Raw genomic sequence first — 56,091 nt, forward strand, 5'->3', positions numbered from 1 at the left:
AATTCCCGCCGCGGAGAAAGAGGAGTACGATCGGTGGGTCAAGAAGCGGGCGGAGGCGCTGCGCCGCATCGGGGCTGCCCGCAAGGCGGTGAAGGACGCCAGAGAGATTTATGACGACGCCGGGGACAAGGCCGCTCGTCATATTAGAAATGTCGTGCATCACGATGCGGTTCGGGACCCCGGCGGATTCATGAACCTCCTCGCGGACTGGGCCGACATGTTGTCGAACATCTCGGCCGTTCTCTCCGTACTTGCGGTTGTCTGCGCGTTTGTTCCCCCGCTCCAGTTCCTGGTTCCCATCTTTGCGACCTTGGCTGTGGTGACGAGCGCCGCGGCGCTTGCCGGACACGCGTATGACATGACCGTGCGCGGGGGGAAGGTCGACTGGATGAAGTTGGGTGCGGATGCCTTGGGCATTCTTCCTGGCCTGGGGGCTCTGAAGGGGTTCAAAGCCATCAAAGGGCTCAAGGGACTCAAGGTGCTGGGAAGTGTCAGGTTCAGCGGCGTGACGGCAGCGAGGGGCATCGGACACAACTTCCTCAACGGGGTCGCCGTCAAGGTGACCAACAAGATCCTGGCCAAGACCGCTCTCGGGGCCGTCGAAGGCAGGAAGATCACCGCAGTGATCAAGGGGGCCGGCCTGGCAAGCGCCTTGAACCGCATGCTCAGCGGGGAGAACGGTGAGCGCACCGGTTACCAGGAAACCCCCAAAGCCACCGCGCCGGCTCCCACTCCGTCACCCACGCCTCAGCCCAGCCCCCGCCCAGCCCCGAGCGTCTCGCCGCAGGCGTTCAACGCCGCTCTCGCGGCATAGGCCCCGGTTACCTATGACTGGAAAGCGAATGCCATGACAGAAGACGAGCAGGAACTCGGACCGCGGCAGTTCGTCGGCCGACGTGGTGGCGACACCGTCACGCTGGTCGACGGCTCGGCCATTGCCGATGTGCCGGAGGCGAAGCAGGTCGCCGAGGAAGCGGGACGGGAACTTCGGTTCGACTTCCTCGACGACGAGGCGGTGGTCGACCTGCTGCGCCGGCGGCATGCCGACGAGGAGGAGATGTTCGGCGCGGGCTTCAAGCACGGAGTGCCGCTCGCGCTCGTCGGCTTCGGCGCCGTCGTCTACTGGGGCGGCGTCGCCCAGTACTGGGAGACTCCCGCTTCCCGCAACGCCTACCTGGCGGTCGCGGCGGTGGTCCTGCTGACGCAGATCTTCTTCTTCGTGCGCAGTGCGGTGAAGCACTGGGGCGACCCGGTCCGGCAGAACCTGCGGGCCCGCGCGGCGAAGTACCGCGTGATCGCGCACATCGCCCGGCGGGGAGGGGCGGACATCCCGGCCCACTATCCGCACTACGGGCCCTACCCGTTCGCCGCGACGTTCCGTCCCGAGGTGGACGACCGCGAAAAGTCCCGGAGCAAGGGTGCAGACGACCACGGAAACGGCTGAGAGGGCGCAGCGCACGCTCGCCGGAAGCGACGGCATAGAGGTCCGCTGGATCATGCCCGAGGGGTTCTTCGAGCTTCCCTTCGAGGCGGACGACCTGGACGAGCTGGCGGACCAGTTGGTCGCTCTGGCCAAGCGGGCGCTGCCCGGCGCCGACGAAGAGGTGCAGGTGCAGTACGCCGCGATGTGCGCGGCGCACTACGACGAGTTCATCGAGGCCGGAGTGCAGTACGCCGGCTTCGTCAACACGGAGGTCGACGGGGTCCGTTGCACGGCGACGGTGAACGTCAGCCTCCTCGACCTCGACGAGCGGGCCGGCCGGAACCCGGCCGGGTTCCTCGCGACCACGATGCGGCACCTCGACCTGGGCCAGGTCGAGGAGGTGCAGCTGCCGTGCGGTCCCGCGGTGACGTGCGTCGGCAACCGTGCCTCGAACGTCGACGGCGCCCTGACGCAGTCGGGTCAGGACGAACCGATCTGGACGTCGTTCATCCAGGTACAGATCCCGCTGAGCAACGGCACCGTCCTGGTGCTGGAGATGGGGACGCCCACGGTCGAGGGGTGGGACGTCTTCTCCGCCATGTTCGCCGGCATCGTGAAGAGCGTCCGCCTCTTCGACGACTCCGGGGCACCCCTGGTGATGCCGGGGTGAGCGAGTCGTCCGAGAGCGGAGCCGCCGCGTCGGCGACAGCCGGTGCCCGGGACTACCGGCTGCTCGTCCCGCGGGAGTGGTTCCGCGTCGACCTGACGCAGGACCGCTGGCGGCGTCAGCTGAAGACCTTCGTCGAGAAGCAGGCAGACGGCCGGCAGGTCCCGGCCGAGCTGACGCGGAACGTGTGGGCAACCCTGCGCAACACCGCGGAGGCGGGGCGGGCCCGGGGAGCCATGGAGTTCTACCTCCTGACGCTCTCGCGCAGCAGCGGGCTTCCGGCCTCCCTGCTCGTCTCCCTCATGCCGCCGGGCGGGACGCCGGCTGACCCCGAAGCGTTCGCGGCCTGGATCGAGGTACGGGAGGGTGAGGCGGGCACGGGGGGCGAGGTCGGGGTGGTCGACCTTCCGGCGGGCCGGGCCGTCCGGGTCCTGGGACCCACGTCCCTGGATCTTCATGTGGTCCTGCCGGGCGGGACGGGTTACCTCACCCTGTCGTTCTCCGCGCCGGTCGTCGGCATGTCCGGTCCGATGCTGCGTTTGTGCGAGGCCATCGCTGGTTCCCTGCACTGGGTGGTGTGAGGGCCGAAGGCCGTGACATCCGTACGGCTCCGCCCGACGCGTGGGCGGAGCCTTGACCGGGGCGCGGTCATCGGTTGACGGACTGGATCGGGGGCCGACTCTGTCTCGCCGGTCAGGCGGGTTCGTCGGGCAGGGCTTCGAGAGGGTCGGTGAAGGAGACGGTCTGCAGCAGTGCCGACATCAGGCGGTAGACCGACGCCCAGTGGTCCATGGATGCCGTGTGGAGGGTGAACACGGCCGTGTACGGGCCCGTGGGGAACGGGACGTGCACTTGGATCTGACCGGTGAGGAGCGTCGTCTCCTCACCGGTCGCGGTCATCTCGGGAGTGAGCTGGTATTCGCGCACGCTGATGCAGGACACCGCCGGTCCGCAGGGCAGGTCGAGCCAGATCGCGTCGTTGTAGGGGTCGTCGGAGAGCGTGGCGAGGATTCCCTGGGCCACGACGTCCGCGTCGTCGCCGGTGTGGTCGGTCCGGACGATGCCGACGGTGAAAGCGCACTGGACGACGCCGTCGGAGGGTTCGTGTCTCACGGGTTCGTCCGTGAGGGGGGTGTCGTCGTCGGCATCCTCCGCCGCGGAGAACAGGCCCATGGCGGCGTAGGAGAGGCCGGCGTCACCCATCATCTCGCCGATGGCTTCGTAGTAGGGGGCGGCGGGCCCCCAGATGCTCGCGTCACCGCGAGAATAGAGTTCGCGCACGAAGGCCCGGGCGCGTTCCGTGCGCTCCTTTGGGGTCGCGGCGATCGGGAGGGCGAAGAAGCCTTCGGGAGCGACGAACCACAGAGGGGGGAGGGCGTCGGGGGACGCGTTGAGGCGCGGGGTGGATGTGCTGCCGGGGGCGGTGGGCATGGTGCGGGAGCCGTTCGGGGAGGAGGATCAGGTGAGGAAGTCCTGCGGGTGGTATTCGGTGATCGGAATCTCGGTTCCGTTGTCGTCCATGAGGCTGTTTAGGCCCGGATGGCCGAACTTCGCGTCCGTCTTGCTCGGCGCCAGTACCTCGATCCGGAAACAACCGCAGGAGTTGCGCTTCACCAGGGGCACCTGAGCGTCCGATCCCTGCCGCGCGGCGAATTCTTCGGCGGTTGTGCGCTGGGCAGGTGAGAGGGAGCGGAGGGGGATGAAATCCAAAGGCTCGATCAGGTATCGGGTCAGCCGCTCGCGTGCTCGGCTGCTTACTCTGCACCACGAGCCGTCGGTGAACACGATCTTCGTGTCCAAGCCGGTTTTGAAATTGCGAAGTTCGACCTTGGCGATCGCAGTACGGGGGACTTCCCACAGGAAATCGTCATGGATGAAGTCGTGGGCTCCCTTGATGTAGTCGAAGCCCACGACGACGAGGCGACGGTCGGTGACGACCGCATGCGTCCGGCAACCGTTGACGCGGGCACGGGCAGGGTCGAGTTGCCAGGGAAGTGTGCGAGCGACAGTGCCCGGAGCAGCCCACATGACCGGGAAGTCGTCCACCTCGTCGGCTCGGTCCTCAGGAGCGCCGGTGCCTGGGCTCGAGCCTGGTGTGCCGTTGATCCTTCCTCCGTGCATGGAAAGGAAGGTGCCGATCGCCATCCCTGTCGCCACGACCGCGCCTCTGAGGATCTGCCGGGTGGCGGATCCCGTCGCGGAGCGAGCCATGTAAAGCGGTCCTGGGGGCCACCCCTCCAAGTCGTTCTGGATGTCGTTCCGCGCGGTGTCGCGGAACCATCGCATGCCACTGACGGGGGCGGCCGCTCCCGTGGCGAAACTGATGGGTGCGCGGGCGACAAGAGTTTCACCTGGGTCAGGCTGCCAGAGTTCCATCTCAGGGATCTCCTCTTCTCACGGGCGGTGTGATCTCAATCATCGGTCACATGACCGTAAATCTTGGGAGCAACCTTGAGGCCGGCATCGAGAGCCATGCCTCCTGCGCTGAATGGATCGATCTTTGCCCCCAGGAGATTGGCTCCCTTGGTGCCGATGAGTTGTCCTTGGTGATATCCCTGATACGCGAGTCCTCCGAGACGAGACATCACGCCGCTGCCTGCGTGCGCGACCTGATGCACCTCGCTGGAGATTCCGCCGATCTTGATGAGTCCTGCCTTGCCGAGCCCGCCCGACATGGCCGATGACTCCTTGCCGAAGGCCAGGAGTACCCGGGTCGGTCCCATAGGGGTTGCGGTGAATCCCTTGCCGAGCTTGCTCGCGGTGGCCGCAGCTTTACCCGCCCCCACCACCTTGATCCCCTTGCCGAACAACCCGATGCCCGGCAGCAGACCCACCGCGTCGAGTCCCACCTGCAGCCAGCTCACATCCGCCCCGGCCCCCTTCGCGACGCCGTGCGTCGCCAGGGACAGTCCGGAACCGATGAGGGCGGCCGTTCCGAAGATGGCCGCGAGGGGCGGGAACGGCAGGGTGACGATCGCGAGCATCCCGAGTACGGCCGTGACGTCACTGAGCACGTCACCGATTGCCTTGATCAGGTCGGCGTGCTCCTTGAGCCAGTCACCGGTCGCGTCCCACGCGTCGGCGATGCTCTGGCCGAGCTTGTCCCAGAATCCGGGCTCGTTGGGCGCGATGTCGGCGGCCTTGTCCAGTTCCTTGCCGATGCGCGCGGCGGCCTGCTTGTAGCGTTCCTCGAGGCCGTGGACCTTCTGGATGACCTCGTCGACGTCGCCGGCCGCCGTGGCGAGGTCGTCGCTGCCCCTGCCCTTGGCTTCCTTCTCGGCCGTGTCCTTGGCGTCGAGGGCTTTGCCCGCGGCCTTGTCCAGCTGGGCCGCCTCGTCCTGAAAATCCGCGAGTTCGTTGGCCCAGCGGTGCAGGGCGCGTGAGGCCTTGCCGAAGGACTCCTGACTCTTCCTGACGAGGGGGGTGACGTCGTGGCCCACGTACTCGGTGAAGGCGACTGCGGTCTTGCCCTTCCAGGCCCCGCACTCGATCCGTTCGAGCTGACGTACCGCGGTGCCCAGTTCGCTCGCCAGTGAGCCGAGACGTTTGGCAAGTTCTCGTGTGTCCTCCACGCTCCCCGGTGTCGGGTTGCGCCCAATGTTCGGATACGGGACCTGCGGGGCGGTCACGTCACTTGCCCTTCTTCTTCACCTTGAGGGACTGCGCTAGCTCCAGGTCCAGGTCACCGAACGTCTTGCCGATCGTGTTGATCATCTTGACGGCGCCGTGCGTATGCTTGCCGAGCTGCTTGATGCCGTAGCCCCACTCGTCGGCGAATTCCTGCACCTCCTCGACGAGTTTGCTCTCGCCGACGGCGGAGGCATCCGCGCCGCGGAGACTGCGGCGGGCGTCCTCCATGCGGTCACTGATGGAGGAGAAGGTCTTCTTCAGGCTTTCGAAGACGGTGTCTTCGAGGGTCAGGTCGCTCATGAGGTGGGGCGCCTTACGTGGGGGTCAGCGGTTGACGGACTGGATCTCCTGGACGGTGACGGCCTGGTCGTTGCCGAAGGTCCCGTCGGGGAGGTCGCCTCCGGCACCGCCGGTGCCGATCCAGGAGATCTCCCAGGTGATCGTGGCCCGCAGCGTGAACGTCCCGTCGCCGGAGGAGCGCAAGTACTTCAGCCCGCAGGACGGAGTCCGCTCGGCCTTGCCCCGGGTGTACGGCTCACCGATCGAGCCGTCGGTGTTGATCGTGCACTCGCCCGAGGCCGGGTACGTCTCCGAGTCCGGCGTGCCGGGCTCCAGCCTCAAGGAGACGGGCCTGGCCGTGGTGGTCGCCTGGATGTTCAGCCCGCCCACGGCGATCGACGCGGTCACCGAGGTCTCCTTGAACGTGGCCCTGTCCAGCCAGGCCCAGGTCGGCAGATTCACCTTGGTGGCGGCCTGCGGCCTGAGGGTCACCTCGGCCGCCGGCAGACGGACCCGGTTGTAGGCGAGTTCGGCGAGGACCTCGGGGGTGACCGCGTTCTCGACCGGGACGGGGTCACCGTTCTCGACCCAGAACGGCAGCTTGTCGCAGGCCTGCGCCTCGGGCTCCATCCAGCGGTCCTCGTCACGGACGGCGACCCAGAAGGCGCCTTCGTCCTTCTTGTCGAGGTTGTAGTTCTCGTACGTGCCGTCTTTGTAGTCCTCGCGGAACATGCCGACCGACTGCTTGGCGTAGCTGTGCTGGCCGGGCGCGTTGACCGTCTCGTCGTACATGGACTCGACGTAGTCGCGGAACTGCTCCGCCGAGCGGGGTTCGTACCAGCAGGCGGGTGGCGTCCAGTCGCCCACGGGCTTCAGGGCTCCATGGCCGTCACCGCCTCGGGAGCCGGAGGTGGAGCCGCTGTAGACCACCTTGGACACGAGGCTGGCGCCCTCCCGACCTCCGCTCGTCTCCGTCTTCTGGCCGTTCGACGCCCCCGGAGTACCCCACGCGAACGCCGTTCCGGGCACGCCGGCCAGGAGCACGCCGGCCGCCGCCGCGGCCAGTCGGCGACGCCGCACCCTTACTGCACGCACTTCTTGTTCCCCCGCTCCGACTCGAGCTTCGTGGTCTGCCAGACCCCCTCGTCGTTCTTCTCCAGACGCGTGCTGTACAGCACGTAGGAGTCGTCGGTCGCGGGGGTCTTGTCCACCTTGTTCGTTTCGCGGTTCTTGTTGTACGCCTTGCTCTCGTCGGCGCAGTACGAGACGCCCGCCGACTTCTTGTCGAACACGCTGATCTCGGGTGCGAAGTAGCGCACCGATCCGGAGTAGGTGAGTCCGGCGTCCACGATCCCCTTGACCCAGTCCTGACTGCCCGCGAGGGCGGTGCCGGACTGGTAGAAGCGGAGCGCCGGTGACTCGGAGTCGCCCTGGGTCACGGAGTACGTCACCGCTGTCTGTGCCCTTCCCGCGTCTGCCAGGACAGCGTCCTTCGTGGTGTCGCCGGTCGTCCAGCCCTCGAACCGCTCCTCCACGTCCTCGGGCAGGGTCATGTCCGGACGCTTGGTTGACAACTCGGGTGCGCTGGTGGAGGGCGATGCCGTGTTCTTTCCCGTCGCGGCCCCCGCGATCTCGTCGCCGCCCCCACCGGACCCGCCGTCGTCACCACCGCACCCCGTCAGCAACAGAGCCGATGTCGCGGCGAAAGCTACAGCGATGGGCGATGAGCGGCGCTTCACAGTGACTCCCCGTGAGACAGATGTGCAGTCAGGGTCAATGACGGTATCTGTGTGGCCTCCGGTTTCGCCACGTCGTCTTGCCGGGATGACCCCAACGCCTCTCAAGCCCCGTCACCGAACCGGGCGAATCCCTCCAGTCCGGGACGCTGTTCGTGGGTGAATCGTGAGGAGCTCATGCGTGACGTGTGAGAAGTGGGAGCCGGAGGTGATCCTTCTCGCGGCGAACGCCCGTGGGTTCCGGCGTCTGGCCGTGAACGACCCCCTAGGGCAGGGTTGTTCAGCCATTAAGTTGCTGGTGAGCACCCTTCCGAGCCCTGAGGTGAGCGGGGCCACTTCTGTCTTGAGGGCCGTATGCCCGGCTGATACGGTGCGATGGCTTGACACTCACCTACGCGTTGGATATCCGCCCAGGACCGGACGGATGCGGACGGATGTGTCCGCGGGCGCAGGCGCACGCGGGTGAAGTGCTCGCGAGCACAAGGAACTTGGCAGACATCATCTTGGGTGTACGGGGAGCGGCTGCGTGAAGATCCAGGAGCGTACGGGGGCGGGCGCGGGTCGTCCCGCGGCTCCGGCCGGGCCGTCGGTCGGTGAGCGGCTTCCCACTCCGCCCCGTGAGCGCAAGCCGGCCCTCGCCGCGCTGGCCGTGCTGCTGATCCTGGTGGGCGCGCTCGGCGCCACCATGCTCGTACTGCAGGCCGGCGACCGTATCGAGGTCGTCAAGATCACCCAGGAGATCCCGGCCGGGCAGTCGGTCAACGACAGCAACACCACCTCGGTGATGGTCGCCGAGGACCCGGGCATCAATTACGTCCAGTGGTCCCAGCTCGGCGCCCTGAAGAAGCTGAAGGCCGTCACCACCATCCCCGGCGGCGTCGTCGCCGTCGGGGAGATGTTCGGCTCGGAGGCCAAGGTGCCCGAGGGCAAGGCCCTCGTCGGGCTGTCCCTGAAGGAGGGGCAGTACCCGGCCGGGCTCAAGAACGGTGTCACCGTGGCCGCGTACCGCGTCGGCGGCGCCTCGCGGTCCGGGTCGGGTGACGACGCCGACGGCGGGTCGGCCGGCTCCGCCGGCGGCAACTCCGTCATCGTCGAGAAGGCCCTCGTCAACTACGTGCAGGACAAGGGCGGCGACGACCTCGTCAGCAGCACCAACCTCCCCGTGACGCTCCTCGTCGACGACGCGCAGGCCGCGGCGCTCACCCAGGCCGCCACCAACGGCGAGGTGGCGCTCGTCCTCGTCCCTGGCAACTAGAAGGCGGCACCCGACCCATGGCCCTCATCGTCCTCGCCGCCGACAAGGGTTCCCCCGGCGTCACCACCGCGGCCGTCGCCCTCGCGGCGGTCTGGCCGCGCCGCGTCCTGCTCGCCGAGACCGACCCGGCGGGCGGTGACCTCGTGTACCGCAGCGCCGCCGCACACGGCGGTCCGCTCAACCCCAACACCGGCATGCTGTCCATCGCCGCCACCGCGCGGCGCGGCCTCGTGCCCGACCAACTCTGGGACCACGTCCAGCCGTTGAGCGGCGGGCTCGAAGTGCTCGTCGGGCTCGGCATCGCCGAGCAGGCCGCCGGACTCGCCGGGCTGTGGCCCACGCTCGGGCAGGCCTTCGCCTCCCTCGCCGACTCGCCCAACGCACCCGCCGACGTCATCGCCGACTGCGGCCGCGTCAGCGGCGACACCCCGGCCGTCGAGCTGTTCCCGCACGCCTCCCTCGTACTGTTGATCTCCCGCACCGAGCCCGAGGCGCTGGCCCGGGTGAGGGACCGGGCGGCCGCGCTCGCCGGCAAGCTGCACGGTGGCTCGCGTGGCGCCGCCACCCTGAACAGCCCGGTCATCGGCGTCGTCCTGGTCGCCGACCCGGGCAACGCGGCCAAGCTGGCCGGACAGGTCAACGACATGCTCGTGCACGCGCAGACCGGCGCCCGCGTCGTCGGTACCCTCGCCGACGACCCGGCCGGCGCCGAGCAGCTCGCCGGGCGCCGCCGCGGCCGTCTGGACAAGTCGCTGCTGATCCGCTCGGCCCGCAAGGTCACCGCCGACGTGTACCAGCAGTACGGCGCCGCGTGGACCGCGCAGGCCCAGGCCGCCCAGCAGCAGGCGCACGCCGCGCCGCCGCAGGGTCACGGAGCCGGGCGATGACCGCTGTCGACCACTCCCTGGTCAAGCGGTTCCGTCAGGACGCCGGTGACCGGATCGCGGAGCAGCGCCGCCTCGACCAGGTCAACGGCGTCACGCCGATGTCCACCGAGGACGAGCGGCAGTACGCCCGCGCCGTCATAGCCCAGATACTCGAGGAGTACGCCCGCTCCGAGATCAACGCGGGCCGTACGCCGCTGGACGCGGAGACCGAGGAGCAGTACGCGGCCGCCGTGCACGCGGCCCTGTTCGGGGTGGGGCGGCTCCAGCCGCTGCTCGACGACCCCGAGGTCGAGAACATCGACATCAACGGCTGCGACCAGGTGTTCGTCGGCTACGCGGACGGGCGCGAGACGCGCGGCGAGCCGGTCGCCGAGACCGACGAGGAGCTCATCGAGCTGATCCAGGTGCTGGGCGCCTACTCCGGTCTGTCGTCCCGGCCCTTCGACTCCGCCAACCCGCAGCTCGACCTGCGGCTGCCGGACGGTTCGCGTCTGTCGGCCGTCATGGACGTGGCCCGCCGGCCCGCGCTGTCCATCCGCCGGGCCCGCATGGGCAAGGTGTTCATCTCCGACCTGGTCGGCAACGGCACCCTCACCCCCGAGCTCGGGCACTTCCTCGCCTGCGCGGTCCGCGCCCGCAAAAACATCATGATCGCGGGCGCCACCAACGCCGGCAAGACGACGCTGCTGCGCGCCCTCGCCAACGAGATCCCGCCGCACGAGCGTCTCATCACCGTCGAGCGCGCGCTGGAGCTGGGCCTCGACACCTTCCCCGATCTGCACCCCAACGTGGTGGCGTTCGAGGAGCGGCTGCCCAACTCCGAGGGGCAGGGCGCCATTTCGATGGCGGAGCTGGTGCGCCGGTCGCTGCGTATGAACCCCGCCCGGGTCATCGTCGGCGAGGTGCTCGGCGACGAGATCGTGACCATGCTGAACGCGATGTCCCAGGGCAACGACGGCTCGCTGTCCACAATCCACGCCAACAGCTCCAGCGAGGTGTTCAACCGCATCTCCACCTACGCCCTCCAGGCCACCGAGCGGCTGCCGATCGAGGCCAGCCAGATGCTCATCGCCGGCGCGGTGAACTTCGTCGTCTTCATCCAGCGGCGCAACGGCTTCCAGAGCGGCGGCCGCCTCCAGCGCAGCGTGACCTCCGTGCGCGAGGTCAACGGCGTCGACGGGCGGGTGCTGTCCAGCGAGGTCTTCGCCGAGGCGCCCGACGGCCGGGTCGTCCCGCACGCCCCCATAGCCTGCCTGGAGGATCTGATGGCCCACGGCTACCGGCCCAGCGGAACGTGGGGGTGAGCCGATGACCACCGATCCGATGACCACCGGTCCGCTGATCACCGGTCCGCCGACCACCTCGATGCCCGCCACCACCGACCTCGCCGCCCTCGGCTCGGTCGGCACGATGGGCGGCCTGTTCTCCGCCGCCGTGCTGTACGCGCTCGCCTGCGGTGTCGCCGTCGGCGGCGGTCTCGCCCTGTTCCTCGTCGCGGTACGCGGACTGCCCGCCAAGCCCGAGCACGAGAAGCAGAAGGCGGGTGAGCGGGCGGGTGAGCTCCTCCGGTTCGCCGGGCGGCGCGGTTCGCTCGCCGCCCTCGTCGGACTCGCCGTGCTGCTGATGACCCGCTGGGTCGTCGCCGGTGTCGCCTCCGCCGTCCTCGTCTTCTTCTGGGACCGCCTCTTCGGCGGCGCCTCCGAGGAACGGGCCGCCATGCGGCGCGTGGAGGCGCTCGCCTCCTGGACGGAGTCCCTGCGCGACACCATCGCCGGCGCGGTCGGCCTGGAGCAGGCCATCCCGGCATCCGCGCGGGCCGCCGCGCCCGTGCTGCGCCCGCACCTCGACGCGCTCGTCGACCGGCTGCGCGCCCGCACCCCGCTGCCCGAGGCGCTCCAGCAGCTCGCCGACGAGATCGACGACGCCTCCGCCGACATCATCGTCGCCGCCCTCATCCTCAACGCCCGGCTGCGCGGCCCCGGTCTGCGGCAGGTGCTCGGCGCGCTCGCCAAGTCGGCGCGCGAGGAGGTCGACATGCGGCAGCGCGTCATGGCGCAGCGGGCGTCCACGCGCCGCTCGGTGCAGATCGTGGTCGCCGTGTCGATCGCGTTCGTGCTCGGCCTGTCCATCTTCAACCGCGACTTCGTCGAGCCGTACGGCACGGCCGTCGGCCAGGTCGTCCTCGCCTGCGTGTGCGGGCTGTTCGCGCTGGGCTTCTGGTGGCTGCGCAAGCTGTCCACCATCGAGACGCCCGAACGCTTCCTGGTGCGCGACGAGTCGTCGGTGCGCCTGGTGCGTCCGCGCACCCCGGGCGCCGCGCCCGCGCAGGCGTCGCCGTTCCAGCCGGAAGAGGGGGTACGCCGGTGAACGACCAACTGACGATGCCGGTGGTCGTCGGCGCGGTCGTCGGACTGGGCCTCTACGTCCTGGTCCGCGCGCTGATGCCGACCAGGCGCAGCGCCCTGTCCCAGGTGGCCCGGATCGACGCGATGCGGGCGCGCGGCTCGGCGTACGAGTCGGCGCGGCCGGCCGCGCAGGAGACCGGGCGCTTCGGCTCGCTCCGCGCCCAGGTGGGCGAGAAGGTGGCCGACTTCTACCGGCAGCAGGGCTGGGAGCAGCGGTCCCTGCGCGCCGACCTGGCCGTCCTGGAGCGCAGCTGGGAGAAGTTCCTGGCGACGAAGGTGCTGCTGGCGGTGGCGGGCCTGTTCTTCGGGCCGTTCCTGTTCGCCATCGTGTGGCAGCTCGGTTTCGGCAAGAGCCTCGCCGTCCCGGTGTGGCTGGCGCTGCTGTGCGCGGTGCTGTTCTTCGTGCTGCCCGACCTGGAGGTGCGCCGGGACGCCGCCGAGAAGCGGCGCGACCTGCGCCGGGTGATCGGCGCCTACCTGGACCTGGTGTCGATGAGCCTGGCCGGCGGCCGGGGTCTGCCTGAGGCGCTGATGGCGGCGGCGGAGGTGTCCGACGGCTGGGCCACGCAGCGGATCCGCAACGCCCTCGCCGACGCCCGGATCACCGGCCTCAGCCAGTGGCAGGCGTTGGGCCAGCTCGGGGAGGAGCTGGGCGTGGAGGAGCTGAAGGACCTCTCCGCCTCGCTGGCCCTCGTCGCGGACGACGGCGCGAAGGTACGGGAGTCCCTCGCCTCGCGAGCCGAGACCATGCGGCACCGTGAACTCGCCGAGATCGAGGGCAGCGCGGGTGAGAAGTCCCAGTCGATGCTCGTGGCGCAGCTGTTGCTGTGCGCGGGGTTCCTGGTGTTCCTGATCTTCCCGGCGGCGATGCGGGTGTTCCAGGTGTGAGATACCGGACCGGTGAGCCGCGAACCGCGGACCGCGCGCCGTACGTCAGAACTTCCGTGAACCGAATTCGAGAGGACAACGCGTCATGAACGGACGTACCTTCCACACCGGTATCCCCGCCGTCGACTTCCTGGTCACCTTCATGCGGGCGCGCGTCGAGCGGGCGCGCTCAGGCGAACTGGACCGTGGCGCCTCCGCGGTCGAGTGGGTCATCATCTCGGCCGTCGTCGTGGCGATCGTGGGCGTCGTGGCCGCGATCATCAACGCCGCGCTCAGCGAGGGCGCCAACAAGGTCGGCGACTGCATCAAGGGCGCGGACGCGGGCAAGACCTGCTGACCGCACGAACCTTCTCGACGTGACGGGGATGCCGGTGCGCGTACGCAACTGGGTACGCCGACGGGTGGAGGCCGCCTCCGCCCGCGGCGATTCCGGCATGACCGCGATCGAGTTCGTCTTCCTCACGCCCGTCCTGTTCTTCATGATCTTCGCGACGGTGCAGTTCGCGCTGTACTTCTTCGCCGATCACGTAGCCCAGGCGGCGGCGCAGGCGGGCGCGCGCAAGGCGCGGGCCACGGCGGACGCCGAACCGGGCGGCTGGCGGGGCGAGGCGCGGGACGTGGTCGACAGCTACATCCGGCAGCTGGGCCCACAACTGGTCATCGCTCCGGACGTGAAGATGCTCCAGCCGGAGCAGAACACGGTCGGCGTGGAGATCACCGCGCGCATTCCGACGGTGTTCCCGGGCCTCGATCTGACGGTGCACGCGCAGTCGGTGGGGCCGGTGGAGCGGTTCGTGCAGGAGGGCGAGAACTGATGCGCCGTTCCCTTCCGCGCGCCTTCCGGCGGGACTCCGGCGACCGGGGCCTGTCCACCGTCGAGGTCGTCATCCTCGCGCCTGTGATGATCCTGTTCATCCTCGTCCTGGTGGCCTTCGGTCAACTCGTCGACGGGCGCGGCGCGTTGGACGGAGCGGCGCGGGACGCGGCGCGAGCGGGGTCGATCCAGAAGGACCACGCGACGGCGATGGCCGAGGCGCGGGCGGCGGCGGAGGCGAACCTCCAGGACATCTGTGCGGGCCCGGTGACCGTCGTCCAGACCAGCCAGGGCTTCGAGCCGGACACCCTGTTCAGCGTCGAGGTCAGCTGCGAGGTGCGCGGCCTCGCCATGCTGGGCCTGGACATCCCGACGACGCTCACCGCGAGCTTCAGCTCGCCGCTCGACCCGTACCGGAGGACGGCGTGACGGCACCCGCATCCGCACCCGTGCCTGTGTCCGGCGGCGTGAGCGCACGCGTCCGGACCTGGCTGGAGCAGCGCGGCGCCCGCCTGGACGACCGCGGCTCGGGCGCCGGCGCGGTCATCATCTTCGCGCTGGTGTTTCTTTCGCTGGCGGCCTTCGTCATCGACGGCGGCATGTCGATCTCCAAGCGGGAGCGCGCGGCGGACATCGCGGAACAGGCGGCCCGCTACGCCGCCCAGGACATCGACCGCGAGGCCCTCTACGACAACGAGGGCGGCCCGGCACCGATCAACTACGAGAACTGCGACGCCCGCGTGAAGGCCTTCGCCCGCGAGATGGACATGTCCGGCGCCGACGTCGCCGCCACCCACTGCGTGACGGCGACGGTCGACGTGGTCGAGGTCGAGGTCCAGCTCACGTACTCGCCCGTCTTCACGGGGATGTTCTACGGCGGCGACGTGGTGGTGCGGGGGCAGGCGATCGCGGAGAACGAGGTCGGCTGAGGCCGCACCGGCAGACGGCACGGGCAAGGAGGACACGGTGGGAGACCAGGAAGCCGACATCGCGCGGATCAAGGAGACCGCCCGCTCGCTCGGGCGCATCCGCGACACCTTCGCCGAACGCGCCAACCCCGCCGAGGGGTACGGCGTCGACGACCTCGGCTCGGACAAGATCCTCGACGCCTTCGACACCTTCGCCGACAACTGGAAGATCCACCGCAGGCAGCTCACCGAGGAGCTGGAGAAGCTGCACGGGATCACCAAGACCGCCGCGCAGTCGTACGAGGAGCTCGACCACGAGCTCGCCGAGGCGCTCCGGCGCACCGACAAGGACCAGCCGAAGGGAGCGGGCCGATGACCGCCAGACCGGCCGCCCACCGCTGGGCCGTGCTCGACGAGTCCGCCGACCCGATACCCGGGGACCCGGAGACCGTCGCCCGGCTCGGACGGCAACTGCGCAGGACCGCCGAGGCCATCGACAAGGAGGCCCGCGAGATCGAGGCGCTGGCGTCGGTGGAGAACTGGAAGGGCAAGACCGCCACCGAGTTCCGCGGCGCCGCCGAGGGCGCGAGCGGCAAGCTGCGCAAGGCGTTCAAGCGGTACGACGAGGCCGCGCAGGCGCTCGGCACCCAGGTGCGGGAGGGGGTGTGCAGCAACGAGTTCGCCTCGGAGCTGCACCGCGCCCAGCAGATGGCCGACCAGGCGCTGAAGGACGCCGAACAGGCCGACGAGAGCCTGGGGAGCGCGCGCCGGGCCCTGGACGGGCTGCCGGAGGACACCCCGGACGACGACCCGGACCGCAAGCGGCACACCGACCGGCAGAAGGCGGCGACGTCCGCGCTGGCCGGCGCGAGGAAGGCGCTGGCGGCCGCCAAGGGCATCCGTGACCGTGCCGCGCAGGCGGCGGCCGACGCCATCCACGACGTCATCGAGAACGACGGGCTGAAGGACGGCTGGAAGGACAAGTTCAAGAACTGGGTCCACGAGAACGCCGGCTGGCTCAAGGAGATCTCCAAGTGGGCGGGACGCATCGCCCTCTGGGCCGGAGTGGCGGCGCTCGCGCTCGGCTGGATCCCCGTCATCGGCCAGGCGATCGCCGCTGTCGCGGGCGCCATCGCCCTGGCGGCCAGCGTCGTCGCGCTGGCGACCGACCTCGTGCTGGCGCTGGGCGGTGAGGGCAGCTGGAAGTCCGTCATCCTGGACGCCGTCGGTGTCGCCACCTTCGGCCTCGGGCGGGCCGCGATGGCGGGCGCCAAGGGCGTGGCCGCCGGCAGCAAGGCGCTGGCCCGCAGCAACCTCTACAAGAACGCCGTGCGGTCCGGCATGAAGACCAACAAGGCGTGGAATCTCGCCAATCGCGGCGCGCAGGGTTCGATCCGCGGCAAGGACGCGGCCCGCGCCATGGCCACCATGCCCAAGGGCAAGCTGCCGAACTGGAGCAACATCAAGGAGGGCTTCAGCCCGTCCGCCATGGCCCGGGATACGGTCGACGGCGTGAAATCCATCCGCAACGCCTTCTCCCGGGAGGGCTGGCGCGAGGGCCTGAGCGGCATGGCGGCCCCCCGGTCCGCCGGCACCCTGGACCCGGACCTCGCCCGCACGGCCGCCGGGCTCGACGGCATCGCCCCGGCCGCCCGCGAGTTCCCCGCGGTCAGCAACGCCCTGAACAACTTCACCGGACAGACCAACGTGTGGGCGGGCTCCACCGCCGCCGGTGTGGTCGCGGGCGCCGAGGGCGCCTACGGCACGGTGACCTCCGTCGCCGACAAGGTCACCCCGTGACCGAGGCGCCCGCTCTCCGGCCGGCCGCCGGGCGCGGTCCGGGACTCGAACGGTGTCACGGCTCACGGCTGTCCGTGGAGGACGGTGCGCTCGTGCTGCGCGCCGGGGGCCGTACACGCCGGGTGCCGGTCGGGGACGGCGGTGTCGCCCGCGCGGTGTTCGTCGACGCGGCGCCCGCGGACGCCCGACGCGACGAGCCGGGCCGGCCGGGCGCCTGGGGCGAGGTGCGGCTCCAGGACCGGGACGGGGCGCAGGTCGCCCGCATCCCCCTCGGGGAGTGGTTGCCGGAGGCGCCCGCGCTTGTGGAGCGTGCCGTGCAGGGCGAGCAGCTGCTGGAACGTACGGGCGTGGCCGGGCTGTTGAGGGCCGCGGGCGTGCCGCTGCACGTCGCGCGGGACCGGAACGACCCTCGGGCGGGTTCCGGGAAGGGAGGCGTCTCCCTCGGACCCGGCCCGGCCTTCCCGCTCTGGTACTGGTGCGTGCGCGGTGTCGCCGGGACGCTGTGGTTCTCCGCGTTCACCGTGGTCGTCTTCTCCGACACCGTGCCCGCCTGGCTCGTGCTGCTCCTCGCCCTCACCGCCCTGTGCGGGCCGGTGGCGCGGCTGGCGCTGCGCGCCTGGACCCGGCTGCGGGCGGGGCGCCGCCGGGCGACGGTCCTGGAACGCGTCACGCCCGGCCCCGCGCCCCGGACCGGGGCGACGGCGCGGTTCCTGCGGGAGACCGAGGTGCGGGTGCAGGACCGAGACCTGGTGCTGCGGGACCTCGGCGGCCAGGAGTACTGGTTCGCCCGCTCGGGGCCGCACGCGGTGACGCGGCTGGTGAAGGTGCTCGACGGCACCGGACGGCCGGTCGGGGCGGAGCTGCGGGGGCCGGGCGAGCAGGTGCGGGCGGTGTTCCTGTGGGACCTGTGGTTCGGCGGCGCGGACGGCGCCGACGGATGGTCGCGGCTGTGCGGCGCCTCCGGCCTCGATGTGTCCGAACGCCGGCTCAGCGGCAAGCGGACCTGGCCGAAGGGACCGGTGCTGGGCACCGGGCTGCTGCCCCGCACCGGCCGGGACGCCCGCCGGATGGCACGCTTCCCCGGCACGGCGGCGGGAGTCTCGTCCACCGCCGTCATGGCCTTCGGGAACCTCTTCTCCCTCATCCAGGGCCTGCGCGTCGCCGACACGGCGCCCGGACCCGCGGCCGTCGCCGTGGCCGCGGGGGCGCTCGGCCTCGTCCTGCAGGCCGTGCCGTACGCCGTGCACGAACTGCGCGGACGGCTGGTGCTCGACCGGCCCGCGGCGGAGCGTACGACGAACGAGGAGGCCCGGCGATGACGACCCGCCCCGAACACGACTGCCCACCGTCCGACTACCAGCTCCTGCTGCCCGACGGCTGGTTCCGTATCCTCCTCGACCCCGGAGAGCGGGACCGGTCGGTCGACGCGCTGGTGGAACGCCGCTTCCAGGGCATCGACAACGCCCCGCACCTCAAGGACGAGATGCGCGCGGACCTGCGCCACCGGGCCGCCGAGGCGTACCGCGGCGGCGGCATCGAGCTGTACCTCAGCTTCCAGGAGGCCGGGCCGCTCACCGTCCCCGCCTCGCTGCTGGTGAGCCTCGCCCCGCTGCGCGGCCCCGCACCGCTGTCGCCGCACGACCTGGCGGCGGCGTTCGCGAAGGGCGCGGAACGGGACGGGGACGACACGAAGGTGAGCGTCGAGGAACTGGCCGCCGGCACGGCCGTACGCGTCCGGTCCACCACGCGGCCCACGGAGCGGGAGCGGCAGGACGGGCAGCGTGCCTCCGTCTCGGTGGAGTACCACGTGCCGGTCCCCGGCAGCGCCCAGTACCTGCTGCTCACCTTCTCCACCCCGCTGGAACCCGTCGCCGACGCCATGGCCGGACTCTTCGACGCCATCGCATCCTCACTGACCTGGACGGAGTGAACCCGCCGATGACCGACGACCTGTCGACGCTGGGCCTGGAATGCTCGGAGGACTGGGTGCCGTTCCCGGTGACCGGCACGATCGACCTGTCCTACTGGGCCAGGTACCAGGCGGAGGAGCTCGTCGAGCGGTACGCGCGGGACGGGGAGAAGGGCAACGCCCGGGCGCTGGCCCGCGATCTGGAACGCGCGGCGGCCGACAGCCGGAACCGGGAGCCGCTGGGCGCGTTCGGCTGGTACATCAGCGGGCACCAGACCGTGGCCGCGGTGCTGGAACTGGACGCGATCCACCCTGACGAGACGTACCCCGAGGTGACTCTCGACCTGCTCGCCGAGTCGATGTCCGCGACGGACTTCGGGCCGCCGGACGTCCGCCGCGTGCGGCTGCCGCTGGGGGACGCCGTACGCATCCGGCAGAACCTCGTCGAGGAACGCAAGCGGCTGTTCGGGCCGCGTCCGGTGATCCGCACCCTGTTCCACGGCGTCCGCCCGCCGACGACCGACGCGGCCGTCACCCTGATGGTGTCCTGGACCGAACCGGTCCTCGACGAACCCCTCGAAGGCATCGTGGACGGCATCGCGCGGACGCTGAAGCTCTGAGCGGCAGGCGGCCCGACCGAAGAAATTCGGGGAATCGGCACAGGGTTCACGAGTACACCTCAGGCTGTCTACGCGACCGCGCGAATTCACCGGCCGTGACCGCGGCTGGGGGGATTTTGGTCAATCGGGTGTGAAGGCCCTGCGACCTTTCCCTGCTGTCCCCGTCACACCTGTGACGTGCGGGGCGTGCCGGGGTGGACCGCAGCCCGGACGGCGCTGGTCGGGCGTGTCCCCGCGTGCTTTGATCGGGTGGTGCTGTTCGTTCGTCGCGGGCCGGTGATTTCCCTGGTCCGACCTTCCGTGACGGAAATCGACGGACATTCCGCGACGCATTGTCCGATACGAAGGGAACGCGCCTCCATGAACCTCGCCCCCCGGGTGGAAACCGCCGAAATCTCCGACGCCGACCTGGACCTCGTCTCCGGCGGCCAGGCGGGCGGCGGCGCCGGCCTCGACGTCGGCGTCCACGCGGAGGCGGGCGCCCTCGGCATCCACGTCGAGGCCGGGAACCTCGCCCTCACCGCCGGCGTGGGCGCCTCGGTGTCCGCGCAGGGCATCGCCGTGGACGGCCACCTGCACGCGTCGCTGTACTGAGCCCGCGACGCGGGTCCGGGGCCGGGGAGTTCACTCCTCGGCCCCGTTCCCCTTTTTCGGGCGCTTGTCCTCGACCCGCATCTTCTCGTTGACCTGCTTGGTGAGTTCGTCCTCGAGCTTGTTGAATTCACGGACCACCGCGTCGGACATGCCGGCGAGCGCGTCGAGTTGCTGCGTGATGTCCTCGCGCCCGTCCTCCCAGTTCGACTCGAAGTCGGACAGCGCGTCGTTGACGCCGCCGTCGCCGATGTCGTCCTTGTACGAGTCGAAGAGCTTCTTCGTGTGGTTCATCCGCTTCTTCAGGGACCGCAGGCGGCGCCCGTAATCCTCCAGATCGGACAGCGGAAGCGCGAGATCACTCTTTCCCGTGCCCATGCGCAACTCCCTCGATGCAGGCGGCCTAAACGAACCGGAAGGTACTCGTCACCGCATTGAAGACGTCGTGGAACGCCTCCGCCAGGTCGAGTACTGGGCCGGCTCCCGAGACGAGCACGACCGGGGTCGGCGGTTCCGGGCGCCGGGACGTACGTCCGGGTCAACACCATACGCAGGGTGCGGCTGTCGGCCCCGGGAGACGGGAACTCCTCGACACCAGAGGACCGGGCGGCGGGGCCTACCTCGGGGGAGCCTGGTGGTCAGGTCACCGTGATAGGGGGCGAGCCCGGGAGTCTCCCGCACTCGTTCGTCGACCAGGGCTCGGATGACACGGGCCGCGCATCGTTCACCGGTTGATCGACTGGATCTCCTGGACCGTCATGCTTTGTGAGGCCTTGGGGGGTTGTGTGGGGGGTGTGCGGAGTGTGCCGTGGCCGTGCGAGGAACGGCACGGGGCGTTCGCGGCCACCCTGCGCGGCGTCAGAAGGCCCGCCGAGGCGGAGCCCGGCCGTACCCCTTCGACTGCGGCCACTCGAGTCAATAGGATCCCCGTAGTCCCGACGACCCCTTCCTCCCACACCCAGGACACCCGCCATGCCGCGACGCCGCAGCCCCAGCCCGTCCAGCTCGACGGCTCCGAGGAACCGCACGCCGCAGCCGGTGCGGGTGCGGCAGCGGACGTTCGGGGACTTCGTGAAGGCGTTCCTCGCTTTCGTGGCGCTGGCCGTGCTGCTCGTCGGGGTGCCGGCGGCGCTGGCGATGACGGCGGGCTGGCCGTTCCCGGAGACGTTCGAGCCGATGGAGTGGCTCAAGCAGGACATCTCCGTCTCGACGTTCCTCTCCATCCTCACGTTCGTCGTCTGGCTCGCCTGGGCGCAGTTCACCGCCTGCGTACTGGTGGAGATGAAGGCAGCGCTGTCGGGTGTCGGCGTGCCGGGGCGGGTGCCCGGCGCCGGGCCCAGCCAGCTGCTCGCCCGGCAGCTCGTCGCCGCGCTGCTGCTCGTCGGCGCGACCGCCGCCAGCTTCACACCGTCGCTCGCACAGCTCGGCCAGACCTTCGACGGCACCCAGCGGCCCACCGTGGCCGCCGCCCAGCAGACGCCGGGGCTCTTCGCCCAGCAGCAGGAGCAGGCGGCCGACACCGCGGCCGCGGTCGCCGACCAGGCCTCGCACACCGAGACGACGCCCGCCGCCGCCAAGAAGCAGGGCGACACGAAGTTCTACCGGATCCAGCCGCCGGAGGGGCGTCACCACGACTCCCTGTGGGAGATCGCCGAGCGCCACCTCGGCGACGGCCGCCGCTACAAGGAGATCTTCGAGCTCAACAAGGACCGTGCGCAGCCGGACGGTTCGCGGCTGTCCGAAGCCAGTCTGATCCGGCCCGGCTGGATCATGGAGATGCCCGGCGACGCGCGTGGCGGGGACCTCGTCGAGATGCCGGACGACGCCCCCGAGGTGTCGCCCGAGGTGAGCCGGCAGGTCAGCGACTACGCGAAGACCGGTGACGGCGGCCAGGACCAAGGCGGCGACCAGGCACAGGGCAGCGGCAGCGAGGGAAGCGGCGGCGGCACCGCCCACGTGGACCTGCCCCAGCAGCGCCCCGCCCCCGACACCGGCCACGCCGACCTCCGGCGCCCCGCTCCGGACCAGGTCGCCACGCCCGCCCAGGACTCGTCGTCCTTCGGGCTGCCGGAGGCCCTGCTGACCGCGCCCCTGCTCGCCGCCGGTCTGCTCGGGGCGCTCGGCCACCGGCGTCGCCAGGCGCTGTGGCAGTCGGCGTTCGCCGGCATCGGCGGCCGGCGCGGCATGGAGCCGCCCACGCCGACCGGCGACGCCCTCGACGTGCAGGACGCGCTGCTGGTCGGCGCCGACCCCGAGGGCGTACGGATGCTGGACCGGTCGCTGCGCGGGCTCGCCGCGTCGCTGGCCGCCGAGTCCCGTCCGCTGCCCACCGTCTACGCGGCCTGGATGAGCAACGGCGACCTGCACCTCCAGCTCGCCCAGCCGTCCGGCAAGCCGCCGTCCCCGTGGCAGCTCGGGCAGGACCAGACGTTCTGGATGCTGGCCCGCGCCGACGCCGACAGGTACGAGGACGTCGACACGGCCGCGCCGTACCCCGGCCTGGTCAGCCTCGGCACCATGGACGACTCCCGGCTGCTGCTCAACCTGGAGTCGGTCCCCGGCATCGTTTCGCTGAGCGGCCGTGAGGAGGACCGCGCGGCGGTGTTCGCGTCCGTCGCCGCCGAACTGGCCACCAACGGCTGGTCGGACCGCATGACGATCACCCTCGTCGGGTTCGGCGACGACCTCACCGCCCTCGCGCCCAGCCGGCTGCGCCACCTCGACGGCATCGAGGCGCTGATCGAGACGATGGAGGCGGAGACCCGGCAGCGGCGCGGCGCGCTGGGCGCCGCAGGGCACGACTCCGTGCTCACCGGCCGCACCGGCCCCGCCCAGCACACCCGCTGGGCCCCGCATCTGGTGCTGCTGGCCGCCGAGCCGTCCCCCGAGGACGCGATGACCCTCGCCGAACTCGCCGCCGACGCGAGCCGCCTCGGCATCGGCTACCTCGTCGGCACCGGCAGCGGTGACCTGCCGGGCGCCGCCTGGGAGATGGAGATCACCGGCGAGGGCAAGCTGCTCGCCCCGCTGCTCGGCCTGGAGCTCGACGCGCAGCTGCTGCCCGCCGCCCAACAGCGCGCGGTGGTCGGGCTGTTCACCGGGGCCGACCCGGAGCACAGCCCCGACGGGCCCGGCACCACCCCGCCGTTCCTCGTCGACATCAGCGAGCAGGGCCGGCCCGCGGTGTACGCGCGGCTGGTCGGGCCGTACGAGATCATCGGCCTGGACACGCCGGACGGCGAGCGGAGCGCGCTGCTGCACGAGGCGCTGGCGCTGCTGCTCCTGCACCGCGAGGGCGTGCACCCGCGGGTGCTGTCCTCCGCGCTGTGGCCGCGCGGCGTCACCGACGACGTGCGCGAGGCGCTCCTGGACCGGCTGCGGGACTGGCTGGGCACCGACCCCGACGGAACCCCGCGGCTGCGCACCGACGACGCCGGCCGGCTCACCCTCGCCAAGTCCGTGGTGTCCGACCTGGACGTGCTGCGCTCGCTGTACCACGAGGCGACGCAGGGCAAGGGCGTCGACAGCCGGGCGGTGCGCGGGCGGCTGCTCACCGACGCCCTGGTGCTGGTGCGCGGTCCGCTGCTGGCCGACCGGCCCGAGGGCCGCTACCGCTGGCTCACCCACGAGATCGTCGACGCGCAGCTCCCGCTGCTCGTCGCGGACACCGGGCTGGCGCTCGCCGAGTTCCACATGGAGAAGAACCGCGCGGAGAAGGCCATCGAGGCGCTGAACGCCGCGCTGCGCACCGCCCCGTCCGACGAGCGGCTGTGGAACGAACTGCTGCGCGCCACCCACGCCCTGGACGACCCGGAGCGGCTCACCGCCCTCGCGTCCGACCTGGTGACCCGCAGCGGGGCGCGCGGGCTGCCGCCGCGCACCGAGGCGCTGCTCGACGAACTGCTGCCGGCGTGGCGCGACGCCGTCGCGGCGGCCGGCTGAGCGGCCGGACGGGATGACCGACGGCCTGGAGTACGCGCTGGTCGCCGTCGCCGCGCTGTGGGGCGCGGCGGCCGGTGCGCTGCTGCCCCGCGCCGCCCACCGGTTCGCCGTCCCGGCCGGGGAGGAGTGGCGCACGGTGTGCCCGCACGGGCACCCGCTCGCCGGCTGGCTCGGCCCGGCCCGCTGCCGGGCGTGCGGGGGGACCCCGTACGGATCGGGCGGCGCTGTTCCGATGACGGTGACCGCGCTGGTGTGCGCGGCCCTCGCCGCCGCGACCGGGACCCGACCCGAGCTGGCGGTGTGGCTGCTGCTGGCGCCCGCCGGCGTGCTGCTCGCGACCGTGGACTTCCGGGTGCAGCGGCTGCCCGACCCGCTCACCCTGCCGTTCGCGGCCACCGCCCTGGCGCTGCTGGGCCTGACCGCGCTGGTGCCCGAGCACGCGGGGGAGTGGACGGGGGCCCTGCTGGGTGCGCTCGCACTCGGCGCCGCCTACTTCGTGCTGTTCCTGATCAACCCCTCCGGCATGGGCTTCGGGGACGTGAAGCTGGCGCTCGGCGCGGGCGCGGTCCTCGGCTGGTACGGCTGGCCCACCGTGCTGCTCGGCACCCTCGCCGGGTTCCTGTGCGGGGCGCTGTACGGCGGTGCGCTCGTGGTCGCCCGCAAGGCTGGCCGCAAGACGTCCATCCCGTTCGGCCCGTTCCTGATCAGCGGGGCCTTCGCCGGGCTGCTGATCGGCGCGTACACGGCCTGACGTCAACGGGCGCAACCGGCTGACGTACGCTGATTCCGTCCGTCCACACCCCTGCGAAAGGGACACCGGTGACCGAGAAGGCCGACCTTCAGCCCGTCCTCGACCGTGCCGCCGCCGGTGGGCGGATCACCCCCGAAGAGGCCCTGGTCCTCTACCGCGACGCCCCGCTGCACGCCCTGGGCGCCGCCGCCGACGCCGTCCGTCGCCGCCGGTACGCGGGCACCGAGCACATCGCCACGTACATCATCGAGCGGAACATCAACTACACGAACGTGTGTGTCACGGCGTGCAGGTTCTGCGCGTTCTACGCGGCCCCCAAGGACACCGCCAAGGGCTGGACCCGCGACCTCGACGACATCCTGCGCCGGTGCGCGGAGACCGTGGAGCTGGGCGGCACGCAGATCATGTTCCAGGGCGGCCACCACCCGGACTACGGCGTCGAGTACTACGAGAAGCACTTCGCGGCCATCAAGAAGGAGTTCCCGCAGCTCGTCATCCACAGCCTGGGGGCTAGCGAGGTCGAGCACATGGCGCGGATCTCGAAGGTGAGCGTCGAGGAGGCGATCACGCGGATCCACGCGGCCGGTCTCGACTCCTTCGCCGGCGCCGGCGCCGAACTGCTCCCGGAGCGTCCGCGCAAGGCGATCGCCCCGCTGAAGGAGTCCGGCGAGCGCTGGCTGGAGATCATGGAGATCGCCCACAACCTGGGTGTGGAGTCCACCTCCACCATGCTGATGGGCACCGGCGAGACCAACGCCGAGCGGATCGAGCACCTGCGGATGATCCGCGACGTGCAGGACCGCACGGGCGGCTTCCGCGCGTTCATCCCGTACACGTACCAGCCGGAGAACAACCACCTGAAGGGCCGCACGCAGGCGACGCTCTTCGAGTACCTGCGGATGATCGCCATCGCGCGGATCTTCCTGGACAACGTGGCGCACATCCAGGGTTCGTGGCTGACCACCGGCAAGGAGGTCGGCCAGCTCTCCCTGCACTACGGCGCGGACGACCTCGGCTCGATCATGCTCGAGGAGAACGTGGTCTCCTCGGCCGGCGCCAAGCACCGCTCCAACCGGCTGGAGATCATCGACCTGATCCGCAAGGCGGGCCGGGTCCCGGCACAGCGCTCCACGACGTACGAGCACCTCGTCGTGCACGACGACCCGGCGAACGACCCGGTCGACGAGCGGGTGGTCTCGCACATCTCCTCCACCGCCATCGAGGGCGGCACGGCCCACCCGGAGCTGAAGCTCCTCCCCGCCAACTGACGCGCCGGTGCTGACCCTTCACGTCGCCGACGCCTCGCCCGGGACGGCCGTCCTGGTCGACGGCACGCTCATCGCGGCCGTCGGCCCGCACGAGGAGCTGGCCGCCGCCCACCCGGACGCCCGGCTGCGGCGGTGGCCCGGCATCATGACGCCCGGCCTGCTCAACCCCTACGGCCCGGAACTGCTGGAGCAGGCCTACCACCCCGACCCGCGCGAGGCCGACCGGCTCGGCACCGAACCGCTGTTCGGGCTGCGGGCGCGCGCCCTCCTCGCCTCCGCGCCCACCGCGCGGGGCGCCAGCGCACGCCGCGGGGTGCAGCGCCTGCTGGCCCACGGGACGGTCGCGGTCGCCGGGGAGATCCGCGGCCGTGAGGCCCTCGACGCGGTGCGCAGGGCGGGGCTCGCCGTCGGGGCCCGCCCGGCCACGCTCCCCGGAACCCCGTCGCTCTCCCCGGTGCCGCTGGTGCTGCTGCCTGCGCTCACCGCCGGGGGGCCTGCCCGGTTCGCGGTGTTCGACGTGGAGGACCGCGACGCGCTGGTCCGGCAGGGCGCGTCCACCTGCGTGGCCACCGTGGTCGGCGGCCGTCTGGTCCACCGGCGCCGCTGACCTCACGACTGGCGGTCACCCCGCCAGCGTGTCCCCGAACTCGCCGGCCTCCTGCTCCACCCCGCTGCAGTCGGTCAGCGGGTCGTCCGCGGTGTCCCCGTCGCAGGGGCGGTCCCGGAACGCCGACCAGCCCGACACCCACGCGACGCCCTGGTCCTCGGCGAAGGCCCGCACCTGTGCCGCGTCCTCGAGCGTGAACGTCTCGTTCTCCACGTCGTTGACGCCGAGCATCGGGGTGAGCGCCATGCCCCGCCAGGCGGCGGCCTCGGACAGCCCGAACACGTCCCGGAGTTGAGCGTGCGCCGACCGGGCGGCGGTGAGCGCGTAGTCGCCCATGTCGCCGTCGTAGGACTCGGCGTAGTTCATCGTCATGAGGTTGACGGTGGCGACCTCGACGCCGTGGTCGTTCGCCGACTCCAGCAGCGCCAGGCTCTCCTCGTCGAGCCCGGACGGCATGACCGGAAGGGTGAACGTCACCTCCAGGCCGTCGCGTTCCTCCTGGAGCAGGGCGATCGCCTCCGCACGCCGGTCCACGGAGACGGGGTCCGTGAGTTCGTCGCCCTCGACGTCGAAGTCGGCGCGGGTCGCGCCGGCCGCGTCCAGAGCCGCGCCGTACGCCTCGGCCAGTTCCTCGGCGGTGTCGCAGACGGCCGCCAGTTCGTCGCCGTGGGCGCCGCCGAAGGAGACCCGCACGTCGGCGCCGCCGCGGGTGAGCGCCTCGATCCGGGACGTCACCTGCGGGTCGTCGACGTCCTGGACGCCGTCCCAGGCCGGGGTGCAGCCGCCGTCCGCGGCGATGACGAACGCCAGGTTGTACGCCGTGGGGGAGCCCGCCTCGTCGGTGCCGGAGGCGGCGGAGGCGTTGACGTAGGGCGCGTACGGGACCGGCGCGGAGGATCCCGGGGGCGCGTCCGCCGCGTCGTCCCGGGCGGAGCAGCCCACGCAGGCCAGGGCCAGGGCGGCGAGGAGGGCGAACCCGGCGGCGGAGGACAGCGGACCGCGCACCGTATTCGTTCCGCTCCCGGGGCGACGTAGGAGGGGGGCGATCATGACAGAGGATTCTGCGTGCTTCACCAGGACCTGCACCCGGATTTCCGGGATCTTCGGCGGACAGCCGGGTTCGTGTGATTCCGGACGGAACTCACAGGGTAGGCAGCACCGGTCGCCGGCCGGAGGGGACCGTACGGCCCGGGACGAGCCGATGCCCCCGCCGGACGGGCGGGCTGCAAGAATGACCCCGTGACCCGCGCATCCCTGGACAAGCAGCCGCACGAAGTCGCCTCGATGTTCGACGACGTCGCGGAACGGTACGACCTGACGAACGATGTGCTGTCCCTCGGACAGGACCGGCGCTGGCGCAAGGAGGTCGCGAAGGCGGTCGACGCCCGTCCCGCGCAGAAGGTCCTGGACCTGGCGGCCGGCACCGGCACCTCCTCCCTGCCCTTCGCCCGCGCCGGCGCCTACGTCGTGCCCTGCGACTTCTCCCAGGGCATGCTCCGGGTCGGCAAGCGGGCCAACGCCTGGCTGCCGTACACGGCGGGGGACGCGACCCGGCTGCCGTTCAAGGACGACGTGTTCGACGCCGTCACCATCTCCTTCGGCCTGCGCAACGTGCAGGACTTCGACGCGGCGCTGCGCGAGATGCACCGGGTGACCCGGCCCGGCGGGCGCATCGTCATCTGCGAGTTCTCGCACCCGACGTGGACGCCGTTCCGCACGGTCTACACCGAGTACCTGATGCGCGCGCTGCCGCCGGCCGCCCGCGCGGTGTCGTCGAACCCGGACGCGTACGTCTACCTCGCCGAGTCCATCCGGGCCTGGCCCGACCAGCCCGCGCTGGCCGAGCGGCTGAAGGGCGCCGGCTGGTCCAAGGTGGCCTGGCGCAACCTCACCGGCGGCGTGGTGGCACTGCACCGGGGCTTCAAGGAGAGCTGAGCGGCGGCACGGCTCACGGGGAACCGGACACTCCGCCACCTGAGCCTCAGGGGGAGCCGAGCACCACCAGCGGCGCCACCGCGTCCGGTTCCTCCAGTTCCCGCCGCAGCCCGCCCGGCGGCGGCAGCGGACCGCGTGGTTCGCGCACCCCTCCGCCGCCCTCGCCCTCGCCGAAGTCCAGCCACACGTGCACGACGGAGTGGTGAGGTACGGGCGTGCCGGGCTGCGGGTACTGGCGGACCACGTAGTCCACGACGGTGTGCGGGAAGTCCGGCCTGCCGGGCGCGTCGACGGCCAGGCCCCGCGCGCGGGCCGACTCACGCGCGTCGACGGCCATCAGCCCGACCAGGCGCGGCACGCGCACGTCGCCGGTCCCGTATCCCTCGGGTGTCATACGCATGGACGTCACCCCCCAGCGGTACCGGAAGGGTAGGCCGGGGGAGTGTGCGGCGGAAGCACTCCGTGATGGTTCGTGACAAAAAGCTACGCAGAGTAGTCGCGGACGGGGTTCGTCAGAGGTCGAGGCGGTAGACGTGGGCCTCGACCTTCGACACAGGCGTCGTGAACGTCTCGGCGAGACGCATGCCCAGTCGCCGGGTCACCGCGATCGAGCGGGCGTTGCGCGCCTTCACCACCGCCACCACGCTCGTCGGGCCCGCCGCACGCACCCGGTCCAGCGTCTCCTGGGCGGCGGCCGTCACATACCCCTTGCCCCAGTGCTCGCGGGCGAGCCGCCAGCCGATCTCGATCTCGCCCGTGGGACCCCACTCGCGCTCCCAGGGCTGGGCGCCGGTGAAGCCGACGACCTGCCGGTTCTCGTCGAGGATGCTCCACAGACAGAAGCCCAGCTCGGCGTCGTGCCGCCGCTGGCGGGCGGTGAGTTCCTCGTAGACCGACAGCTCCGCCGGCCGGCCGCCGTGGAACTCCATGACGTCGGGGTGGGCGAAGACGCGGTGCCAGGTGACGGCGTCCTCGTCGGTGGGGACCCGCAGCCGTACGGCGGGGAGTGCTCGGTTCACGGGGCAGCCCTTCAGCCGGGTGATCACGTCCGCTGAATAGACTGCCTGTGTCCAGTGCCGGTCGGCACGAAGATTTCGAACTCTGGGGAGATCCCGCCGTGACCGAGCCCCTCTCCGACAACACCGCAGATGTGATCGTCGTGGGCGCGGGGCCAGCCGGCTCCACCACCGCCTACCACCTGGCCCGGTCCGGCCTCGACGTCCTCCTGCTGGAGAAGACCGAGTTCCCGCGCGAGAAGGTGTGCGGCGACGGCCTGACCCCGCGCGCCACCAAACAGCTCGTGGCGATGGGCATCGACATCTCCGAGGAAGCCGGCTGGCTGCGCAACAAGGGTCTGCGCATCATCGGCGGCGGCGTCCGCCTCCAGCTCGACTGGCCGGATCTCGCCTCCTTCCCCGACTACGGGCTCGTGCGCAAGCGCGACGACTTCGACGAGCAGCTCGCCCGGCAGGCGCAGAAGGCGGGCGCCCGGCTGTACGAGCGGTGCAACGTGGGGGCGCCGATCGTCGACGACCGCACCGGCCGCATCACGGGCGTGAAGGCCAAGCTCGGCGAGGACAAGAGGGAGGTCACCTTCCACGCACCGCTGGTGGTGGCCGCCGACGGCAACTCCACCCGGCTGTCCCTGGCGATGGGCCTGCACCGGCGCGAGGACCGCCCGATGGGCGTCGCCGTGCGCACGTACTTCACCTCGCCCCGCCACGACGACGACTACCTGGAGTCCTGGCTGGAGCTCTGGGACCGGCGCGGCCCGCAGGACCGGCTGCTGCCCGGCTACGGCTGGATCTTCGGCATGGGCGACGGCACCTCCAACGTCGGCCTCGGTGTGCTCAACACCTCCGACTCCTTCAAGGAACTGGACTGGCGCGAGGTGCTCAAGGCCTGGTGCGCGTCCATGCCGGAGGAGTGGGGCTACACCCCGGAGAACATGACCGGCCCGATCCGCGGCGCCGCGCTCCCCATGGCCTTCAACCGCCAGCCGCACTACACGCGGGGCCTGCTGCTCGTCGGCGACGCGGGCGGCCTGGTGAACCCGTTCAACGGCGAGGGCATCGCCTACGCGATGGAGTCCGGGCAGATCGCCGCCGAGGTCATCGTGCAGGCGCACGCGCGGTCCACCCCGGCCCAGCGGGAGATCGCCCTCCAGCGCTACCCGCGCGTCCTGAAGGACACCTACGGCGGCTACTACACGCTCGGCCGCGCCTTCGTGAAGCTCATCGGCAACCCGAAGATCATGCAGATCGCCGCCCAGCGCGGCCTGACGCACCCGATGCTGATGAAGTTCACGCTGAAGCTGCTCGCCAACCTGACCGACCCCACGGGCGGCGACGCGATGGACCGCATCATCAACGGCCTGAGCAAGGTGGCCCCGAAGGCGTGAACCACCGGCGCGCGACCGGAGCCGGCGGGCATGTCCGGCATCTCCGGACGCGGTGCCGGATCGTGATCGTCGCGTGACGCCTCCGTGAACAACTGATCGACTCCGGGCGGTGTCGAACGGGACGTGACCCAGCCGGGCACGTCCCGTTCGACGAAAGAGCCTTTTCATGACACAGCAGGCGAGACGGCTGCGCGCGCGGCTCGCGGCGCTGGGGGCGGTGGGCGCCACGGCGCTGGCCGCGGCCGGGGTGCAGGGCGCGGCCCACGCGGCCGAGGCACCCCTCCCGGTGGTGATCACGGGTGAGGACCGGGTGGACCTGTCCCTCCACTCGGACAACGGCGACCCCACGGAGCCGCAGGTCGACCTGCGGATCGACGTCCCGGGCGAGGAGTTCGAGGGCGACGGCGAGGTCCCGTCGGTGCACCGCGGGGAGTACACGATCCGCATCGACGCCCGCGGGCTGAAGGGCGTCGCGAAGGCGGACCTGCCCTGTGAGGCCGACGGCCTGGTCGCGGTGTGCACCGGCTACGACCTGTACGCGGGCACGACCTTCAACCGCGTCGGCGGCATCCGGCTGGACCTCTCCGACGACAGCGAGGCCGGCGACACCGGGAAGATCGTGGTCACCGGCGAGGGCGAGGGCCTGGACTTCACGCCGCTCACCGTCGACGTGCGCGTAGGCGGACCGGAACTGCTGAACCGCGAACTCTCCGCCCCCGACGGCCTGAAGGCCGGCGACGACTTCGAGCTGCCGCTGGGCGTGATGAACGTCGGCGGGCTGCCGGCCGAGGGCACGGTCCTGCGGCTGCTCGGCTCGCGCGGGCTGTCCTTCCCCGACGCCTACGGCAACTGCTCGTCGTCCGAGATCAACACCGGCGACCTGCTGCGGCAGCGCACCGAGGTGCTCTGCACCTTCCCCGACACCCTCGACGCGGGAGCGGCGTACACGCTGTCCCGGCAGGTGCGGGTGCAGACCGCGGACTTCGCGCTGAACGACATCTTCTCGTACTCGTTCCTGCCCCTGGCGGCGGGCGAGGAGAAGACGCTGCACCGGGGCGGGGGCCGCCGGCAGGGCAGCGGCCCCGACCTGACCCTTGAGCGCGTGGCGGACGCCGACCCCGCGCAGTACACCAGGTACGCCGAGCTGGACCTGCCGAGGACCAACACCTACGACCTGGAGCTGACCGGCGCCTCCGCGTCCGGAGCGGCCGGGGCGAAGGTCGAGGTGGAGATCGGCTTCCGGAACAACGGGCCGGCCTGGATCGGCGGCCTGCGGTCCGGCGGGGAACCGTTCACCTTCACGGTGGCCCCGCCCGCGGGGGCGACGTTCACCAGGACGCCGGAGCGGTGCACGCCCGCCGGCGTCAACGGGAGCGACCCCGGCTACCTCTGCTTCGCCCCCACCCCGATGCTCGAGGACGCCCGTCTCACCTTCCCGTTCGAGCTGCGCGTCGACCGGGTCGTGGAGGGCGCCAAGGGCCGGGTCGCCCTGCCCGACTGGGACAACCCCTTCGACTCCGACCCGTCGAACGACGTCGCGTGGATCGTGCTGAACGCCCCCGGAGAGCAGGGCGACGACGGCACGGGCGGCTCCGACGGCGGCCCCTCGGACGACCCGTCGGCCCCCGGCACCGGTGACGGCGACGGATCCGGCGGCGACGCGGACGACGAGAGCACCGGCTCCGCGTCCGGCGGCGGTCCGGGCGACGACGCCGACGGTGGCTTGGCGCTCACCGGCACCCAGGGCGTGGGTCTGCTCGGCGGCGCAGCGGTGCTCGCACTGGGGCTCGGCGCGGTCGTCGTGGCGTACCAGCGCCGTCGTGCCGGCCGTGACGGAGAGGCAGCCGTCTGACGCGCGCGTCGCTGTGACGCCCCTGTGGGGGCCGGAGTCCGCCTCGGCGGACCTCCGGCCCCCTTCGTGGTTCCGGGGCCCCGTGAGGGCCTGCCACGGGGCGCGGCGGACGGCGCGACAGCTCCGGGCACGCCGCCAACGCACGGACTCGGGGGTGCAATTCGGGCAATACGGTGATCTTGCCTCGTCGGGTGGGCCGAGGAGCACGGAGGGCCGCCGCCTCGGTGAGGCAGCGGCCCTTCGGTCCGTGAAGGCGTGGATCAGAGCACGCGGACGGCGCCCGATGCCGGGTAGCCGGAGAGGTCCTGGATGACGACGCCCTTCGAGGGGTTGGCGGCGTCCAGGTACTGGCCGTTCCCGATGTAGACGCCCACGTGGTACGCGGAGCCCTTGCCACCCCAGTACAGGATGTCGCCGGCCTGGATCTGCGACAGCGGGATGTCGGTGCCCACCATCGACTGGTCCTGGGAGACGCGCGGCAGGTCCACACCGACCTGCTTGAACGCGGCCTGCACCAGGCTGGAGCAGTCCCAGGCGTTGGGGCCGGTGGCGCCCATGACGTAGGCGTCGCCCACCTGCGCCTGGAGGAAGGCGAGCACGGTCGCGACGCTGCCGCTGGACGGCGCGGAGACGCTCGCGGTCGCGGTCGTGGTGAGCGAGGGGCGTTCGGCGTCACGCGCCGCGCGCTCGGCCGCCGCCTGGCGGGCCTCCTCGGCCGCCTTCTTCCTCGCCTCGGCCTTCTTCTTGGCCTCCGCCAGGTCCGCCTTGGCCTGCTTCGCGGCCTCGGCGGCCGCCGCGTCACGCTCGGCCCGCAGCTGGTAGTTCGCGGCCGCCTGCTGGGTGGCGTCCGCGGACTGGGCGACCTGGGCGGCCAGGTCGGCCGTCAGGGTGGGCAGTTCGAGGGTCTGCGTCACCGGCTCGGCCGCGTTGGCCGCGCTGGACGCCCCGGCCACTGCCAGGGTGCTGAGGACGCCACCGGCAACTCCGGCCCGCACGGCGATCGTCGAGGTCGCGGTGCGGCGGGGCTTCCGGTGGCTGCGTATGTGAGCGGTGTGGGACATGGGAACAACCGGTACCAGGGGCTGCTTCATATCTTCAAGAAACGTGTGCTGCGCCACAGTTGTTCAATCGGGGCCCCAAATTCCCCGCACGACCCCCTCCATTGACGCCACAACGGACATTGCGGGCGGCCGTAACCGGGCCGTGATCACGCGCTTTCATCGTTACGCCCGAATTGCTCCCCGCTTACCACCGGTTGAGGTGGTTGGCCAAGCCCCGTTCCTGAGGGGTCCTCAGAAGTGTGACGGACGTCACGGAACGACCGGGGCCTCCAGGGCGTCCGTCGGTCACCTCGGACTTCGTGAACGCGTGCACACGTCCACATCGCGCCTCGGGGCCCCTCTGACGTGTGAACGCAGCCTCTATCAAGACAACCTGCCCAACGCCAATTTGCATGCAGAGGAATCGTCTTGATATGGAGACGTCCTCTCCGGGACCCCTCTGAGCTGCAACAACCGGTCAGGATGTCACCTTTGGTGATCACGTGGATGCTTGGCGTGTGAAGATCACCGCTCATCCGACTTCATGATCGTTCGTCAGGTGGTGGAGATCACAAAGCTTGTGCAATACCCCGTGTCGCAGATCACAGACCCACAGGCATAAGATGCGGAGCGGTTGGGCTTGTGACCTGCTTCACATGTTCTCGATCTTCGCCGGGGCGGGCGTGGTTCGTGGGGCTGGTGAGGCGGACGGGCCCGCTGCACAACCGCCAGCAGTCAGTGCCGACTGAGAGGAGCGAGGAGCGGTGAACGCGTATGCGCCCATCCTCGTACTGGGAGCCCTCGGGGCAGGCTTTGCGATCTTCTCCGTGGTCATGGCCACGCTGATCGGTCCGAAGCGGTACAACCGGGCGAAGCTCGAGGCCTACGAGTGCGGCATCGAGCCGACCCCCACGCCGGCCGGCGGCGGGCGCTTCCCCATCAAGTACTACCTGACGGCGATGCTCTTCATCATCTTCGATATCGAGATCGTCTTCCTCTACCCCTGGGCCGTCACCTTCGACGCCCTGGGGATTTTCGGGCTCGTGGAGATGCTGCTCTTCGTGCTCACCGTCTTCGTCGCGTACGCGTACGTATGGCGGCGCGGCGGCCTGGAATGGGACTGAGGGGCCAAAGTCATGGGACTCGAAGAAAAGCTGCCGAGCGGATTCCTGCTGACCACCGTCGAGCAGGCCGCGGGCTGGGTGCGCAAGTCGTCCGTCTTCCCCGCCACGTTCGGCCTCGCCTGCTGTGCCATCGAGATGATGACCACCGGCGCGGGCCGCTACGACTTGGCGCGCTTCGGCATGGAGGTCTTCCGCGGTTCGCCGCGGCAGGCGGACCTCATGATCGTCGCCGGGCGGGTCAGCCAGAAGATGGCGCCGGTGCTCCGGCAGGTCTACGACCAGATGCCGAACCCCAAGTGGGTGATCTCCATGGGGGTCTGCGCCTCCTCGGGCGGCATGTTCAACAACTACGCGATCGTCCAGGGCGTCGACCACGTCGTCCCGGTCGACATCTATCTCCCCGGCTGTCCGCCCCGCCCCGAGATGCTGCTGGACGCGATCCTCAAGCTCCACCAGAAGATCCAGAGCTCCAAGCTCGGCGTGAACGCCGAGGAGGCGGCCCGCGAGGCGGAGGAGGCGGCGCTCAAGGCCCTGCCCACGATCGAGATGAAGGGGCTGCTGCGATGAGCGACGCGAACAACACCCCTGGTGACGGCGTGAACCCCGAGAAGGAGCTCTCCGCCGAGAACCTCCCCGGGCAGCGCGGACAGGGCGGCGAGGAGATCCGCGTCCAGCGCGGCATGTTCGGCGCCAACAACGGCGGCGACACCTCCGGTTACGGCGGCCTGGTCCGCTCGGTCCGGCTCCCGGGACCGGCGGCCCGCCCGTACGGGGGCTGGTTCGACGAGGTCGCCGACGAACTGGAGGGCGCGCTGGAGGAGCAGGACCTGCTCCCGGAGAACGCCATCGAGAAGACGGTCGTCGACCGCGACGAGATCACCTTCCACATCGAGCGCGAGCACCTCGTACGGGTGGCGAAGACCCTGCGCGACGACCCCGCGCTGCGGTTCGAACTGTGCACCGGCGTCAGCGGCGTGCACTACCCGAACGACAAGGGGCGCGAGCTGCACGCCGTCTACCACCTGCGCTCGATCACCCACAACCGGGTGATCCGCCTGGAGGTCAGCGCGCCGGACGGCGACCCGCACATCCCGTCGCTGTTCTCCGTCTATCCGACGAACGACTGGCACGAGCGCGAGACGTACGACTTCTTCGGCATCGTCTTCGACGGTCACCCGGCCCTGACGCGGATCATGATGCCGGACGACTGGCAGGGCCATCCGCAGCGCAAGGACTATCCCCTCGGCGGCATCCCCGTCGAGTACAAGGGCGCCCAGATCCCGGCTCCGGACCAGCGGAGGTCGTACTCGTGAGCACGCACGCAACCCCTCGCGAGACCACCGAGGGCACCGTCTACACCGTCACCGGCGGCGACTGGGACGAGGTCGTCGAGACCGCGGCCCGGACCGACGACGAGCGCATCGTCGTCAACATGGGGCCGCAGCACCCGTCCACCCACGGAGTGCTCCGGCTGATCCTCGAGATCGACGGCGAGACCGTCACCGAGGCCCGCTGCGGCATCGGCTACCTCCACACCGGCATCGAGAAGAACCTCGAGTACCGGACGTGGACGCAGGGCACCACGTTCGTGACGCGCATGGACTACCTGACGTCGTTCTTCAACGAGACGGCGTACTGCCTCGGGGTCGAGAAGCTGCTCGGCATCGAGGACGAGGTGCCGGACCGCGCGTCGATCATCCGGGTGCTCCTGATGGAGCTGAACCGGCTCTCCTCCCACCTGGTGTGCATCGCCACCGGCGGCATGGAGCTCGGCGCCACCACGATCATGATCTACGGGTTCCGCGACCGCGAGATGATCCTCGACATCTACGAGCTCATCACCGGCCTGCGGATGAACCACGCGTACATCCGCCCCGGCGGACTCGCCCAGGACCTGCCGCCCGGCGCGGTCGACCAGATCCGCGAGTTCGTCAAGAAGATGCGGAAGAACCTCCCCGAGTACGACAAGCTCGCCACCGGGAACCCCATCTTCAAGGCCCGTATGCAGGACGTCGGCCACCTGGACCTGGCCGGCTGCATGGCCCTCGGCGCCACCGGACCGATCCTGCGCTCCACCGGCCTCCCGCACGACCTGCGCAAGGCCCAGCCGTACTGCGGCTACGAGACGTACGACTTCGACGTCCCGACCGCCGACACCTGCGACTCCTACGGCCGGTTCCTGATCCGGCTGGAGGAGATGCGTCAGTCGCTGCGGATCGTCGAGCAGTGCCTGGACCGCCTCCAGCCCGGACCGGTCATGGTCGAGGACAAGAAGATCGCCTGGCCCGCCCAGCTCGCCCTGGGATCCGACGGACTGGGCAACTCCCTCGACCACATCAAGCAGATCATGGGCACCTCCATGGAGGCCCTGATCCACCACTTCAAGCTGGTCACCGAGGGCTTCCGCGTCCCGCCGGGCCAGGCCTACGCGGCCGTCGAGTCGCCCAAGGGCGAGCTCGGGGTGCACGTCGTCTCCGACGGCGGCACCCGTCCCTACCGGGTCCACTTCCGCGACCCGTCCTTCACCAACCTTCAGGCCATGGCGGCGATGTGCGAGGGCGGCCAGGTCGCCGACGTCATCGTCGCCGTCGCGTCCATCGACCCCGTGATGGGAGGCGTCGACCGGTGACCACCTCTTCTTCCGAGCGGGGCGTCAGCCTGGGCATGCCGGAACTGCCCGCGCCGGCCTACCCGGACGACGTCCGGGCGAGGCTGGAGACCGACGCGCGGGCGATCGTCGCGCGCTACCCGGACTCCCGGTCCGCCCTCCTGCCGATGCTGCACCTGGTGCAGTCCGAGGAGGGCCACGTCACGCGCACCGGCATGCAGTTCTGCGCGGACATGCTCGGCCTGACCACGGCCGAGGTGACCGCGGTCGCCACCTTCTACACCATGTACCGGCGCCGCCCGAGCGGCGACTACCAGGTCGGGGTGTGCACCAACACCCTGTGTGCGGTCATGGGCGGCGACGCGATCTTCGAGGAGCTCCAGGAGCACCTGGGCGTCGGCAACGGCGGGACCACCGCCGACGGCAAGGTCACCCTGGAGCACATCGAGTGCAACGCGGCCTGCGACTTCGCGCCCGTGGTGATGGTCAACTGGGAGTTCTTCGACAACCAGACCCCCGAGAGCGCCAAGCGCATGGTCGACGACCTGCGCGAGGGGCGCCCGGTCGAGCCCACCCGCGGCGCGCCGCTGTGCACGTTCAAGGAGACCGCCCGCATCCTGGCCGGCTTCCCCGACGAGCGCGAGGGCGCCGTCGAGGCCACCGGCAGCGCGGGGCCCGCCTCCCTGATCGGACTGAAGCTGGCCAAGGGCGAGGCCGCCCCCGCGCGCGTGGTGCACCCACGCGGCGAGGCGCCGCAGGACGCCCCGCCGCACGAGCCGTCGCCCGCCGAGCACCTCAGCTCGCACGACGCGCCGCAGGACACGGCAGCGTCCGATCCGTCCAACCCGTCCGGACCCGTCGCCGAGGAGGGGGAGTGATGACCTTGGCACCCGAACTGAAGGACACCAGCCCGGAGAAGCTGCTCTCACCGGTGCTGTCGGCCTTCTGGGACGAGGACAAGTCCTGGACGCTCGACGTCTACCGCCGCCACGACGGCTACGAGGGCCTGCGCAAGGCGCTCGCGATGTCGCCCGACGACGTCATCGCGTACGTCAAGGACTCCGGACTGCGCGGACGCGGCGGCGCCGGCTTCCCGACGGGCATGAAGTGGCAGTTCATCCCGCAGGGCGACGGCAAGCCGCACTACCTCGTCGTCAACGCCGACGAGTCGGAGCCCGGGACCTGCAAGGACATCCCGCTGCTCTTCGCCAACCCGCACAGCCTCATCGAGGGCATCGTCATCGCCTGCTACGCCATCAGGTCGTCGCACGCGTTCATCTACCTGCGCGGCGAGGTCGTCCCCGTCCTGCGCAGGCTGCACGAGGCCGTGCGCGAGGCCAAGGAGGCCGGTTTCCTCGGCGAGAACATCCTCGGCAGCGGACTCGACCTCGAACTCACCGTGCACGCGGGCGCGGGCGCGTACATCTGCGGTGAGGAGACCGCGCTGCTGGACTCCCTCGAGGGGCGCCGCGGCCAGCCCAGGCTGCGTCCTCCCTTCCCCGCCGTCGCGGGCCTCTACGCCTGCCCCACGGTGGTGAACAACGTCGAGTCCATCGCCTCGGTTCCCGCCATCATGAGCCGGGGCAAGGAGTGGTTCCGCTCGATGGGAAGCGAGAAGTCCCCGGGCTTCACGCTCTACTCGCTCAGCGGCCACGTCGCGAGCCCCGGCCAGTACGAGGCGCCCCTCGGCATCACCCTGCGCCAGCTGCTCGAGATGAGCGGCGGGATGCGGCCCGGCCACCGGCTGAAGTTCTGGACGCCGGGCGGCTCCTCGACGCCGATGTTCACCGACGAGCACCTCGACGTCCCGCTCGACTACGAGGGGGTCGGCGCCGCGGGCTCCATGCTCGGCACCAAGGCGCTGCAGTGCTTCGACGAGACCACCTGCGTGGTCCGCGCCGTCACCCGCTGGACCGAGTTCTACGCCCACGAGTCCTGCGGCAAGTGCACCCCCTGCCGCGAGGGCACGTACTGGCTCGTCCAGCTGCTGCGCGACATCGAGGCCGGCAAGGGCCGGATGTCCGACCTCGACAAGCTGAACGACATCGCGGACAACATCAACGGCAAGTCCTTCTGTGCCCTCGGCGACGGCGCCGCCTCGCCGATCTTCTCGTCGCTCAAGTACTTCCGCGAGGAGTACGAGCAGCACATCACGGACCGACGCTGCCCCTTCGACCCGGCCGCGTCGACGGTCTGGGCCGACCGTACGGAGGTGCACGCATGACTGTGACCACCAACGCTCCCTCCGGAGGGGGAGAGGCGGCGGTCCCGCCCGAGGACCTCGTGACGCTGACGATCGACGGCGCCGAGATCAGCGTGCCCAAGGGCACCCTGGTCATCCGGGCCGCCGAGCAGCTCGGCATCGAGATCCCCCGGTTCTGCGACCATCCGCTGCTCGCACCGGCAGGCGCCTGCCGCCAGTGCATCGTCGAGGTCGAGGGCCAGCGCAAGCCCATGGCGTCCTGCACCATCACCTGCACCGACGGAATGGTGGTGAAGACGCAGCTCTCCTCGCCGGTCGCGGAGAAGGCCCAGAAGGGCGTGATGGAGCTGCTGCTCATCAACCACCCGCTGGACTGCCCGGTCTGCGACAAGGGCGGCGAGTGCCCGCTGCAGAACCAGGCGATGTCGCACGGCAACGCCGAGTCCCGCTTCGAAGGCAAGAAGCGCACCTACGAGAAGCCCGTCGCGATCTCCACGCAGGTGCTGCTGGACCGTGAGCGGTGCGTGCTGTGCGCCCGCTGCACCCGCTTCTCCAACCAGATCGCCGGCGACCCGATGATCGAGCTGATCGAGCGCGGCGCGCTCCAGCAGGTCGGCACCGGCGAGGGCGACCCGTTCGAGTCGTACTTCTCCGGCAACACGATCCAGATCTGCCCGGTCGGCGCTCTCACCTCGGCCGCCTACCGGTTCCGCTCCCGTCCCTTCGACCTGATCTCCTCGCCGTCGGTGTGCGAGCACTGCTCGGGCGGCTGCGCCACCCGCACCGACCACCGCCGCGGCAAGGTCATGCGCAAGCTGGCCGCCGACGACCCGGAGGTCAACGAGGAGTGGATCTGCGACAAGGGCCGCTTCGCGTTCCGGTACGCCCAGCAGCGGGACCGGCTCGACACCCCGCTGGTGCGCAACGCGGAGGGTGAGCTGGAGCCGGCGTCCTGGCCGGACGCGCTGCAGATCGCGGCGCAGGGCCTGCTCGCCTCCCGGGGCCGCACCGGAGTGCTCACCGGCGGCCGGCTCACCGTCGAGGACGCCTACGCGTACAGCAAGTTCGCGCGTGTCGCGCTCGCGACCAACGACATCGACTTCCGCGCGCGCGTGCACAGCACGGAGGAGTCCGACTTCCTCGCCGCGCGCGTCGCGGGACACGGCGTCGACCTGGACGGCACGGGCGTCACCTACCGGGCGCTGGAGAAGGCCCCGGCGGTGCTGCTGGTCGGCTTCGAGTCGGAGGAGGAGGCGCCCGGCGTCTTCCTGCGGCTGCGCAAGGCCTGGCGGGCGCACGGCCAGCGCACCTTCGCGCTGGCCACGCACGCCACCCGCGGACTGACCAAGGCGGGGGGCACGCTGCTGCCCGCGGCGCCCGGCACCGAGACCGAGTGGCTGGACGCGCTGGCCGGCGGCGTCGGCCTGGAGGGCGACGGGGCCGTGGCCGCCGAGGCGCTGCACGGTGAGGGCGCGGTGATCGTCGTCGGTGAGCGGCTGGCCGCCGTACGGGGCGGGCTCACCGCGGCCGTGCGGTTCGCCGCCGCGACCGGATCCCGGCTGGTGTGGATCCCGCGCCGGGCCGGGGAGCGGGGCGCGATCGAGGCGGGCGCGCTGCCTTCGCTGCTGCCGGGCGGCCGCCCGGCGACCGACCCGCGAGCCCGGGAGGAGGTGGCCGCCCTCTGGGGCGTCGCCGAACTCCCGCACCGCTACGGCCGGGACACCGCGCAGATCGTCGAGGCGGCCGCCCGCGGCGAGCTTCAGGCGCTGCTGGTGGCGGGCGTGGAGGTCGCCGACCTGCCCGACCCGGCCCGCGCCCGCGCGGCGCTCGCCGAGGCCGGGTTCGTGGTCTCCCTGGAGCTGCGGCCCGGTGAGGTCACCCAGCTCGCCGACGTGGTGCTGCCGGTCGCCGCGGTCGCCGAGAAGGCCGGCACCTTCCTCAACTGGGAGGGCAGGGTGCGGCTGTTCGAGGCGGCCCTCAAGCCGGACCACATGACCCGGCGGCTCCCGCCGTCCGACGCGCGCGTGCTGCAGATGCTCGCCGACGCCATGGACGTGCACCTGGGTCTGCCGGACCTGCGCACGATCCGCTCGGAGATCGACCGGCTCGGCCCCTGGGACGGCCCGCGCGCCGCCGACCCGGTGGAGACCGCGGGCGCCCTGCCCCGGCCGGCCGCCGGCGAGGCGGTCCTCGCGGGACACCGGCTCCTGCTCGACCTGGGCCTGCTCCAGCAGGGCGACGAGGCGCTGGCCGGCACCCGGCACGCCGCCCTCGCCCGGCTGTCGGCCGCCACGGCCGCCGAGGTCGGCGTCAAGGACGGCGACACGCTCGCGGTGACCGGTCCGGCCGGGACGCTCGGACTGCCGCTGTCCGTCACCGAGATGCCCGACCGGGTGGTCTGGCTCCCGCTGAACTCCACGGACGGCGGGGTGGCCTCCGGCACCGGGGCGCTCCCCGGCTCCCTCGTCCGCATCGGCCCGGCGACCCTCGCCGGCGAGGCTCCCCAGGAGGTGGAGGCATGAGCCCGTACCTCGCCGCTGAAGACCTCTCGATGTTCGGCCGCGACCCGTGGTGGCTGATCGCGATCAAGGCGGTCTTCTGCTTCGCCTTCCTGATGGTGACCGTGCTCCTGTCCATCGTGATGGAGCGCAAGGTCGTCGCCTGGATGCAGCTGCGCGTCGGACCCAACCGGCACGGCCCCTGGGGCATGCTCCAGTCGCTCGCCGACGGCGTGAAGCTGATGCTGAAGGAAGACGTCGTCGTCAAGCGCGCGGACAAGGTCGTCTACGTCCTCGCGCCGATCGTCGCGGCCATCCCGGCGTTCATGGCGTTCGCCGTGATCCCCTTCGGCCCGGCCGGCAACGAGATCTCGATCTTCGGCCAGCGCACCACGATGCAGCTCACCGACCTGCCGATCGCGATGCTCTACATCCTCGCGGTCGCCTCGGTCGGCATCTACGGCATCGTCCTGGCGGGCTGGAGCTCCGGCTCCACCTACCCGCTCCTCGGCGGCCTGCGCTCCTGCGCCCAGATGATCTCGTACGAGATCGCGATGGGCGCCGCGTTCGCCTCCGTCTTCCTCTACTCGGGGTCGATGTCCACGTCGACGATCGTCGAGGCGCAGGCCGACCGCTGGTACGTGCTGCTGCTGCCGGTGTCGTTCCTCATCTACATCGTGACGATGGTCGGTGAGGTCAACCGGGCCCCGTTCGACATGCCGGAGTCCGAGGGCGACCTGGTAGGCGGCTTCAACACCGAGTACTCGTCGATCAAGTTCGCGATGTTCATGCTCGCCGAGTACGTCAACATGGTGACCGTCTCCGCGGTCGCGGTGACCCTCTTCCTGGGCGGCTGGCGCGCCCCGTGGCCGATCAGCACCTTCTGGGAGGGCGCGAACCACGGCTGGTGGCCGATGCTCTGGTTCACCGGGAAGCTGCTCAGCCTGTTGTTCTGCTTCGTCTGGCTGCGCGGCACGCTCCCGCGTGTCCGCTACGACCAGCTGATGAAGCTCGGCTGGAAGGTCCTCATCCCGGTCTCCCTGGTGTGGCTGATGGCGGTCGCCACGGTCCGGGCACTGCGGAACGAGAACTACGAGTTCGCCGACATCGCGCTCTACATCGCCGGTGGCGTCCTCGTCCTCCTGCTCCTCTCCTTCGTCGCCGACATGTTCCGCGGCCGGGGCGAGGAGGGCGGACAGCCCGCGGACCAGCCTCCGTTCGACCCGATGGCGGGCGGGTTCCCCGTGCCGCCGCTGCCCGGACAGGAGCTGCCCCCGGTGCCGCGGCGCCGCCCGCGTCACGAGCGGGAGCTCGTTGTCAGTGGCGGACCGGATACTCACAGTGACGAATCCCAGGGCGGTTCTACGGATGGAAAGGAGGCGTCCGATGGCTGAGGAACCGAAGGACACCAAGCCCGGTTTCCTGAACCCGGTGGCCGGCTTCGGCGTGACCTTCAAGGCCATGTTCAAGAAGCGGCTCACCGAGCAGTACCCGGAGCAGCAGAAGACCACGGCCCCGCGCTTCCACGGACGGCACCAGCTCAACCGCCATCCGGACGGCCTGGAGAAGTGCGTCGGCTGCGAGCTGTGCGCCTGGGCCTGTCCCGCCGACGCGATCTACGTCGAGGGCGCGGACAACACCGAGGAGGAGCGCTACTCGCCCGGCGAGCGGTACGGCCGCGTCTACCAGATCAACTACGCCCGCTGCATCCTGTGCGGGCTGTGCATCGAGGCGTGCCCGACGCGCGCGCTGACGATGACCAACGAGTTCGAACTGGCCGACTCCAGCCGGGCGAACCTCATCTACACCAAGGAGCAGCTGCTCGCCGGCCTGGAGGAGGGCATGGTCGAGGCGCCGCACGCCATGTACCCGGGCACGGACGAACAGGACTACTACCGCGGTCTGGTGACCGAGGCGGCGCCCGGCACGGAGCGTCAGGCCGACACCTCCAAGGGCGAAGTGGTCCAGGAGGCCGAGTCCACGTTCGGTCCGGAGGAGCCCGCCTCGGAGAAGGTGATCGGGCGATGACCGAGCAGCTCGCCGCCTACTCGACCTCCACCGGCGAGGCCGTGCAGTTCTGGATCCTCGGTACCGTCGCCGTGATCGGCGCCCTGTGCACCGTCTTCATGCGGCGGGCCGTGCACAGCGCGCTCTGCCTCGCCGGGACCATGATCATCCTGGCCGTGTTCTACCTGGCCAACGGCGCCTACTTCCTGGGCGTCGTGCAGATCGTCGTCTACACCGGCGCGATCATGATGCTGTTCCTGTTCGTGGTGATGCTCGTCGGCGTCACGGCCGCGGACTCCCTGAAGGAGACCATCAAGGGCCAGCGCTGGATGGCCCTGCTGTGCGGCCTCGGCTTCGGCGTCCTGCTGGTCGGCGGCATCGGCAACGCAGCACTGAGCGAGTTCAGCGGCGTGGGCGAGGCCAACGCCGGGGGGAACGTCCAGGGCCTCGCCTCCCTGATGTTCACCCGGTACGTGTTCGCCTTCGAGATCACCGGGGTGCTGCTCATCACGGCGGCTGTCGGCGCGATGGTGCTCACCCACCGGGAGCGCACCGAACGGGCCCGGACGCAGCGGGAGATGGCCGAGCAGCGAGTCCGCGAGGGCACGTACCTGCCGCCGCTGCCCGCGCCCGGCGTCTACGCCCGGCACAACGCGGTCGACATCGCGGGCCTGCTGCCGGACGGCACCCCGTCGGACCTCACCGTCAGCAAGACGCTGCGGGACCGCGGCCAGGTCCGTGACGTGTCCCAGGAGGCGCTCAACGACCTGCGGGCGCTGGAGCAGCGCGCGGAGGAGCGCCTGGAGCGCCGGGCGATCGATCCGCCGAACTTCAAGCGGGCCGAGGAGGCGTCGAAGTGAATCCCGTCAACTACCTGTACCTGGCGGCGCTGCTGTTCACCATCGGCGCCACCGGTGTGCTGATCCGGCGCAACGCGATCGTGGTGTTCATGTGCGTCGAGCTGATGCTCAACGCCTGCAACCTCGCGTTCGTCGCCTTCTCCCGTATGCACGGCAACCTCGACGGCCAGATCATCGCGTTCTTCACGATGGTCGTCGCCGCCGCGGAGGTCGTGGTGGGGCTGGCGATCATCGTGTCCCTGTTCCGTTCCCGCCACTCGGCCTCGGTCGACGACGCCAGCCTGATGAAGCTGTGAGGGGCTGCTGAATCGTGGAGAACCTGATTGCGCTGCTGGTGGCGGCGCCTCTGCTCGGAGCGGTGGTCCTGCTGTGCGGCGGCCGCCGGCTGGACGCCGTGGGCCACTGGATCGGCACGGCCCTGGCCGCCGTGTCCTTCGCGCTCGGCCTGGTGCTCTTCACCGACCTGCTGGGCAAGGGCGCCGAGGACCGCACGGTCGTGCAGCACCTGTTCAGCTGGATCCCGGTGGAGGGCTTCCAGGCGGACGTCGCCTTCCGGCTCGACCAGCTGTCGATGACGTTCGTGCTGCTGATCACGGGCGTCGGCTCGCTGATCCACCTCTACTCCGTCGGGTACATGGAGCACGACGAGCGGCGCCGCCGCTTCTTCGGCTACCTGAACCTCTTCCTCGCGGCGATGCTGATCCTGGTCCTCGCCGACAACTACCTGCTGCTGTACGTCGGCTGGGAGGGCGTCGGTCTCGCCTCCTACCTGCTGATCGGCTTCTGGCAGCACAAGCCCAGCGCGGCCACGGCCGCCAAGAAGGCCTTCCTGGTCAACCGCGTCGGTGACATGGGCCTGTCCATCGCGATCATGCTGATGTTCCTGTGGTTCGGCACCTTCGCCTTCGGGCCGGTGCTCGGCGGCCACGGGGAGGCCGGTCTCGCCGGCGAGGCGGGCGAGGGCAAGCTGACCGCCATCGCCCTGATGCTGCTGCTCGCCGCGTGCGGCAAGTCCGCCCAGGTGCCGCTGCAGTCCTGGCTCGGGGACGCGATGGAGGGTCCGACCCCGGTGTCGGCCCTCATCCACGCCGCGACCATGGTGACCGCGGGCGTCTACCTGATCGTCCGTTCGGCGGCCGTGTTCAACGGCGCGCCGGACGCCCAGCTGGTGGTGACGATCGTCGGCGCGGTCACGCTGCTGTTCGGTGCGATCGTCGGTTGCGCCAAGGACGACATCAAGAAGGCGCTGGCCGGCTCGACCATGTCGCAGATCGGCTACATGGTGCTGGCCGCGGGCCTCGGCCCGATCGGCTACGTCTTCGCGATCATGCACCTGGTGACGCACGGCTTCTTCAAGGCCGGGCTCTTCCTCGGCGCCGGTTCGGTCATGCACGGCATGAACGACGAGGTCGACATGCGCCGCTACGGCGGCCTCAGGAAGTACATGCCGGTCACGTTCGTCACGTTCGGGCTCGGCTACCTGGCGATCATCGGCTTCCCCGGCCTGTCGGGATTCTTCTCCAAGGACAAGATCATCGAGGCGGCGTTCGCCAAGGGCGGCACCGAGGGCTGGATCCTCGGCGCCTGCGCCCTGCTGGGCGCGGCCATCACCGCGTACTACATGACGCGCGTGATGCTGATGACGTTCTTCGGCGAGGAGCGGTGGCGCAACGCGCCCACGCCGTCCCCCGCCTCCCCGGACGTGGAGCCGGCCGCCGAGACGCGCGGCGCGTACGAGCCGCCGCACCCGCACGAGTCGCCGAAGGTCATGACGGTCCCGATGATCGTGCTGGCCGTCGGATCGGTCGCGGGCGGCGCGTTCTTCAGCATCGGCGACCGCTTCATCCACTGGCTGGAGCCGGTCACCGGGCACGCCCACGGGCACCCGCCGGTCAGCGCGCTGACCGTGACGCTGTCCACGGTCGCCGTGATGGTCATCGGCGTGGCCATCGCCTGGGCGCAGTACGGACGGCGCCCGGTGCCGGCCGTCGCCCCGCGCGGTTCGCTGCTCACCCGGGCCGCCCGCCGCGACCTGTACCAGGACGACTTCAACCACGTGGTCCTGGTCCGCGGCGGCGAACACCTCACGCGCTCGCTGGTGTACGTCGACCACACCCTGGTCGACGGGGTCGTCAACGGCACGGCCGCCTCCGTGGGCGGTCTGTCCGGGCGGATGCGCAGGCTGCAGAACGGCTTCGCGCGGTCCTACGCGGTCTCGATGTTCGGCGGCGCGGCGGTCCTCGCCGCCGCGACCCTGCTGATGAGGGCGGTCTGATACCGATGTCCTTTCCTCTCCTGACAGCGACGGCGGCGCTCCCGGCCATCGGGGCGATCGCCACGGCCGCCGTACCGGCCGCGAAGCGCACGGCCGCCAAATGGCTGGCCCTGCTGTTCTCGCTGGCCACCCTCGCCCTGGCGATCACCGTCCTGGTCCGCTTCGACCCGGACGGCGACCGCTACCAGCTCACCGAGTCCCACTCCTGGATCGCCGACTTCGGCGTCCGCTACGAACTGGGCGTCGACGGCATCGCGGTGGCGCTGATCGCGCTGACCGCGCTGCTGATCCCGTTCATCGTGCTGGCCGGCTGGCACGACGCCGACCCGCTGGAGACGGGCAGCAAGCGGTGGCGGCCGACGCAGGGCTTCTTCGCCCTGATCCTGGCCGTCGAGGCGATGGTGATCATCTCCTTCGAGGCCACCGACGTCTTCCTCTTCTACATCTTCTTCGAGGCCATGCTCATCCCGATGTACTTCCTCATCGGAGGCTTCGGGGACCGTGCGCACAAGGACGGCGAGGAGAAGGCGGCCACCCAGCGGTCGTACGCGGCGGTGAAGTTCCTCCTCTACAACCTGGCCGGCGGTCTGATCATGCTGGCCGCGGTGATCGGGCTGTACGTGGTCGCGGGGAACTTCTCCCTCACCGAGATCGCGCAGGCCCGTGCGAACGGCGAGCTGGAGATGGCGACCAGCACGGAGCGCTGGCTGTTCCTCGGCTTCTTCTTCGCGTTCGCGGTGAAGGCGCCGCTGTGGCCGCTGCACACCTGGCTGCCCAACGCCATGCAGGAGTCCACCGCCCCGGTCGCCGTGCTCATCACCGCGGTGGTCGACAAGGTGGGCACCTTCGCGATGCTCCGCTTCTGCCTCCAGCTCTTCCCGGAGGCGAGCAAGTGGGCGACGCCGGTGATCCTGGTGCTCGCGGTGATCAGCATCATCTACGGCGCGCTGCTCGCCGTCGGCCAGCGTGACATCAAGCGGCTGATCGCCTACGCCTCGATCTCGCACTTCGGCTTCATCGTGATGGGCATCTTCGCGATGACCAGCCAGGGCCAGTCCGGGGCGACGCTCTACATGGTCAACCACGGCATCTCGACCGCCGTGCTCATGCTGATCGCCGGCTTCCTGATCTCCCGGCGCGGCTCGCGGCTCATCGCCGACTTCGGCGGTGTGCAGAAGGTCGCCCCGGTACTCGCCGGCACCTTCCTGATCGGCGGTCTCGCCACCCTCTCGCTGCCGGGCCTCGCGCCCTTCGTCAGTGAGTTCCTGGTGCTGGTCGGCACGTTCACCCGCTACCCGGTGATCGGCATCATCGCCACGTTCGGCATCGTGCTCGCCGCGCTCTACACCCTCGTCCTCTACCAGCGGACGATGACCGGCCCGGTGAAGCCCGAGGTCGCCGCGATGCCCGACCTCAGGGTGCGGGAGATCGCCGTGGTGGCGCCGCTGGTCGTGCTGCTGGTGTTCCTGGGCGTCTACCCGAAGCCCTTGACGGATGTCGTGAACCCGGCGGTGAAGCAGACCTTGTCCGACGTGGAGAAGAAAGACCCCCAGCCCGAGGTGGAGGCGGCCAAGTGAGCGCAACAGCAGCCGTCCACAGCCTGTGGACAACCGCGGCCGATCCGATCGCCAAGATCGACGCACCCAAGATCGAGTACGGGCAGCTCGCGCCCACACTGATCGTCGTCGGCGCGGCGCTCGTCGGGGTGCTGGTCGAGGCCTTCGTGCCGCGCAAGTCCCGCTACTACGCCCAGATGTTCGTCTCCGTGGTCGCGCTCGTCGCCGCGTTCGCCGCGGTCGTGGCGCTCGCCGCCGACGGGTACGCCACCACCAAGGCGGGCATCGCCGCCATGGGAGCGATCGCCGTCGACGGACCGGCGCTCTTCCTCCAGGGCACGATCCTGCTGACGGCGCTGGTGGGCCTGTTCACCTTCGCCGAGCGCCGGCTCGACCCGGAGGCGCACGGCAACCGCGTGGACTCCTTCGCCGCGCAGGCGGCGGCCGTCCCCGGCAGCGACAACGAGAAGCGGGCCGTCAAGGCCGGATTCACCACCACCGAGGTGTTCCCGCTGCTGCTCTTCGCGGTCGCGGGCATGCTGGTCTTCCCGGCGGCCAACGACCTGCTGACGCTGTTCGTGGCCCTGGAGGTCCTCTCCCTCCCGCTGTACCTGCTGTGCGCGCTGGCCCGCCGCAAGCGGCTGATGTCGCAGGAGGCCGCGGTCAAGTACTTCCTGCTCGGCGCGTTCGCCTCGGCGTTCATGCTGTTCGGCATCGCCCTGCTGTACGGCTACGCGGGCTCCATGTCGTACGCGACGATCGCGCAGGTCGTCGACGGCACCGTCCCGGAGGTCACCCCGGCGCTCGCGAACACCATGGGCAACGACGCGCTGCTGCTGATCGGCGCCGCGCTCCTGGTCATGGGCCTGCTGTTCAAGGTCGGCGCGGTGCCGTTCCACATGTGGACGCCCGACGTCTACCAGGGCGCGCCCACCCCGGTCACCGGCTTCATGGCGGCGGCCACCAAGGTCGCGGCGTTCGGCGCCCTGCTGCGCCTGCTGTACGTGGTGCTGCCGGGCCTGCGCTGGGACTGGCGGCCGGTCATGTGGGGCGTCGCCATCGTCACCATGCTGGCCGGCGCGATCGTGGCGATCACCCAGACCGACATCAAGCGCCTGCTGGCCTACTCGTCGATCGCGCACGCGGGCTTCATCCTCGCGGGTGTCATCGCGGCCACGCCGTCGGGCATCTCCTCGGTGCTGTTCTACCTGGCGGCCTACTCCTTCGTGACGATCGGCGCCTTCGCCGTGGTCACGCTGGTGCGGGACGCGGGCGGCGAGGCGACCCACCTGTCCCGCTGGGCGGGCCTGGGACGGCGCTCCCCGCTGGTCGCGGCGGTGTTCGCGGTGTTCCTGCTGGCCTTCGCGGGCATCCCGCTGACCTCCGGCTTCGCCGGGAAGTTCGCCGTGTTCAAGGCGGCGGCCGAGGGCGGGGCGGTCCCGCTGGTCGTGGTCGGTGTGATCTCGTCGGCGGTCGCGGCGTTCTTCTACATCCGCGTCATCGTGCTGATGTTCTTCAGCGAGCCGCGTCCGGAGGGCCCCACCGTGGCGGTGCCGTCGCCGCTGACGATGACCGCGATCGCGGTGGGTGTGGCGGTCACGGTGGTGCTCGGTGTGGCGCCGCAGTACTTCCTGGAGCTGGCCGGGGACGCGGGGGTGTTCGTGCGCTGACGCGTCCCGCCGCACGCACGACCGCGGCCCGGCACCCCCGCGCGGGGGCGCCGGGCCGCGGTCGTTCCCGGTCGCGATCCGCTCAGGGACGGAGCGTTCCGGGCGGGCCTGTGGACAACTCCGGGGCTGTCGGTCCGGACGCCTATGGTGGACGCAGTGGCCGAGGTACGGCGACGGGGGACGGGACGATGCACGGGACGGACGGTGTCGCCGGGATGGCAGTGACGGACAGTGAGGCGCTGGCTGCGCTGCACCGGGTCTTCGGCTACGAGAGCTTCCGCGGCGAGCAGGAAGCCGTCGTCGACCATGTGATCGCGGGCGGCGACGCGGTCGTGCTCATGCCGACCGGCGGCGGCAAGTCGCTCTGCTACCAGATCCCGGCCCTGGTCCGCCCCGGCACGGGCGTGGTCGTCTCCCCGCTGATCGCGCTGATGCAGGACCAGGTCGACGCGCTGCGGGCGCTCGGCGTGCGGGCCGGATTCATGAACTCCACGCAGGACTTCGACGAGCGGCGGACGGTCGAGGCGGAGTTCCTCGCCGGCGAGCTCGACCTGCTGTACCTGGCGCCGGAGCGGCTGCGCCTTGACAGCAGCCTGGACCTGCTGTCGCGCGGCAAGATCTCCGTGTTCGCCATCGACGAGGCGCACTGCGTCTCCCAGTGGGGACACGACTTCCGGCCCGACTACCTCACCTTGTCCGTGCTGGGGCAGCGGTGGCCGGACGTGCCCCGCATCGCCCTCACCGCGACCGCCACGGACGCCACGCACCGGGAGATCACCGAGCGGCTGGGCATGCCGGACGCCCGGCACTTCGTGGCCAGCTTCGACCGGCCCAACATCCAGTACCGGATCGTGCCGAAGGCCGACCCGCGCAAGCAGCTCCTCGCCTTCCTGCGCGAGGAGCACGCGGGGGACGCGGGCATCGTGTACTGCCTCTCGCGCAACTCGGTGGAGAAGACCGCCGAGTTCCTCTCGAAGAACGGCGTCGAGGCCGTGCCCTACCACGCGGGGCTCGACGCGGGGACGCGCCAGGCGCACCAGGCGCGGTTCCTGCGCGAGGAGGGCCTGGTCGTGGTGGCGACCATCGCCTTCGGGATGGGCATCGACAAGCCGGACGTCCGCTTCGTCGCCCACCTCGACCTGCCCAAGTCGGTCGAGGGCTATTACCAGGAGACGGGCCGCGCGGGCCGGGACGGCCTGCCGTCCACGGCGTGGATGGCGTACGGGCTGAACGACGTCATCCAGCAGCGCAAGCTGATCCAGTCCGGCGAGGGCGACGAGGCGTTCCGGCGGCGGGCCAACCAGCACCTGGACGCGATGCTCGCCCTGTGCGAGACCGTGCGCTGCCGCCGCGGGCAGCTCCTCGCCTACTTCGGCCAGGAGCCGTCCGGGGAGAACTGCGGCAACTGCGACACCTGCCTCGCCCCGCCGGAGACCTGGGACGGCACGGTGGCGGCGCAGAAGGTGCTGTCCACGGTGGTGCGGCTCCAGCGGGAGCGCGGGCAGAAGTTCGGCGCGGTGCAGATCGTGGACATCCTGCTGGGCCGCCGAACAGCGAAGGTGATCCAGTTCGACCACGACCAGCTGTCCGTGTTCGGCATCGGCGAGGAGCTGAGCGAGGCTCAGTGGCGCGGCGTCGTCCGCCAGTTGCTGGCGCAAGGGCTGCTGGCGGTCGAGGGCGACTACGGCACGCTGGTGCTCACCGAGGCCAGCGGGTCGGTGTTGCGGCGTGAGCGTGAGGTGCCGCTGCGCAAGGAGCCCGAGAAGCCGGCCACGTCCCGTTCGGGCGGCGGGGCGGGCCGCGACCGCAAGGCGAAGGCGGCGGCGGCCGAGCTGCCGGAGACGCTCCAGCCGGCGTTCGAGGCACTCCGCGCCTGGCGCGCCGAGACGGCCAGGGAGCAGGGCGTCCCGGCGTACGTGATCTTCCACGACGCCACGCTGCGGGAGATCGTCACGGTCTGGCCCACCTCGGTGGAGCAGCTCGGCGGGATCAGCGGCGTGGGCGAGAAGAAGCGGGCGACGTACGGGGAGGGAGTCGTGGAGGTCCTGGCGGGTCTGTCGGCACCGGGATCCGCACCGGGATCCGCACCGGCGTCCGCGCCGGACGCCGCCGCGCCCGAGGATCCCGGAGCCGGCCCTGACGACTGGCCCGACGAGGAGCCGGACTGGTCCTGAGCAGCGTGGCCGTCCGGCCGCCCGTGACCATCCGGTCACCCTGGTCGTCCGGCCGCCGTGGTCATCCGGCGGCCGCCCCGGGCTGCCCGGCCCGGGGCGCCAGGCCGGCGGGTGCCGACCGCGCAGGCGGGAGCGTCGGTTAGGGCAGCGCCGTCAGCCCCGGTGCGAACGTGATCAGCAGGGGGACCAGCGGCACCAGCGACGCCGCCGCCGTCGTCAGGGCGCGGTGGCGGCGGCCCAGCCGAGGTGGCGGCTCCAGCAGGCGGTCGACGCGCTCGCCGAGCAGCCGGTGGCTGGAGGAGCAGGACAGCACGCCCCGGTGCTGGTTCAGCTCGATCAGCGCCAGCGCGGTGGTCAGGTGCCCGCAGCGCCGGGAGGCCGTGTCGTCGGCGGACAGCTCCACCAGCCGGTGCGTCTGCTCGCAGAAGTGGGCGAAGAGCGGGACCCGCGGGAAGCCCGCCGCCAGCGCCGCCGACAGGTGCAGCAGCCAGTCGTGGCGGGCCCGGGCGTGACCGCGCTCGTGTGTGAGGACCGCGTCGAGCTGATGGTCCGTGAGCCGCCGCAGTGCACCGGTCGTGACGATCAGCTGGGGCGGGCTGCCCGGCATCCACCAGGCGTCCGGGTACTCCTCCTCCAGCACCAGCAGCGGCCCTCGCTCCTGGGGAAGCCCCGCCGGGAGGTCGGGCGCGCGGTCCCGCAGGTGTGCGAGGGCGCCGGCGCGACGGCGGCGGGCCTCGGCCAGTTCGCGGGCGAGCATCGCCGTGGTCCAGGCGGCGCCGCAGGCCAGCAGCACGGTGAGGACGGTCGTCCACGGCGAGGCGTGCGACAGGTCGTAGGCGGCGGTCACGGCGGGCGGCGCGGGCGCGAACAACTGCGCGCGGACGGTGCCGAAGACGGCGGCGGCGCCCAGCGCCAGGGCGGTCAGACAGCACAGCAGCACGGTGGCCACCAGGCACTGCCACACCCACAGGGCGACGACCGGCTCCCGTTCCGGCCACTTCGCGCGGGTCAGCAGGCGGGGGACGGGCACGGCGGCGGTCACGGCGACCACGCTCAGCAGGAGCAGGCAGTACGTCATGCCATGGGCTCCGGATCCTGTCGGAAGAAGCGGCTCGGGGGCGTGCGGCGGTGCGGTGCGCCAGGCACGGAGGACGAACGCACCGCCCGACGCCAAGTATGACGGCGAAGGGCGGTGCGAGTCAGCGTGGTTGTGCGCCTCGGTGGGGCCGGAGGGATCAGGACGCGGGGACCACCCGTCCCGTCACCTCGCCGAGGCCCACCCGCACCCCGTCCGGCCCGGGCGCCCAGGCGGACAGCGTCACCACGTCGCCGTCCTCAAGGAACGCCCGCTTGCCGTCGGGAAGTTCGAGTGGGTCACGGCCGTTCCAGGTCAGCTCCAGCAGAGAGCCGCGCTCCCGCTCGGTGGGGCCGCTGACCGTGCCGGAGCCGTAGAGGTCGCCGGTGCGCAGGGAGGCGCCGTTCACCGTCATGTGGGCGAGCTGCTGGGCGGCCGTCCAGTACATGGTGGAGAAGGGGCACTCGGAGACGTCGTGACCGTTGATCGTCACGGTGATGCGCAGGTCGTAGCCGCCGGGCTCCTCACCGGAGTCGTCCAGGTACGGCAGCAGGCCGTGGGTGCGCTCGGGCGGGGCGACGCGGGCCTCGTCCAGGGCGTCCAGCGGGGTGATCCACGCCGACACCGAGGTGGCGAAGGACTTGCCGAGGAACGGGCCGAGGGGCACGTACTCCCAGGCCTGGACGTCGCGGGCGGACCAGTCGTTGAGCAGGCACAGGCCGAAGACGTGGTCGCGGTAGGCGCTCAGCGGCACGGGCCGGCCCTGCTCGGAGGGGACGCCGACGACGAAGCCGACCTCGGCCTCGATGTCGAGCCGCACGGACGGGCCGAAGACCGGGGCGGTGTCGGTGGGCGCCTTGCGCTGCCCGGAGGGGCGCACGACGTCGGTGCCGGACACCACGATGGTGCCGGAGCGGCCGTGGTAACCGATCGGCAGGTGTTTCCAGTTGGGGGTCAGGGAGTCGGCCGCGTCGGGGCGGAAGATCTGCCCGACGTTCCGCGCGTGGTTCTCCGAGGCGTAGAAGTCGACGTAGTCCGCGACCTCGAACGGCAGATGGAGGGTCACCTCGGAGAGCGGGTGGAAGAAGGGCTCGACGGTCTCCCGGTGCGCCGGGACCGTCACCCACGCGGTGAGTGCGCGGCGCACGTCCGACCAGGCGGTGCGGCCCGCCGCCAGCAGCGGGTTGAGGGTGGGGCGGGCGAGCAGGGAGGCGTAGGGGGAGCCCAGGGCGTGCGCCGCCGCGCCGGCGTCGAGGACGTGGTCGCCCAGCCGGACGCCCACGGTGCGCTCCGCCGAACCGGGGAGCGAGAAGACGCCGTACGGCAGGTTGTGCGGGCCGAAGGGGTCGCCCTCGGGGACATCGAAGGGGGGCATCGGGTGCTGCCTCGCTTTCGTGTGCGCGGGTGGGCCACGTGTCCGTGGCCGTGCCACACGTTACGGGGTCGCGTCCCGGTGGGCTTCTGTAATAGGGGACGACTCCCGGAGCCGGGGCGCGGTGGAGCGCACCGTGTTCCGGTCAAAAGGGAAAACAGGTCTCAACCGGTCGCGTATCGGCGGCACAAGAAGGCAAAACGCACCCAATGCGCGGGCATACGGGCGCGGTGAATCGGACGGTCCTCTTGTCCGTATTCTCTGATCATGGCCGCACCCACCGATCGTTCTCTCATCGCCACCGACCTGGACGGGACGCTGCTGCGTGGTGACGACACCCTCTCCGACCGCTCCCTCGCCGCCCTCGCCCGGGCGGAGCGGGCCGGTGTCCGGCACCTCGTGGTGACCGGCCGGCCGGCCCCCAGGGTGCGGTCGCTGCTCGACGACCTCGGCTGCACGGGGCTCGCGGTGTGCGGACAGGGTGCGCAGGTCTACGACGCCGCCGCGCAGCGGATGCTGTGGTCGGTCCGGCTGGACCGGGAGCTGGCGGAGACCGCGCTCGGCAAGATCGAGGCCGAGGTGGGGGAGGTGTACGCCGCGGTCGACCAGGACGGGGTCGACGGGCTGACGCTGATCGAGCCGGGCTACCGGATGCCGCACCCGAAGCTGCCGTCGGTGCGGGTGGAGCGGCGCGACGACCTGTGGGAGCGGCCGATCAGCAAGGTGCTGCTGCGCCACCCGGGCCTGTCGGACGACGCGCTGGCGGCGGCGGCCCGGTCCGTGGTCGGCTCGCTGGCCACGGTCACCATGTCGGGGCCGGGCACGGTGGAGCTCCAGCCGTGCGGGGTCACCAAGGCGACCGGTCTCGCGCTGGCCGCCGAGCATCTGGGGCTGCGCCCCGAGGACACGGTCGCCTTCGGGGACATGCCGAACGACGTCCCCATGTTCCGGTGGGCGGGTCACGGCGTCGCCATGGCCAACGCGCACCCCGAGCTGAAGGCGGTGGCCGACGAGGTCACCCTGTCGAACGAGGACGACGGCGTGGCCGTCGTCCTCGAGCG

55 protein-coding genes (2 of these 55 running past the window's edge) are annotated in these 56,091 nt (G+C 71.1%); 42 read left to right on the forward strand and 13 right to left on the reverse strand.

What is annotated here, in order from left to right; translation table 11 throughout:
• The 4 genes in view from ACF1AG_RS25150 to ACF1AG_RS25165 are tightly spaced (at most 33 nt apart) and all read left to right on the forward strand, a layout consistent with a single transcriptional unit that may run on beyond the window.
• On the forward strand, positions 1 to 814 hold the 3' portion of the coding sequence (locus tag ACF1AG_RS25150; protein WP_391810433.1) for a putative T7SS-secreted protein. The gene continues 428 nt to the left of window position 1, outside the view; the window shows 814 of its 1,242 coding nt (coding positions 429–1,242); its start codon lies off the left edge, out of view; it ends in the stop codon at positions 812 to 814.
• A 33-nt stretch (positions 815 to 847) separates the two neighbouring features.
• Positions 848 to 1,444 carry a hypothetical protein gene (locus tag ACF1AG_RS25155; protein ID WP_391810434.1) on the forward strand — a complete coding sequence of 199 codons (597 nt, stop codon included), beginning with the start codon at positions 848 to 850 and terminating at the stop codon, positions 1,442 to 1,444.
• Complete coding sequence (locus ACF1AG_RS25160; RefSeq protein ID WP_391810435.1) at positions 1,419 to 2,093, forward strand: hypothetical protein; 675 nt, start codon at positions 1,419 to 1,421, stop codon at positions 2,091 to 2,093. The genes ACF1AG_RS25155 and ACF1AG_RS25160 overlap by 26 nt, the downstream gene beginning before the upstream one ends.
• Positions 2,090 to 2,671, forward strand: coding sequence for a hypothetical protein (locus ACF1AG_RS25165; protein WP_391810436.1), 582 nt, complete (start codon positions 2,090 to 2,092; stop codon positions 2,669 to 2,671). The genes ACF1AG_RS25160 and ACF1AG_RS25165 overlap by 4 nt, the downstream gene beginning before the upstream one ends.
• Before the next feature lie 112 nt (positions 2,672 to 2,783).
• Here ACF1AG_RS25165 and ACF1AG_RS25170 read toward each other — a convergent pair whose 3' ends face one another.
• Genes ACF1AG_RS25170 through ACF1AG_RS25195 form a run of 6 tightly spaced genes read right to left on the reverse strand, consistent with a single transcriptional unit; the run spans position 2,784 to position 7,552 of the window.
• On the reverse strand, positions 2,784 to 3,521 hold the full coding sequence (locus tag ACF1AG_RS25170; protein ID WP_391810437.1) for a hypothetical protein: 738 nt from the start codon (positions 3,519 to 3,521) through the stop codon (positions 2,784 to 2,786).
• Positions 3,522 to 3,548: 27 nt separating this feature from the next.
• Complete coding sequence (locus tag ACF1AG_RS25175; RefSeq protein WP_391810438.1) at positions 3,549 to 4,466, reverse strand: hypothetical protein; 918 nt, start codon at positions 4,464 to 4,466, stop codon at positions 3,549 to 3,551.
• 35 nt (positions 4,467 to 4,501) lie between these two features.
• Entirely contained in the window at positions 4,502 to 5,719 is a 1,218-nt protein-coding gene (locus ACF1AG_RS25180) for an enoyl-CoA hydratase/isomerase family protein (protein WP_391810439.1), read from the reverse strand.
• A 1-nt stretch (position 5,720) separates the two neighbouring features.
• A complete protein-coding gene (locus tag ACF1AG_RS25185) occupies positions 5,721 to 6,020 on the reverse strand; it encodes a hypothetical protein (protein ID WP_391810440.1) in 300 nt (99 codons plus the stop codon).
• Between the two features lie 24 nt (positions 6,021 to 6,044).
• Complete coding sequence (locus ACF1AG_RS25190; protein WP_391810441.1) at positions 6,045 to 7,094, reverse strand: hypothetical protein; 1,050 nt, start codon at positions 7,092 to 7,094, stop codon at positions 6,045 to 6,047.
• Positions 7,082 to 7,552, reverse strand: coding sequence for a hypothetical protein (locus ACF1AG_RS25195; protein WP_391810442.1), 471 nt, complete (start codon positions 7,550 to 7,552; stop codon positions 7,082 to 7,084). Before ACF1AG_RS25195 ends, ACF1AG_RS25190 begins: the two co-directional genes overlap by 13 nt.
• Before the next feature lie 709 nt (positions 7,553 to 8,261).
• On the opposite strand from ACF1AG_RS25195, the gene ACF1AG_RS25200 reads away from it, so the two are divergent.
• From ACF1AG_RS25200 to ACF1AG_RS25270, 15 genes are all read left to right on the forward strand, one after another.
• Entirely contained in the window at positions 8,262 to 8,990 is a 729-nt protein-coding gene (locus ACF1AG_RS25200; RefSeq protein ID WP_387798105.1) for a hypothetical protein, read from the forward strand.
• 17 nt (positions 8,991 to 9,007) lie between these two features.
• Positions 9,008 to 9,877 (forward strand): hypothetical protein, encoded by an 870-nt coding sequence (locus ACF1AG_RS25205; protein WP_359599253.1) that lies wholly within the window; start codon positions 9,008 to 9,010, stop codon positions 9,875 to 9,877.
• Positions 9,874 to 11,181, forward strand: a complete 1,308-nt coding sequence (locus ACF1AG_RS25210; protein WP_391810443.1) for a CpaF family protein — start codon at positions 9,874 to 9,876, stop codon at positions 11,179 to 11,181. Before ACF1AG_RS25205 ends, ACF1AG_RS25210 begins: the two co-directional genes overlap by 4 nt.
• Positions 11,182 to 11,287: 106 nt before the next feature.
• The gene (locus tag ACF1AG_RS25215; RefSeq protein ID WP_359599317.1) at positions 11,288 to 12,244 is read left to right on the forward strand and encodes a type II secretion system F family protein; all 957 of its coding nucleotides are present in this window, start codon (positions 11,288 to 11,290) and stop codon (positions 12,242 to 12,244) included.
• A gap of 14 nt (positions 12,245 to 12,258) precedes the next feature.
• Entirely contained in the window at positions 12,259 to 13,170 is a 912-nt protein-coding gene (locus ACF1AG_RS25220) for a type II secretion system F family protein (protein WP_359599315.1), read from the forward strand.
• 85 nt (positions 13,171 to 13,255) lie between these two features.
• Entirely contained in the window at positions 13,256 to 13,507 is a 252-nt protein-coding gene (locus ACF1AG_RS25225; RefSeq protein ID WP_006133157.1) for a hypothetical protein, read from the forward strand.
• A 28-nt stretch (positions 13,508 to 13,535) separates the two neighbouring features.
• A complete protein-coding gene (locus tag ACF1AG_RS25230) occupies positions 13,536 to 13,985 on the forward strand; it encodes a TadE family protein (protein ID WP_359599313.1) in 450 nt (149 codons plus the stop codon).
• Positions 13,985 to 14,413: a TadE/TadG family type IV pilus assembly protein gene (locus ACF1AG_RS25235; protein ID WP_391810444.1), complete on the forward strand. Its 429-nt coding sequence runs from the start codon at positions 13,985 to 13,987 to the stop codon at positions 14,411 to 14,413. Before ACF1AG_RS25230 ends, ACF1AG_RS25235 begins: the two co-directional genes overlap by 1 nt.
• 38 nt (positions 14,414 to 14,451) lie before the next feature.
• Positions 14,452 to 14,913, forward strand: coding sequence for a pilus assembly protein TadG-related protein (locus ACF1AG_RS25240; protein ID WP_359599248.1), 462 nt, complete (start codon positions 14,452 to 14,454; stop codon positions 14,911 to 14,913).
• Between the two features lie 37 nt (positions 14,914 to 14,950).
• Positions 14,951 to 15,268 carry a hypothetical protein gene (locus ACF1AG_RS25245; protein ID WP_359599246.1) on the forward strand — a complete coding sequence of 106 codons (318 nt, stop codon included), beginning with the start codon at positions 14,951 to 14,953 and terminating at the stop codon, positions 15,266 to 15,268.
• Positions 15,265 to 16,692, forward strand: coding sequence for a hypothetical protein (locus ACF1AG_RS25250; protein ID WP_359599244.1), 1,428 nt, complete (start codon positions 15,265 to 15,267; stop codon positions 16,690 to 16,692). Before ACF1AG_RS25245 ends, ACF1AG_RS25250 begins: the two co-directional genes overlap by 4 nt.
• Positions 16,689 to 18,011 carry a hypothetical protein gene (locus ACF1AG_RS25255; protein WP_391810445.1) on the forward strand — a complete coding sequence of 441 codons (1,323 nt, stop codon included), beginning with the start codon at positions 16,689 to 16,691 and terminating at the stop codon, positions 18,009 to 18,011. Before ACF1AG_RS25250 ends, ACF1AG_RS25255 begins: the two co-directional genes overlap by 4 nt.
• Positions 18,008 to 18,622 carry a hypothetical protein gene (locus tag ACF1AG_RS25260; RefSeq protein ID WP_391810446.1) on the forward strand — a complete coding sequence of 205 codons (615 nt, stop codon included), beginning with the start codon at positions 18,008 to 18,010 and terminating at the stop codon, positions 18,620 to 18,622. Before ACF1AG_RS25255 ends, ACF1AG_RS25260 begins: the two co-directional genes overlap by 4 nt.
• Before the next feature lie 8 nt (positions 18,623 to 18,630).
• Positions 18,631 to 19,221, forward strand: a complete 591-nt coding sequence (locus ACF1AG_RS25265) for a hypothetical protein (protein ID WP_391810447.1) — start codon at positions 18,631 to 18,633, stop codon at positions 19,219 to 19,221.
• A gap of 360 nt (positions 19,222 to 19,581) precedes the next feature.
• Positions 19,582 to 19,815 (forward strand): hypothetical protein, encoded by a 234-nt coding sequence (locus ACF1AG_RS25270; protein ID WP_359599240.1) that lies wholly within the window; start codon positions 19,582 to 19,584, stop codon positions 19,813 to 19,815.
• Positions 19,816 to 19,845: 30 nt separating this feature from the next.
• On the opposite strand, the gene ACF1AG_RS25275 is transcribed toward ACF1AG_RS25270, so the two are convergent.
• Entirely contained in the window at positions 19,846 to 20,190 is a 345-nt protein-coding gene (locus tag ACF1AG_RS25275) for a hypothetical protein (protein ID WP_359599238.1), read from the reverse strand.
• 594 nt (positions 20,191 to 20,784) lie between these two features.
• On the opposite strand from ACF1AG_RS25275, the gene ACF1AG_RS25280 reads away from it, so the two are divergent.
• The 4 genes from ACF1AG_RS25280 to ACF1AG_RS25295 all read left to right on the forward strand — a co-directional run bounded on the left by ACF1AG_RS25280 (position 20,785) and on the right by ACF1AG_RS25295 (position 26,380).
• On the forward strand, positions 20,785 to 23,754 hold the full coding sequence (locus ACF1AG_RS25280) for a BTAD domain-containing putative transcriptional regulator (RefSeq protein WP_391810448.1): 2,970 nt from the start codon (positions 20,785 to 20,787) through the stop codon (positions 23,752 to 23,754).
• Between the two features lie 13 nt (positions 23,755 to 23,767).
• Positions 23,768 to 24,505 carry an A24 family peptidase gene (locus ACF1AG_RS25285; protein ID WP_359599236.1) on the forward strand — a complete coding sequence of 246 codons (738 nt, stop codon included), beginning with the start codon at positions 23,768 to 23,770 and terminating at the stop codon, positions 24,503 to 24,505.
• Positions 24,506 to 24,573: 68 nt separating this feature from the next.
• Positions 24,574 to 25,773, forward strand: a complete 1,200-nt coding sequence (gene mqnC / locus ACF1AG_RS25290; protein WP_359599234.1) for a cyclic dehypoxanthinyl futalosine synthase — start codon at positions 24,574 to 24,576, stop codon at positions 25,771 to 25,773.
• A gap of 7 nt (positions 25,774 to 25,780) precedes the next feature.
• The gene (locus ACF1AG_RS25295) at positions 25,781 to 26,380 is read left to right on the forward strand and encodes a hypothetical protein (RefSeq protein ID WP_359599233.1); all 600 of its coding nucleotides are present in this window, start codon (positions 25,781 to 25,783) and stop codon (positions 26,378 to 26,380) included.
• Positions 26,381 to 26,395: 15 nt separating this feature from the next.
• Here ACF1AG_RS25295 and ACF1AG_RS25300 read toward each other — a convergent pair whose 3' ends face one another.
• Positions 26,396 to 27,385: a chitinase gene (locus tag ACF1AG_RS25300; protein WP_391810449.1), complete on the reverse strand. Its 990-nt coding sequence runs from the start codon at positions 27,383 to 27,385 to the stop codon at positions 26,396 to 26,398.
• A gap of 234 nt (positions 27,386 to 27,619) precedes the next feature.
• Between ACF1AG_RS25300 and ACF1AG_RS25305 the strand changes: the two genes are divergently transcribed.
• On the forward strand, positions 27,620 to 28,315 hold the full coding sequence (locus tag ACF1AG_RS25305) for a demethylmenaquinone methyltransferase (RefSeq protein WP_359599230.1): 696 nt from the start codon (positions 27,620 to 27,622) through the stop codon (positions 28,313 to 28,315).
• 46 nt (positions 28,316 to 28,361) lie between these two features.
• Here the strand turns inward: ACF1AG_RS25305 and ACF1AG_RS25310 are convergent, their stop codons facing one another.
• Complete coding sequence (locus ACF1AG_RS25310; protein WP_391810450.1) at positions 28,362 to 28,715, reverse strand: PASTA domain-containing protein; 354 nt, start codon at positions 28,713 to 28,715, stop codon at positions 28,362 to 28,364.
• Positions 28,716 to 28,827: 112 nt separating this feature from the next.
• Positions 28,828 to 29,334 (reverse strand): GNAT family N-acetyltransferase, encoded by a 507-nt coding sequence (locus ACF1AG_RS25315; RefSeq protein WP_359744329.1) that lies wholly within the window; start codon positions 29,332 to 29,334, stop codon positions 28,828 to 28,830.
• 98 nt (positions 29,335 to 29,432) lie between these two features.
• Here ACF1AG_RS25315 and ACF1AG_RS25320 point away from each other — a divergent pair, with 98 nt between their 5' ends.
• Complete coding sequence (locus ACF1AG_RS25320) at positions 29,433 to 30,716, forward strand: geranylgeranyl reductase family protein (protein WP_359599226.1); 1,284 nt, start codon at positions 29,433 to 29,435, stop codon at positions 30,714 to 30,716.
• A 166-nt stretch (positions 30,717 to 30,882) separates the two neighbouring features.
• Complete coding sequence (locus ACF1AG_RS25325) at positions 30,883 to 32,568, forward strand: hypothetical protein (protein WP_391810451.1); 1,686 nt, start codon at positions 30,883 to 30,885, stop codon at positions 32,566 to 32,568.
• A gap of 260 nt (positions 32,569 to 32,828) precedes the next feature.
• Here the strand turns inward: ACF1AG_RS25325 and ACF1AG_RS25330 are convergent, their stop codons facing one another.
• A complete protein-coding gene (locus tag ACF1AG_RS25330; RefSeq protein ID WP_359599223.1) occupies positions 32,829 to 33,659 on the reverse strand; it encodes a C40 family peptidase in 831 nt (276 codons plus the stop codon).
• Positions 33,660 to 34,372: 713 nt separating this feature from the next.
• On the opposite strand from ACF1AG_RS25330, the gene ACF1AG_RS25335 reads away from it, so the two are divergent.
• From ACF1AG_RS25335 to recQ, 15 genes are all read left to right on the forward strand, one after another.
• The gene (locus ACF1AG_RS25335) at positions 34,373 to 34,732 is read left to right on the forward strand and encodes an NADH-quinone oxidoreductase subunit A (protein WP_003974383.1); all 360 of its coding nucleotides are present in this window, start codon (positions 34,373 to 34,375) and stop codon (positions 34,730 to 34,732) included.
• A gap of 12 nt (positions 34,733 to 34,744) precedes the next feature.
• Positions 34,745 to 35,299 carry an NADH-quinone oxidoreductase subunit B family protein gene (locus ACF1AG_RS25340; RefSeq protein ID WP_030565381.1) on the forward strand — a complete coding sequence of 185 codons (555 nt, stop codon included), beginning with the start codon at positions 34,745 to 34,747 and terminating at the stop codon, positions 35,297 to 35,299.
• On the forward strand, positions 35,296 to 36,045 hold the full coding sequence (locus ACF1AG_RS25345) for an NADH-quinone oxidoreductase subunit C (RefSeq protein ID WP_359599221.1): 750 nt from the start codon (positions 35,296 to 35,298) through the stop codon (positions 36,043 to 36,045). Before ACF1AG_RS25340 ends, ACF1AG_RS25345 begins: the two co-directional genes overlap by 4 nt.
• Positions 36,042 to 37,361, forward strand: a complete 1,320-nt coding sequence (locus tag ACF1AG_RS25350) for an NADH-quinone oxidoreductase subunit D (RefSeq protein ID WP_391810452.1) — start codon at positions 36,042 to 36,044, stop codon at positions 37,359 to 37,361. The genes ACF1AG_RS25345 and ACF1AG_RS25350 overlap by 4 nt, the downstream gene beginning before the upstream one ends.
• A complete protein-coding gene (gene nuoE, locus ACF1AG_RS25355) occupies positions 37,358 to 38,218 on the forward strand; it encodes an NADH-quinone oxidoreductase subunit NuoE (protein ID WP_359599218.1) in 861 nt (286 codons plus the stop codon). Before ACF1AG_RS25350 ends, nuoE begins: the two co-directional genes overlap by 4 nt.
• Positions 38,218 to 39,564, forward strand: coding sequence for an NADH-quinone oxidoreductase subunit NuoF (gene nuoF, locus ACF1AG_RS25360; protein ID WP_387798082.1), 1,347 nt, complete (start codon positions 38,218 to 38,220; stop codon positions 39,562 to 39,564). The genes nuoE and nuoF overlap by 1 nt, the downstream gene beginning before the upstream one ends.
• Positions 39,561 to 42,065 (forward strand): NADH-quinone oxidoreductase subunit G, encoded by a 2,505-nt coding sequence (locus ACF1AG_RS25365; RefSeq protein ID WP_359599216.1) that lies wholly within the window; start codon positions 39,561 to 39,563, stop codon positions 42,063 to 42,065. Before nuoF ends, ACF1AG_RS25365 begins: the two co-directional genes overlap by 4 nt.
• Positions 42,062 to 43,435 carry an NADH-quinone oxidoreductase subunit NuoH gene (gene nuoH / locus ACF1AG_RS25370; protein ID WP_359599215.1) on the forward strand — a complete coding sequence of 458 codons (1,374 nt, stop codon included), beginning with the start codon at positions 42,062 to 42,064 and terminating at the stop codon, positions 43,433 to 43,435. Before ACF1AG_RS25365 ends, nuoH begins: the two co-directional genes overlap by 4 nt.
• Positions 43,428 to 44,069, forward strand: coding sequence for an NADH-quinone oxidoreductase subunit NuoI (gene nuoI / locus ACF1AG_RS25375; RefSeq protein ID WP_359599214.1), 642 nt, complete (start codon positions 43,428 to 43,430; stop codon positions 44,067 to 44,069). Before nuoH ends, nuoI begins: the two co-directional genes overlap by 8 nt.
• Entirely contained in the window at positions 44,066 to 44,908 is an 843-nt protein-coding gene (locus ACF1AG_RS25380; RefSeq protein WP_359599213.1) for an NADH-quinone oxidoreductase subunit J, read from the forward strand. The genes nuoI and ACF1AG_RS25380 overlap by 4 nt, the downstream gene beginning before the upstream one ends.
• The gene (nuoK, locus tag ACF1AG_RS25385; RefSeq protein WP_004927567.1) at positions 44,905 to 45,204 is read left to right on the forward strand and encodes an NADH-quinone oxidoreductase subunit NuoK; all 300 of its coding nucleotides are present in this window, start codon (positions 44,905 to 44,907) and stop codon (positions 45,202 to 45,204) included. Before ACF1AG_RS25380 ends, nuoK begins: the two co-directional genes overlap by 4 nt.
• A 14-nt stretch (positions 45,205 to 45,218) precedes the next feature.
• Positions 45,219 to 47,183 carry an NADH-quinone oxidoreductase subunit L gene (gene nuoL, locus ACF1AG_RS25390; protein WP_359599211.1) on the forward strand — a complete coding sequence of 655 codons (1,965 nt, stop codon included), beginning with the start codon at positions 45,219 to 45,221 and terminating at the stop codon, positions 47,181 to 47,183.
• Positions 47,184 to 47,188: 5 nt separating this feature from the next.
• The gene (locus tag ACF1AG_RS25395) at positions 47,189 to 48,760 is read left to right on the forward strand and encodes an NADH-quinone oxidoreductase subunit M (RefSeq protein ID WP_359599209.1); all 1,572 of its coding nucleotides are present in this window, start codon (positions 47,189 to 47,191) and stop codon (positions 48,758 to 48,760) included.
• Entirely contained in the window at positions 48,757 to 50,409 is a 1,653-nt protein-coding gene (nuoN, locus tag ACF1AG_RS25400) for an NADH-quinone oxidoreductase subunit NuoN (RefSeq protein WP_359599207.1), read from the forward strand. Before ACF1AG_RS25395 ends, nuoN begins: the two co-directional genes overlap by 4 nt.
• A 188-nt stretch (positions 50,410 to 50,597) precedes the next feature.
• Positions 50,598 to 52,583 carry a DNA helicase RecQ gene (recQ, locus tag ACF1AG_RS25405; protein WP_387798075.1) on the forward strand — a complete coding sequence of 662 codons (1,986 nt, stop codon included), beginning with the start codon at positions 50,598 to 50,600 and terminating at the stop codon, positions 52,581 to 52,583.
• A 139-nt stretch (positions 52,584 to 52,722) separates the two neighbouring features.
• On the opposite strand, the gene ACF1AG_RS25410 is transcribed toward recQ, so the two are convergent.
• Positions 52,723 to 53,661, reverse strand: a complete 939-nt coding sequence (locus tag ACF1AG_RS25410) for a M56 family metallopeptidase (protein ID WP_391810453.1) — start codon at positions 53,659 to 53,661, stop codon at positions 52,723 to 52,725.
• A gap of 157 nt (positions 53,662 to 53,818) precedes the next feature.
• Entirely contained in the window at positions 53,819 to 55,033 is a 1,215-nt protein-coding gene (gene fahA, locus ACF1AG_RS25415) for a fumarylacetoacetase (protein WP_391810454.1), read from the reverse strand.
• 264 nt (positions 55,034 to 55,297) lie between these two features.
• On the opposite strand from fahA, the gene ACF1AG_RS25420 reads away from it, so the two are divergent.
• Positions 55,298 to 56,091, forward strand: the 5' portion of a protein-coding gene (locus tag ACF1AG_RS25420; RefSeq protein WP_391810455.1) for an HAD family hydrolase. 79 nt of this gene lie beyond the right edge of the window; 794 of the gene's 873 nt are visible here — the first part of the coding sequence; its start codon is at positions 55,298 to 55,300; its stop codon lies off the right edge, out of view.

It is taken from the genome of Streptomyces sp. NPDC014764, assembly GCF_043082785.1.
Taxonomy (GTDB): domain Bacteria; phylum Actinomycetota; class Actinomycetes; order Streptomycetales; family Streptomycetaceae; genus Streptomyces; species Streptomyces althioticus.

What these genes read in the sequence shown, in the direction of transcription:
- ACF1AG_RS25155 (WP_391810434.1), top strand. Translation starts at nt 848, where the DNA reads ATGACAGAAGACGAGCAGGAACTCGGACCGCGGCAGTTCGTCGGCCGA.
- ACF1AG_RS25170 (WP_391810437.1), bottom strand. Translation starts at nt 3,521, where the DNA reads ATGCCCACCGCCCCCGGCAGCACATCCACCCCGCGCCTCAACGCGTCC.
- ACF1AG_RS25175 (WP_391810438.1), bottom strand. Translation starts at nt 4,466, where the DNA reads ATGGAACTCTGGCAGCCTGACCCAGGTGAAACTCTTGTCGCCCGCGCA.
- ACF1AG_RS25185 (WP_391810440.1), bottom strand. Translation starts at nt 6,020, where the DNA reads ATGAGCGACCTGACCCTCGAAGACACCGTCTTCGAAAGCCTGAAGAAG.
- ACF1AG_RS25195 (WP_391810442.1), bottom strand. Translation starts at nt 7,552, where the DNA reads ATGACCCTGCCCGAGGACGTGGAGGAGCGGTTCGAGGGCTGGACGACC.
- ACF1AG_RS25205 (WP_359599253.1), top strand. Translation starts at nt 9,008, where the DNA reads ATGGCCCTCATCGTCCTCGCCGCCGACAAGGGTTCCCCCGGCGTCACC.
- ACF1AG_RS25210 (WP_391810443.1), top strand. Translation starts at nt 9,874, where the DNA reads ATGACCGCTGTCGACCACTCCCTGGTCAAGCGGTTCCGTCAGGACGCC.
- ACF1AG_RS25215 (WP_359599317.1), top strand. Translation starts at nt 11,288, where the DNA reads ATGGGCGGCCTGTTCTCCGCCGCCGTGCTGTACGCGCTCGCCTGCGGT.
- ACF1AG_RS25220 (WP_359599315.1), top strand. Translation starts at nt 12,259, where the DNA reads ATGCCGGTGGTCGTCGGCGCGGTCGTCGGACTGGGCCTCTACGTCCTG.
- ACF1AG_RS25225 (WP_006133157.1), top strand. Translation starts at nt 13,256, where the DNA reads ATGAACGGACGTACCTTCCACACCGGTATCCCCGCCGTCGACTTCCTG.
- ACF1AG_RS25230 (WP_359599313.1), top strand. Translation starts at nt 13,536, where the DNA reads ATGCCGGTGCGCGTACGCAACTGGGTACGCCGACGGGTGGAGGCCGCC.
- ACF1AG_RS25235 (WP_391810444.1), top strand. Translation starts at nt 13,985, where the DNA reads ATGCGCCGTTCCCTTCCGCGCGCCTTCCGGCGGGACTCCGGCGACCGG.
- ACF1AG_RS25250 (WP_359599244.1), top strand. Translation starts at nt 15,265, where the DNA reads ATGACCGCCAGACCGGCCGCCCACCGCTGGGCCGTGCTCGACGAGTCC.
- ACF1AG_RS25260 (WP_391810446.1), top strand. Translation starts at nt 18,008, where the DNA reads ATGACGACCCGCCCCGAACACGACTGCCCACCGTCCGACTACCAGCTC.
- ACF1AG_RS25265 (WP_391810447.1), top strand. Translation starts at nt 18,631, where the DNA reads ATGACCGACGACCTGTCGACGCTGGGCCTGGAATGCTCGGAGGACTGG.
- ACF1AG_RS25270 (WP_359599240.1), top strand. Translation starts at nt 19,582, where the DNA reads ATGAACCTCGCCCCCCGGGTGGAAACCGCCGAAATCTCCGACGCCGAC.
- ACF1AG_RS25275 (WP_359599238.1), bottom strand. Translation starts at nt 20,190, where the DNA reads ATGGGCACGGGAAAGAGTGATCTCGCGCTTCCGCTGTCCGATCTGGAG.
- ACF1AG_RS25280 (WP_391810448.1), top strand. Translation starts at nt 20,785, where the DNA reads ATGCCGCGACGCCGCAGCCCCAGCCCGTCCAGCTCGACGGCTCCGAGG.
- ACF1AG_RS25285 (WP_359599236.1), top strand. Translation starts at nt 23,768, where the DNA reads ATGACCGACGGCCTGGAGTACGCGCTGGTCGCCGTCGCCGCGCTGTGG.
- ACF1AG_RS25310 (WP_391810450.1), bottom strand. Translation starts at nt 28,715, where the DNA reads ATGCGTATGACACCCGAGGGATACGGGACCGGCGACGTGCGCGTGCCG.
- ACF1AG_RS25325 (WP_391810451.1), top strand. Translation starts at nt 30,883, where the DNA reads ATGACACAGCAGGCGAGACGGCTGCGCGCGCGGCTCGCGGCGCTGGGG.
- ACF1AG_RS25330 (WP_359599223.1), bottom strand. Translation starts at nt 33,659, where the DNA reads ATGAAGCAGCCCCTGGTACCGGTTGTTCCCATGTCCCACACCGCTCAC.
- ACF1AG_RS25340 (WP_030565381.1), top strand. Translation starts at nt 34,745, where the DNA reads ATGGGACTCGAAGAAAAGCTGCCGAGCGGATTCCTGCTGACCACCGTC.
- ACF1AG_RS25345 (WP_359599221.1), top strand. Translation starts at nt 35,296, where the DNA reads ATGAGCGACGCGAACAACACCCCTGGTGACGGCGTGAACCCCGAGAAG.
- nuoF (WP_387798082.1), top strand. Translation starts at nt 38,218, where the DNA reads ATGACCTTGGCACCCGAACTGAAGGACACCAGCCCGGAGAAGCTGCTC.
- ACF1AG_RS25365 (WP_359599216.1), top strand. Translation starts at nt 39,561, where the DNA reads ATGACTGTGACCACCAACGCTCCCTCCGGAGGGGGAGAGGCGGCGGTC.
- nuoH (WP_359599215.1), top strand. Translation starts at nt 42,062, where the DNA reads ATGAGCCCGTACCTCGCCGCTGAAGACCTCTCGATGTTCGGCCGCGAC.
- nuoI (WP_359599214.1), top strand. Translation starts at nt 43,428, where the DNA reads ATGGCTGAGGAACCGAAGGACACCAAGCCCGGTTTCCTGAACCCGGTG.
- ACF1AG_RS25380 (WP_359599213.1), top strand. Translation starts at nt 44,066, where the DNA reads ATGACCGAGCAGCTCGCCGCCTACTCGACCTCCACCGGCGAGGCCGTG.
- ACF1AG_RS25395 (WP_359599209.1), top strand. Translation starts at nt 47,189, where the DNA reads ATGTCCTTTCCTCTCCTGACAGCGACGGCGGCGCTCCCGGCCATCGGG.
- recQ (WP_387798075.1), top strand. Translation starts at nt 50,598, where the DNA reads ATGCACGGGACGGACGGTGTCGCCGGGATGGCAGTGACGGACAGTGAG.
- ACF1AG_RS25410 (WP_391810453.1), bottom strand. Translation starts at nt 53,661, where the DNA reads ATGACGTACTGCCTGCTCCTGCTGAGCGTGGTCGCCGTGACCGCCGCC.
- fahA (WP_391810454.1), bottom strand. Translation starts at nt 55,033, where the DNA reads ATGCCCCCCTTCGATGTCCCCGAGGGCGACCCCTTCGGCCCGCACAAC.